The organism is Acinetobacter sp. AR2-3 (assembly GCF_001878775.1).
GTDB classification, from domain to species: Bacteria; Pseudomonadota; Gammaproteobacteria; order Pseudomonadales; family Moraxellaceae; genus Acinetobacter; species Acinetobacter lwoffii_D.
The window spans coordinates 57,672-115,342 of sequence record NZ_MJIQ01000037.1 but is presented as its reverse complement, the minus strand read 5'-3'; the positions used below and the strand labels follow the sequence as shown (position 1 = coordinate 115,342).

At 44.3% G+C, this 57,671-nt stretch carries 52 protein-coding genes, 8 tRNA genes and 3 pseudogenes (2 of these 63 cut by a window edge); 39 read left to right on the top strand and 24 right to left on the bottom strand.

Annotation, left to right across the window (positions count from 1 at the left end; all coding sequences use genetic code 11):
• Both BFN00_RS06210 and BFN00_RS06205 read left to right on the top strand, forming a co-directional pair.
• Positions 1-479 carry the final stretch of a hybrid sensor histidine kinase/response regulator gene (locus tag BFN00_RS06210; RefSeq protein ID WP_071850778.1) on the top strand. It extends 3,973 nt beyond the left edge of the window, so 479 of the gene's 4,452 nt are visible here — the last part of the coding sequence; the start codon falls outside the window, past its left edge; it ends in the stop codon at positions 477-479.
• A 3-nt stretch (positions 480-482) separates the two neighbouring features.
• A complete protein-coding gene (locus tag BFN00_RS06205; RefSeq protein ID WP_044111490.1) occupies positions 483-941 on the top strand; it encodes a hypothetical protein in 459 nt (152 codons plus the stop codon).
• 65 nt (positions 942-1,006) lie between these two features.
• On the opposite strand, the gene dapE is transcribed toward BFN00_RS06205, so the two are convergent.
• The 3 genes from dapE to BFN00_RS06190 all read right to left on the bottom strand — a co-directional run bounded on the left by dapE (position 1,007) and on the right by BFN00_RS06190 (position 3,405).
• Entirely contained in the window at positions 1,007-2,143 is a 1,137-nt protein-coding gene (gene dapE, locus BFN00_RS06200) for a succinyl-diaminopimelate desuccinylase (protein ID WP_071850777.1), read from the bottom strand.
• A gap of 121 nt (positions 2,144-2,264) precedes the next feature.
• The gene (locus BFN00_RS06195) at positions 2,265-2,417 is read right to left on the bottom strand and encodes an entericidin A/B family lipoprotein (RefSeq protein WP_004280704.1); all 153 of its coding nucleotides are present in this window, start codon (positions 2,415-2,417) and stop codon (positions 2,265-2,267) included.
• 112 nt (positions 2,418-2,529) lie between these two features.
• Positions 2,530-3,405, bottom strand: coding sequence for a DUF1853 family protein (locus BFN00_RS06190; protein WP_071850776.1), 876 nt, complete (start codon positions 3,403-3,405; stop codon positions 2,530-2,532).
• An 87-nt stretch (positions 3,406-3,492) separates the two neighbouring features.
• On the opposite strand from BFN00_RS06190, the pseudogene BFN00_RS06185 reads away from it, so the two are divergent.
• From BFN00_RS06185 to BFN00_RS06135, 11 genes and pseudogenes are all read left to right on the top strand, one after another.
• Positions 3,493-3,846 (top strand): annotated as a pseudogene (locus tag BFN00_RS06185) (YbaN family protein); the annotation flags it as partial.
• 125 nt (positions 3,847-3,971) lie between these two features.
• Positions 3,972-4,505, top strand: a complete 534-nt coding sequence (gene elsL, locus BFN00_RS06180) for a cell wall-recycling L,D-carboxypeptidase ElsL (RefSeq protein ID WP_071850775.1) — start codon at positions 3,972-3,974, stop codon at positions 4,503-4,505.
• 498 nt (positions 4,506-5,003) lie between these two features.
• A tRNA-Val gene (locus tag BFN00_RS06175) sits at positions 5,004-5,079 on the top strand.
• A 28-nt stretch (positions 5,080-5,107) separates the two neighbouring features.
• Positions 5,108-5,184, top strand: a tRNA-Asp gene (locus BFN00_RS06170).
• Between the two features lie 48 nt (positions 5,185-5,232).
• Positions 5,233-5,309, top strand: a tRNA-Asp gene (locus tag BFN00_RS06165).
• 21 nt (positions 5,310-5,330) lie between these two features.
• Positions 5,331-5,406, top strand: a tRNA-Val gene (locus BFN00_RS06160).
• Between the two features lie 14 nt (positions 5,407-5,420).
• Positions 5,421-5,497 (top strand) — tRNA-Asp (locus BFN00_RS06155).
• 69 nt (positions 5,498-5,566) lie between these two features.
• Positions 5,567-5,642: transfer RNA gene (locus BFN00_RS06150), tRNA-Val, on the top strand.
• Between the two features lie 12 nt (positions 5,643-5,654).
• Positions 5,655-5,731: transfer RNA gene (locus tag BFN00_RS06145), tRNA-Asp, on the top strand.
• Positions 5,732-5,836: 105 nt separating this feature from the next.
• Positions 5,837-5,912: transfer RNA gene (locus BFN00_RS06140), tRNA-Val, on the top strand.
• A gap of 72 nt (positions 5,913-5,984) precedes the next feature.
• Positions 5,985-6,446: a DUF2750 domain-containing protein gene (locus BFN00_RS06135; protein WP_005104048.1), complete on the top strand. Its 462-nt coding sequence runs from the start codon at positions 5,985-5,987 to the stop codon at positions 6,444-6,446.
• A gap of 25 nt (positions 6,447-6,471) precedes the next feature.
• On the opposite strand, the gene BFN00_RS06130 is transcribed toward BFN00_RS06135, so the two are convergent.
• The 4 genes from BFN00_RS06130 to yccS form a co-directional block, all read right to left on the bottom strand.
• Positions 6,472-7,266 (bottom strand): YdcF family protein, encoded by a 795-nt coding sequence (locus BFN00_RS06130; RefSeq protein ID WP_071850774.1) that lies wholly within the window; start codon positions 7,264-7,266, stop codon positions 6,472-6,474.
• Positions 7,267-7,358: 92 nt separating this feature from the next.
• Positions 7,359-9,989, bottom strand: a complete 2,631-nt coding sequence (locus tag BFN00_RS06125; RefSeq protein WP_213032101.1) for a PepSY domain-containing protein — start codon at positions 9,987-9,989, stop codon at positions 7,359-7,361.
• 169 nt (positions 9,990-10,158) lie between these two features.
• On the bottom strand, positions 10,159-10,719 hold the full coding sequence (locus tag BFN00_RS06120; RefSeq protein ID WP_071850772.1) for a YcxB family protein: 561 nt from the start codon (positions 10,717-10,719) through the stop codon (positions 10,159-10,161).
• Between the two features lie 85 nt (positions 10,720-10,804).
• Complete coding sequence (gene yccS, locus BFN00_RS06115) at positions 10,805-12,979, bottom strand: YccS family putative transporter (RefSeq protein ID WP_071850771.1); 2,175 nt, start codon at positions 12,977-12,979, stop codon at positions 10,805-10,807.
• Between the two features lie 138 nt (positions 12,980-13,117).
• Between yccS and BFN00_RS06110 the strand changes: the two genes are divergently transcribed.
• Complete coding sequence (locus tag BFN00_RS06110) at positions 13,118-14,335, top strand: multidrug effflux MFS transporter (RefSeq protein WP_071850770.1); 1,218 nt, start codon at positions 13,118-13,120, stop codon at positions 14,333-14,335.
• A gap of 78 nt (positions 14,336-14,413) precedes the next feature.
• On the opposite strand, the gene BFN00_RS06105 is transcribed toward BFN00_RS06110, so the two are convergent.
• Positions 14,414-15,121 (bottom strand): nitroreductase, encoded by a 708-nt coding sequence (locus BFN00_RS06105; RefSeq protein ID WP_071850769.1) that lies wholly within the window; start codon positions 15,119-15,121, stop codon positions 14,414-14,416.
• A 903-nt stretch (positions 15,122-16,024) separates the two neighbouring features.
• On the opposite strand from BFN00_RS06105, the gene gltS reads away from it, so the two are divergent.
• Together gltS and BFN00_RS06095 are read left to right on the top strand one after the other, a co-directional pair.
• The gene (gene gltS, locus BFN00_RS06100) at positions 16,025-17,263 is read left to right on the top strand and encodes a sodium/glutamate symporter (RefSeq protein WP_071850768.1); all 1,239 of its coding nucleotides are present in this window, start codon (positions 16,025-16,027) and stop codon (positions 17,261-17,263) included.
• Positions 17,264-17,306: 43 nt separating this feature from the next.
• Complete coding sequence (locus tag BFN00_RS06095; RefSeq protein WP_071850767.1) at positions 17,307-18,782, top strand: alanine/glycine:cation symporter family protein; 1,476 nt, start codon at positions 17,307-17,309, stop codon at positions 18,780-18,782.
• A gap of 55 nt (positions 18,783-18,837) precedes the next feature.
• Here the strand turns inward: BFN00_RS06095 and chrA are convergent, their stop codons facing one another.
• The gene (chrA, locus tag BFN00_RS06090; RefSeq protein WP_071850766.1) at positions 18,838-20,043 is read right to left on the bottom strand and encodes a chromate efflux transporter; all 1,206 of its coding nucleotides are present in this window, start codon (positions 20,041-20,043) and stop codon (positions 18,838-18,840) included.
• Between the two features lie 124 nt (positions 20,044-20,167).
• Here chrA and BFN00_RS06085 point away from each other — a divergent pair, with 124 nt between their 5' ends.
• The 7 genes and pseudogenes from BFN00_RS06085 (at position 20,168) to BFN00_RS06060 (ending at position 26,099) form a co-directional block, all read left to right on the top strand.
• Positions 20,168-21,172, top strand: a complete 1,005-nt coding sequence (locus BFN00_RS06085) for a patatin-like phospholipase family protein (protein WP_071850765.1) — start codon at positions 20,168-20,170, stop codon at positions 21,170-21,172.
• A 346-nt stretch (positions 21,173-21,518) separates the two neighbouring features.
• Positions 21,519-21,695, top strand: coding sequence for a hypothetical protein (locus BFN00_RS15930; protein ID WP_005265927.1), 177 nt, complete (start codon positions 21,519-21,521; stop codon positions 21,693-21,695).
• A 287-nt stretch (positions 21,696-21,982) separates the two neighbouring features.
• Positions 21,983-22,504 carry an acyl-CoA thioesterase gene (locus BFN00_RS06080; protein ID WP_004280680.1) on the top strand — a complete coding sequence of 174 codons (522 nt, stop codon included), beginning with the start codon at positions 21,983-21,985 and terminating at the stop codon, positions 22,502-22,504.
• A 151-nt stretch (positions 22,505-22,655) separates the two neighbouring features.
• Entirely contained in the window at positions 22,656-23,219 is a 564-nt protein-coding gene (locus BFN00_RS06075; RefSeq protein WP_071850764.1) for a TetR/AcrR family transcriptional regulator, read from the top strand.
• 40 nt (positions 23,220-23,259) lie between these two features.
• Positions 23,260-24,459: an MFS transporter gene (locus tag BFN00_RS06070; RefSeq protein ID WP_004645817.1), complete on the top strand. Its 1,200-nt coding sequence runs from the start codon at positions 23,260-23,262 to the stop codon at positions 24,457-24,459.
• A 1-nt stretch (position 24,460) separates the two neighbouring features.
• Positions 24,461-25,352, top strand: a pseudogene (locus BFN00_RS06065) (LysR substrate-binding domain-containing protein).
• 132 nt (positions 25,353-25,484) lie between these two features.
• Entirely contained in the window at positions 25,485-26,099 is a 615-nt protein-coding gene (locus BFN00_RS06060) for a glutathione S-transferase family protein (RefSeq protein ID WP_071850763.1), read from the top strand.
• 85 nt (positions 26,100-26,184) lie between these two features.
• Here BFN00_RS06060 and BFN00_RS06055 read toward each other — a convergent pair whose 3' ends face one another.
• Both BFN00_RS06055 and BFN00_RS06050 read right to left on the bottom strand, forming a co-directional pair.
• Positions 26,185-27,789: a bifunctional 3-(3-hydroxy-phenyl)propionate/3-hydroxycinnamic acid hydroxylase gene (locus tag BFN00_RS06055; RefSeq protein ID WP_071850762.1), complete on the bottom strand. Its 1,605-nt coding sequence runs from the start codon at positions 27,787-27,789 to the stop codon at positions 26,185-26,187.
• A 352-nt stretch (positions 27,790-28,141) separates the two neighbouring features.
• A complete protein-coding gene (locus tag BFN00_RS06050) occupies positions 28,142-28,375 on the bottom strand; it encodes a hypothetical protein (protein ID WP_071850761.1) in 234 nt (77 codons plus the stop codon).
• Positions 28,376-28,771: 396 nt separating this feature from the next.
• Between BFN00_RS06050 and BFN00_RS06045 the strand changes: the two genes are divergently transcribed.
• The 5 genes from BFN00_RS06045 (at position 28,772) to BFN00_RS06025 (ending at position 33,597) form a co-directional block, all read left to right on the top strand.
• Positions 28,772-29,779 carry a CobW family GTP-binding protein gene (locus BFN00_RS06045; RefSeq protein ID WP_071850760.1) on the top strand — a complete coding sequence of 336 codons (1,008 nt, stop codon included), beginning with the start codon at positions 28,772-28,774 and terminating at the stop codon, positions 29,777-29,779.
• A 101-nt stretch (positions 29,780-29,880) separates the two neighbouring features.
• Positions 29,881-30,411, top strand: a complete 531-nt coding sequence (locus BFN00_RS06040) for a YaeQ family protein (protein WP_071850822.1) — start codon at positions 29,881-29,883, stop codon at positions 30,409-30,411.
• An 85-nt stretch (positions 30,412-30,496) separates the two neighbouring features.
• Positions 30,497-31,120 (top strand): MgtC/SapB family protein, encoded by a 624-nt coding sequence (locus BFN00_RS06035; RefSeq protein WP_071850759.1) that lies wholly within the window; start codon positions 30,497-30,499, stop codon positions 31,118-31,120.
• 85 nt (positions 31,121-31,205) lie between these two features.
• Positions 31,206-31,544, top strand: a complete 339-nt coding sequence (locus tag BFN00_RS06030) for an FKBP-type peptidyl-prolyl cis-trans isomerase (protein ID WP_004280661.1) — start codon at positions 31,206-31,208, stop codon at positions 31,542-31,544.
• A 241-nt stretch (positions 31,545-31,785) separates the two neighbouring features.
• Entirely contained in the window at positions 31,786-33,597 is a 1,812-nt protein-coding gene (locus BFN00_RS06025; protein ID WP_071850820.1) for a sensor domain-containing diguanylate cyclase, read from the top strand.
• On the opposite strand, the pseudogene BFN00_RS06020 reads toward BFN00_RS06025, so the two are convergent.
• Positions 33,594-34,060: pseudogene (locus BFN00_RS06020) on the bottom strand (GNAT family N-acetyltransferase). The gene BFN00_RS06025 and the pseudogene BFN00_RS06020 overlap by 4 nt on opposite strands.
• Before the next feature lie 370 nt (positions 34,061-34,430).
• Here BFN00_RS06020 and BFN00_RS06015 point away from each other — a divergent pair.
• From BFN00_RS06015 to BFN00_RS06005, 3 genes are all read left to right on the top strand, one after another.
• A complete protein-coding gene (locus BFN00_RS06015; RefSeq protein WP_071850758.1) occupies positions 34,431-34,916 on the top strand; it encodes a hypothetical protein in 486 nt (161 codons plus the stop codon).
• A gap of 258 nt (positions 34,917-35,174) precedes the next feature.
• Positions 35,175-35,450, top strand: coding sequence for a hypothetical protein (locus BFN00_RS06010; protein ID WP_004280654.1), 276 nt, complete (start codon positions 35,175-35,177; stop codon positions 35,448-35,450).
• A 149-nt stretch (positions 35,451-35,599) separates the two neighbouring features.
• A complete protein-coding gene (locus BFN00_RS06005) occupies positions 35,600-36,097 on the top strand; it encodes a DUF2505 family protein (protein WP_071850757.1) in 498 nt (165 codons plus the stop codon).
• Between the two features lie 123 nt (positions 36,098-36,220).
• Here BFN00_RS06005 and BFN00_RS06000 read toward each other — a convergent pair whose 3' ends face one another.
• The 9 genes from BFN00_RS06000 to sdsA form a co-directional block, all read right to left on the bottom strand.
• Positions 36,221-36,895, bottom strand: a complete 675-nt coding sequence (locus tag BFN00_RS06000; protein WP_071850756.1) for a DUF1345 domain-containing protein — start codon at positions 36,893-36,895, stop codon at positions 36,221-36,223.
• 211 nt (positions 36,896-37,106) lie between these two features.
• Positions 37,107-37,556 (bottom strand): YbjQ family protein, encoded by a 450-nt coding sequence (locus BFN00_RS05995; RefSeq protein ID WP_004731922.1) that lies wholly within the window; start codon positions 37,554-37,556, stop codon positions 37,107-37,109.
• Positions 37,557-37,559: 3 nt separating this feature from the next.
• Positions 37,560-37,916 (bottom strand): YbjQ family protein, encoded by a 357-nt coding sequence (locus BFN00_RS05990; RefSeq protein WP_005104015.1) that lies wholly within the window; start codon positions 37,914-37,916, stop codon positions 37,560-37,562.
• Between the two features lie 108 nt (positions 37,917-38,024).
• Positions 38,025-39,491 carry a multidrug efflux RND transporter AdeIJK outer membrane channel subunit AdeK gene (adeK, locus tag BFN00_RS05985; protein ID WP_071850755.1) on the bottom strand — a complete coding sequence of 489 codons (1,467 nt, stop codon included), beginning with the start codon at positions 39,489-39,491 and terminating at the stop codon, positions 38,025-38,027.
• A complete protein-coding gene (locus BFN00_RS05980) occupies positions 39,491-42,667 on the bottom strand; it encodes an efflux RND transporter permease subunit (RefSeq protein ID WP_071850754.1) in 3,177 nt (1,058 codons plus the stop codon). Before BFN00_RS05980 ends, adeK begins: the two co-directional genes overlap by 1 nt.
• Positions 42,668-42,680: 13 nt before the next feature.
• Positions 42,681-43,943, bottom strand: coding sequence for an efflux RND transporter periplasmic adaptor subunit (locus BFN00_RS05975; protein WP_071850753.1), 1,263 nt, complete (start codon positions 43,941-43,943; stop codon positions 42,681-42,683).
• A gap of 36 nt (positions 43,944-43,979) precedes the next feature.
• The gene (locus BFN00_RS05970; protein WP_071850752.1) at positions 43,980-44,582 is read right to left on the bottom strand and encodes a phosphatase PAP2 family protein; all 603 of its coding nucleotides are present in this window, start codon (positions 44,580-44,582) and stop codon (positions 43,980-43,982) included.
• A gap of 152 nt (positions 44,583-44,734) precedes the next feature.
• Complete coding sequence (locus BFN00_RS05965) at positions 44,735-46,783, bottom strand: site-specific recombinase (protein ID WP_005106296.1); 2,049 nt, start codon at positions 46,781-46,783, stop codon at positions 44,735-44,737.
• Positions 46,784-46,798: 15 nt separating this feature from the next.
• Complete coding sequence (sdsA, locus tag BFN00_RS05960) at positions 46,799-47,776, bottom strand: All-trans-nonaprenyl-diphosphate synthase (RefSeq protein ID WP_004280641.1); 978 nt, start codon at positions 47,774-47,776, stop codon at positions 46,799-46,801.
• A gap of 445 nt (positions 47,777-48,221) precedes the next feature.
• Between sdsA and rplU the strand changes: the two genes are divergently transcribed.
• The 8 genes from rplU (at position 48,222) to BFN00_RS05920 (ending at position 54,743) form a co-directional block, all read left to right on the top strand.
• Positions 48,222-48,533, top strand: coding sequence for a 50S ribosomal protein L21 (gene rplU / locus BFN00_RS05955; RefSeq protein WP_004280640.1), 312 nt, complete (start codon positions 48,222-48,224; stop codon positions 48,531-48,533).
• A gap of 19 nt (positions 48,534-48,552) precedes the next feature.
• Positions 48,553-48,807 (top strand): 50S ribosomal protein L27, encoded by a 255-nt coding sequence (gene rpmA / locus BFN00_RS05950; protein ID WP_004280639.1) that lies wholly within the window; start codon positions 48,553-48,555, stop codon positions 48,805-48,807.
• Positions 48,808-49,053: 246 nt separating this feature from the next.
• Entirely contained in the window at positions 49,054-49,749 is a 696-nt protein-coding gene (lolA, locus tag BFN00_RS05945) for an outer membrane lipoprotein periplasmic chaperone LolA (protein WP_004280638.1), read from the top strand.
• A 169-nt stretch (positions 49,750-49,918) separates the two neighbouring features.
• Positions 49,919-50,668, top strand: coding sequence for an RsiV family protein (locus tag BFN00_RS05940; protein ID WP_071850751.1), 750 nt, complete (start codon positions 49,919-49,921; stop codon positions 50,666-50,668).
• A gap of 112 nt (positions 50,669-50,780) precedes the next feature.
• Positions 50,781-52,052: a serine--tRNA ligase gene (gene serS / locus BFN00_RS05935; protein WP_005252595.1), complete on the top strand. Its 1,272-nt coding sequence runs from the start codon at positions 50,781-50,783 to the stop codon at positions 52,050-52,052.
• Positions 52,053-52,125: 73 nt separating this feature from the next.
• Positions 52,126-53,508: a siroheme synthase CysG gene (gene cysG, locus BFN00_RS05930; RefSeq protein ID WP_071850749.1), complete on the top strand. Its 1,383-nt coding sequence runs from the start codon at positions 52,126-52,128 to the stop codon at positions 53,506-53,508.
• Between the two features lie 186 nt (positions 53,509-53,694).
• Positions 53,695-54,171 (top strand): tRNA (cytidine(34)-2'-O)-methyltransferase, encoded by a 477-nt coding sequence (locus tag BFN00_RS05925; protein ID WP_044108572.1) that lies wholly within the window; start codon positions 53,695-53,697, stop codon positions 54,169-54,171.
• A gap of 89 nt (positions 54,172-54,260) precedes the next feature.
• Positions 54,261-54,743 (top strand): hypothetical protein, encoded by a 483-nt coding sequence (locus tag BFN00_RS05920; RefSeq protein WP_071850748.1) that lies wholly within the window; start codon positions 54,261-54,263, stop codon positions 54,741-54,743.
• 68 nt (positions 54,744-54,811) lie between these two features.
• Here BFN00_RS05920 and BFN00_RS05915 read toward each other — a convergent pair whose 3' ends face one another.
• From BFN00_RS05915 to BFN00_RS05905, 3 genes are all read right to left on the bottom strand, one after another.
• Complete coding sequence (locus BFN00_RS05915) at positions 54,812-56,203, bottom strand: APC family permease (RefSeq protein WP_004280630.1); 1,392 nt, start codon at positions 56,201-56,203, stop codon at positions 54,812-54,814.
• A 266-nt stretch (positions 56,204-56,469) separates the two neighbouring features.
• A complete protein-coding gene (locus BFN00_RS05910) occupies positions 56,470-57,654 on the bottom strand; it encodes an iron-containing alcohol dehydrogenase (RefSeq protein WP_005252590.1) in 1,185 nt (394 codons plus the stop codon).
• Between the two features lies 1 nt (position 57,655).
• Positions 57,656-57,671: the final stretch of a hypothetical protein gene (locus BFN00_RS05905; protein ID WP_005097759.1), read on the bottom strand. The gene runs 518 nt beyond the window's last position; the window shows 16 of its 534 coding nt (coding positions 519-534); the start codon falls outside the window, past its right edge; the stop codon is at positions 57,656-57,658.

Below are 57,671 nucleotides of genomic sequence, written 5' to 3'. Positions count from 1 at the left end.
TCTGTCTGATTCTCGATGGACAGAATGTTGCCCGCCAGATTCAGGCGACACAGCGTGTCAAACAGCTGAATGATCAGCGTGATGGTTCGCGTAATTCAAATGCACGTCGTCTGGTGATGATTGTCGATGACTCGGTGACTGTACGTAAAGTGACGTCGCGTCTGCTTGAACGTCAAGGCTATGATATTGTCACTGCCAAAGATGGCGTAGATGCGATCGAGCAGCTTGAAAACGTCAGACCGGATCTGATGTTGCTGGATATCGAAATGCCGCGCATGGACGGTTTCGAAGTGACCAATCTGGTTCGTCACCATGATATTCACCGTGACTTGCCGATTATTATGATTACCTCACGTACCGGTGAGAAGCATCGTGAACGTGCATTCAGCTTGGGCGTAACGCACTATATGGGTAAACCGTTCCAGGAAGCGGAACTGTTGGCCAATATCCAGCAACTGATTGCTGAAAAACAGAGGTAATATATGAGTCAGACCAATTCAAGCAATAAAATGGCTGATCAGATTAGCCAGCAGGAACTTCAGCATCTGATTACGGTATCGACCGGATTTATTGATGCCTATATTATTGATTGTCATGGCAAAGATCCGATGTTATTGCCACAAAACATTGTCCTGTCAGCACTGGATAGCAATACTCAGGTCAAAACTGTAGAATGGCATGAGGCACAGTTACCGGTCTATGCAGTGAATGATCCGTCACGTCAAAATGGGGTGGCACTGGTGATTGAGGGGGATGAAATTACTCAGCGCTTTGCCTTGATGTGCAATGAAATGCCGAAAACCATCCGGATTCGTATTTCCGAAGTGGTCGATGTCGATCAGCCGGTGAATGATCCTGCCATCTTTCAATATGTGCGCATGAACGAACAGCTGTTCCATATTCCGAATATGACCAATATTCAGGCTACAATCGGGCTGTAATCCAGGCTATAAAATATAAAAAAGGAACTCCATGGAGTTCCTTTTTTATTGCGTTATGAATTTACTTAATTGGCAAGTAAATTCACGAGAATCTGCTCATAGATTTCAGCCAATGGCTCTAAGTCTGCAATATCGACATGTTCATTGATCTGATGAATCGTGGCATTCAATACGCCAAGTTCCAGTACCTGTGCGCCGGTAGGGGCAATGAAGCGACCATCTGAGGTGCCGCCCGAAGTCGAAAGTTCGGTTTCAGTTCCTGTTACATTCAGAATCGCAGTTTTAGCTGCATTCACCAGTTCACCGACTGGCGTCAGGAAAGGTAAGCCAGATAAAGTCCAAGAAATGTCATAGTCCACGCCATGACGATCCAGAATTTCCAGAGTACGTGTTTTGAGTTCTTCCGCGGTCACTTCAGTTGAATAGCGCCAGTTGCACAATAGGTTCATGGTGCCGGGAACAACATTGGTTGCGCCTGTACCCGAATTGATATTGGAAATCTGGAAGGTCGTCGCCGGGAAATATTCGTTGCCATGATCCCAGACTGTGTCGCACAGTTCAGCAATGGCTTTAGAAGCGGTATGAATCGGATTCACGGCCAGATGCGGATAAGCCACATGACCCTGTTTGCCTTTGACTGTAAGGTTGGCATTTAATGAACCACGACGGCCATTTTTGACAATATCGCCCAGTTTATTAGTACTTGACGGTTCACCGACCAGACACCAGGTAATTTTCTCATTACGCGCTTCCAGTGTTTCAATCACTTTCACCGTGCCGTTAATCGATGGACCTTCTTCATCTGAAGTAATCAGGTAGGCAATCGAACCTTTGTGATTCGGATATTTTTCAACAAAACGTTCTGTTGCAACTACCATGGCTGCCAAAGCCGTCTTCATGTCGGCACTGCCACGACCATAAAGTTTGCCTTCACGGATTTCTGGTAAAAAAGGATCTGAGTTCCAGGCATCCAGATTCCCCGTTGGCACGACATCGGTATGGCCAGCAAAACAGAAGACCGGACCTTCTGTGCCTTTGCGTGCCCAGATATTATCTACATCTTCAAAGCGCATGGATTCAATGTTGAAACCAATCTTCTTTAAACGTTCAGCCATGATGTTCTGGCAGTCATGATCAATCGGTGTGACAGAAGGCTGACGTAATAGTTGCAGGCTTAAATCGAGGGTAGCGGAAGAGCTCATACGGTATTCAACAGTCGATAATTTTTTCGGTTCTATAATAGGCGAATATAGGCTTGAATGTGAACGACTGATATAAAAAAACCCTATCTGGGATAGGGTTCTGTGAGCGTTTAGGAAAAAACTAGTTTTGACGGATTTCGTCAGAGGTTTTTTCAGCAGTATTGGTTACCGCATCGCCAGCCTTAGACACATCTTTGCCCATGCCTTTTACAGTGTTACAGCCAGTCAATACAAAAGCCATCATTAATGAAGCAGCAAGAATTTTTTTCATCATCATCTCCGTATAATCAATAATAAAATTATTATGATGTGGGACTTAGAGTAGAAAATATACGCGCTAAAAAATATGTGGTTTTCATAGTGCTTCGGTTAATAAATGTAATGCATTATAGGGGTTTATGCGATGGATGCTGGATCAGCACCGGATTGCGATACATATAAAAGTCATTGCTATCGTCCATCTTATAGAGGCCATCTGTCCACCAGATCGCAGCTGAACTGCTCGGCCGGGCTTGCGGATAAATCCATTCATGTCGTTGCAGGCGATAGAAAGCGTGCTGTGCAGCAGGAATATGTTGTCCCCATAAACCCAGACGACGCTCGGTATTGATCCATGAGGGAATTGGCTGATCGGCATGATGTGTAGGCAAATACAGCTGTCCCTTGAGGACGCAAAAACGTTTTTGAATGGGATGCTGCAAAGCCTCATCAAACTGGAATTGTTTTTGCGTGAAATGCTTCATTTTTCTGATTAAAGTATCGGTGCGGTTCAGGCCATACCAATGCGGCAGGCTAAAATCGGCTTCGGCCAGATAATATTTCAGTGCTACTTCCCAATGTTCAATCTGTCCTGTATCGGTATTTAATAACAGAAAATCCAGCTCACCCAAGGTCTTGGCACCCTCAATTTTTTGCAGACTATGACCAAGCAGCTGATACGGATGATAGGCATCATCGAGTAACCAGAACCAGATCAGCATTTCAAAGCGCAGCCCTAAACGCGTACTTTTCAGTTGCTGCACAAATTCGATTAATTCTTCTGGATGCTGATCAAGAAACTCTAAACGTGGATGGTAACGGTTGAGATAGTGCTGCCAGGCCTGGCTTTCATGCAGTTCAAAGTAATATATAAGCTCAAGTTCATCTGGAATATGGAACAGGATATTCGGACTGCCGACAGCGAACGCCAGTTGCCGCACCAGAGGATGTTGATAACGTTGCCATGCTTCTACAAGATTTTGGTTTAAATTGGAAAAGGGCATAGTACAACCTGTGAAAAGTGCAGAAATACAACGGACAGTATCGGAAAACGCTTTATACTACCTGAATTCTGCGGCTAGGGTTGATGTATGAAAGTGTTGTTTTGGCGAAGTCTGGTGGTGCTGTTTGTGATCCTGGGCTTTATCGGTGCAATCCTGCCGGGTATGCCAACAACGGTCTTTTTGATTCTGGCGGCCTGGGCGGCATCCAAAGGCTGGCCACAAATGGATGACTGGTTATTGAATCATCCCAAATATGGTCCGACCTTAAGAGATTGGCGTGCCCACGGTACTGTACCGCGTAAGGCCAAATGGCTGGCCAGTATCATGATGCTGATCAGCGGGATCATCATGCTGTTTACTACTGCACCCTTGGCCGTAAAAGCCTTTACCAATATTACGATGCTGATCGTCGCGATCTGGTTATGGCGACGCCCTGAACCGAATCAGATCCTTATTCAGCAAAATACAGTTGACCCAGAAAAGACAGATCTACCAACAGCGCCATCTGAAGATAATCAGTTAAACCCTATAAAGCCAAATAAAATAGAGTCTGAGAATAACAAGTCATGAATACCTTGCATCTGGATCAAGCCGATATCCTGATTGATCTTGCCCAACAAAAACTGTATCTGCCCCGTCTAAACAAGCAATATCTGATTTCCAGTGGCAAAAATGGCATTGGTGAAACTGAAAATAGTGGCAAGACTCCTCGTGGCTGGCACAAGATTGCTGAAAAGTTTGGTCAGAATGCTCCCTTAAATAGTGTATTTGTCGCACGTCAGGCGACGGGTGAAATTTATAATCCCCAATTGGCGGCAGAATTCCCGCAGCGGGACTGGATCCTGACGCGCATTTTATGGCTGAGTGGCCTTGAAGCTGGTTTTAATCAAGGCGAGGGCTGCGATACCTATCAGCGTTATATCTATATTCATGGCACACCAGAAACTGAAAAGATGGGAGAGCCGCTGTCGCACGGCTGTATCCGTATGCGTAATCCGGATGTCGCTGAATTATTTGACCTGATCAGTGAGAATGCACTGGTTTATATCTCTGAACAGGAATTGGATCTGGAAATGCTGAATGTTCAACGCACTGAATAACATAACGGATCGACTTAAAGTCATGTGAAAATGATTTTGTTTTTATAGGCTGAATCTGCTTGGTGGAGACAGCAGAAAAGATTGATTAATCTGATCCCGATCGTATTTTTATCGCATGGAATGGGTTAAATGATTATTTGAAGCTTAGATTTACTGGCATTTTCTGAATAAAAATAAATGCCAGTTGCAAGATTACATGAACACAACGTCGAGTATTTTAAAGCTTTGTATAATCCTTAATCAGAATTGCAATACATCGTATGGTTAAGACTGAAACTTCGCAGGGTAAAACACAAAATTTCGCTTCAATTTTGATTTTGAAAATTAAAAAATTTCGGTAGAGACTTAAAAAATAAACAAAAAGTGTTGTTTTTTTTAACAAACAACCTATTTTTTAATCACTCACACCTAAAAAGTGGAAAACATTCCGAAAAGCGTTTGACAGGCTGTGCAGATTCTCTATAATGCACCCATCAAACGATGATAGACGTTTAGAAAGGGCGCTTAGCTCAGTTGGTAGAGCGTCTGCCTTACAAGCAGAATGTCGGCGGTTCGATCCCGTCAGCGCCCACCAAGCTCTTTCATGTTGAGACCTTATAGTTGCAGCGGTAGTTCAGTTGGTTAGAATACCGGCCTGTCACGCCGGGGGTCGCGGGTTCGAGCCCCGTCCGCTGCGCCACTTTAAGATCTTGATTTTCGTTTGCCACAATAGCGACATTGTGTAAATGCAGCGGTAGTTCAGTTGGTTAGAATATCGGCCTGTCACGCCGAGGGTCGCGGGTTCGAGCCCCGTCCGCTGCGCCATTTATACGATAGACCTTTTGAGGGCGCTTAGCTCAGTTGGTAGAGCGTCTGCCTTACAAGCAGAATGTCGGCGGTTCGATCCCGTCAGCGCCCACCAGATTCTTTTGCGATGCAGCGGTAGTTCAGTTGGTTAGAATACCGGCCTGTCACGCCGGGGGTCGCGGGTTCGAGCCCCGTCCGCTGCGCCATTTCAAAAGAAATTAAATTGAGGTCCCTGAGCCTGAATTTAATAAACTAAAGATTGACACTCTTTATCAGGGCGCTTAGCTCAGTTGGTAGAGCGTCTGCCTTACAAGCAGAATGTCGGCGGTTCGATCCCGTCAGCGCCCACCAGATTCTTACGATGCAGCGGTAGTTCAGTTGGTTAGAATACCGGCCTGTCACGCCGGGGGTCGCGGGTTCGAGCCCCGTCCGCTGCGCCATCCTAAGATGAGAAGCTTGGATTCCTGAGATCTGAGTTTTCAAGATACCAAGACTATATTCCTTGTTGGTCTTGCGTCATTTAAAACAACACTGTTGTTTTCTCAGGGCGCTTAGCTCAGTTGGTAGAGCGTCTGCCTTACAAGCAGAATGTCGGCGGTTCGATCCCGTCAGCGCCCACCATATCTTCTTGCTTCAACGCTATTTATTCCTTAGAATCTGATTCTATTATAATAATATTAAGATTTCACGACCATGAGAAATCCCTATCAGCGCAAAGCCGCGACCAAATCCCAAAAAACTGCTTTCGATCCTCAACAGCTTTATAAGCAATATATTGAAGCCATTGTTGCCAATGCTGGCATTTTTGCACTCTACCAAGATGGCTGGGCCTTATGTGCCACGCCGACCGGACAACGCGCATTTGCCTGCTGGCAAAGTAAAGGTCTGGCTCGACTGCTGATTAAAGACAATTGGGCAAATTACGAGATTCAGGAAATTGGTCTCAAGGATTTTGTAGAGAAAGTCATTCCCTTTTTACGTCAGGAAAGTACCATTGTTTCGCTTGATCTGACCCCAGAAGGGCAGAATATTCTGGTAGCACCCGAAAAATTATTACTCGATATTAAAAATTATCTGTATCAGATTTATGTGCAAAAGCCGGAGTTGTTCAAAAATCCGGATATGCCTTTGCCTAGGCAGATCCGTTTAAATTAAATTTATTGTTTTTAAAACAGCTTGTTTATTGGAACAATGAATATTCATTCAGTAGCCACCCACTAATCAAGGCAAAATATTCGCGTAGCCATGAATTATAACGAATATTTTGAGGTGTGCTGGCACTCAGACTGATCACTTGCTGATAGCCCTGATGTCTGGCAATGGCACGGGCACGAGGGCTGTGAAAATCGCTGGTGACAATCGCAATTGGCTCATTTCGATGAATATGTTGCTGCTTTAAGATTGCCTGAGAATATTGCAGGTTTTGTTGGGTACTTCTGCTTTGATCTTCTAGGCTAATGGGGTTGTTGAGCTGCGGATAGTTCGTATGGATATAACTTTGCATGACTTCAGCTTCGCTCTGTCTCTCCCAGAAATTTCGTCCACCGGTCATAATGATTAAAGTGTTCGGATATCGTTCTGCATATTTTGCTGCGGTATCCAGACGATTTTTTAAGATGGGTGAGGGCTGACCCTGATTAATACCACTACCTAATACTAAAATCGCTGCAGCAGGTCGTGCCGGAATAGTCGGGTTGATTGACATCTGGATATAAGCGAAGAAAGCCGCGACACTGATGATCCAGAATAGAAATCCGCCCCAGAGACTGTTCCAGAACAAGGTTCTGAATCGGGAATTCTGTTTCCAGCGCTGAATAGATGAAAAAAACAAGGCATACAGGATGAATGCCATCCCAATGAGGACCGATAGGGCAATAGCAAAATGCCTCTGACCTTGGCTCAGTAACCAGACGCTATTGATACATAGAATCAAGCCACAGATCAGGCTGAAACTTCGTTTAAATTGATTGAGCATTCAGGGTTCCTTTTTTCTTATTCTTATTATTGCTTTTACATCTTCAATAAAAACCGGGCCATTGAGCCCGGTTTTTAGCATATCAGGTTATCTTAGTATACATCACGGCGATAACGTCCATCCAAGCGTAATTGATCTAGCATTGTTTCACCGAGAATCTCGGTCAGGGCTTCATCCACATCGCTAGCCATACCATTGATGCTACCGCAGACATAAATGACTGCACCTTGAGCAATCCAGGCTTTTAGCTCTTCAGCCTGTTTGCGCAGTTTATGGTGTACATAGACTTTTTCCTGCTGGTCGCGCGAGAATGCAAGATCGAGACGTTTCAGGGTTCCCATTTGCAGCCAGGCCTGAATGGTTTCTTCAAAGAAGAAGTCGTGTTCACGCTGACGTTCACCGAAAATCAGCCAGTTCTGGCTATAGTCCTGACGGTTACGCGCACTGAGCAGACTTAATAGTCCCGCAATACCGGTACCATTACCAATACAGATAATCGGGCGGTTGTCATCAATCAGGTGGAAAGAGTCATTGCTGCGAATACGTAGGGCAATTGGCGCATTCAGTGCCGCATGCTGGGTCAGCCAGCCTGAACCCAGACCGAGATTACCACTAGCATCGGTTTGCTGACGTACCACCAAGCGTAAAACTTGCTGGCTTGGAATACTGGCAATCGAGTATTCACGTGTTGCCAAAGCCGGTAATTGCGTGAGGAGCTGATCCAGAGAATCAAAAGGTTCAGCCTGAGTCAGATCACGATCCCAGAGTGCCTGTTCAATATTCTGTTGCATAGAAGGTACTTGTGTACCCGCTGTAATCTGGTGCTTTTGCATAAATGCATGAATACGTTCTGGGCTATTCCCTGGTTGAACCTCGGCAATATCACCTGCTTGCCAGACGGCTTCATGCTCAGGGGTCAGTTCGATATTGAAGGCAGGCGCACCCAGACTACCCGGATTGAGGACTTCACGTTTACTCAAACTCCAGCGATCAAAGGTCTTATCGATATTCATCGCTTGTAGCTCAAGTCGAGTGACTTGTGCCAGTGCACTATTCCATTGCTGGATATGCTCGTTATTGGCATTGTCCACTTCAATCGTATTGAATAGCTGCTGGGCACCATTCTGTTTTAACCACTGATCGATACGGTGGCCAAAACTGCAATAACTGTCTGGATATTCCTGAGAACCTAAGGCCAATACAGCATAACTTAAATGACTGAGATCAGCTTGAGCAGACAGGATTTTTTTCTCAAAAGAAGAAGCCAGATCCGGTGCTTCGCCCGTGCCATAGGTACTGGCAACAAATAATACCTGTTCAGTTTGCTGTAAATCGGCAAGCGTCAGCTGTTGTACCGGCTTGACGGTTACCGGTTGACGCGCTTCCTGCAGGGCAGTTGCTGTACGCCAAGCCAGCTGCTCAGAAACCCCTGTTTGTGACGCATACGCGATGAGCCACGGTTTGGCATTTTCATCCAAGTTTACTAGAGTTGCACCCTGACGTGCTGCCAGCGTTAAGCGTTTCTGTTTGCGACGTTTCAGATAGAGCATCCAGCCGGTTACGAAGAATAATGGCATCAACAAGGCTGCGACCATGACAAGGAACTGATAGATCGGGCCGAAGAAGCTGCCACGATGCACCGGTAACATGCTGCTCATGATCTTTTCATTGAGCTTTTTATCTTCATACAGCTCAACTTCGGTAAATTCAGCTGTCTGGTAATTATAAGTAGCGCTGTTTCGTGCACGTTCATGCTGAGCGACCGGATCAACAAAGCTCAGTTGCATTTCACCATCCGGTTTTTTCGGAAGGTTAAACGTTACGGTAGAATACTTATCTGAAAATTCAGTGTTAAAGCCAATCCAGCTCTGGTCTAGCGCACGGACAGTAGCTTCAGGGCTGAGACTTTCATGGCCTTCACCACGAGTACCGCGTTCGCCACCCTGGCGGCCTTCGCCTCGTGTCTCACCTTCGGCACGCGGACCATGTTCACCGCCTGGACGTCCTTCACCACGATTATTGCCGGCATTGGCCTGCATTTCCGGTTGTGGGCGTTCCACACCCAGCACTTTAAACATGCCGTTGCGCCACCAGTCATAAGACCAGTACAGACCGGTACAGGCCAGAATCAGGTAGAAAATCACCACCCAGGTTCCCACAACAGCGTGCAGATCCCAGATAAAATTACGGCCTTTCAGCTGAGGTTTTACAAAGAACCATTGCTTGATCGAATGACGTTTCGGCCAGCGCAGGTACAGACCTGACAAGACAAAAAAGATCAGCATCAGGGTACAGGCACCGGTAATCTGCTTACCCACCGGGCCAACCGTCAAATTACGATGCAGTTGCTGAACAAACTGGAAAAATTCCCGACCCTTAATCTCTGGCAAGACTTCCGCAGTATACGGGTTGATCATAATATTCTGACCACGCCGTGCACCTTCTTTGGCGACATTTACGGTACTCGAAGCACTTGGATCTTGCGCTACGGTAATGCTGTTGATCTTCATGTCAGGCGCAGTACGGTTAAAGTGCTGATACAGCTCGGCAGGCGTGAGTTTGTCACGTTGCTGAACCTGAACCGTATAACTGTCGCTATTCATCCATTTTAATATTTGTTGTTCATAGGAATAGATTGCGCCAGTGACCCCCATTATCGAGAGGATTAAACCTGCTGTAATCCCCAGAAACCAGTGGATTTGGAAAAATGTCTTTTTAAACATGGTCGTCAGATTAAGGGTGAGATCTATAAAAGTGGCAAAATTATAACTGAAGTTTAAGCCGGAATTATAGGTGTTGAGGATAATATTTATTCTCATTATCATTTATTATTTTAAGATTAAAAAAACCTCCATGCCGGGGCAGGAGGTTTTTCACTAAAGAAAGAACAGTTTAGATTTGTTTTGCTGCGCCGACTTCTGCTTCCAGATGCTTGCGAATCGTGGCGAAAGAGAAGTTTTTGCTGTCCAGACGTTTCGGCAGGATATACGCACCTTGCTGGCCTTTTACCTTGAAATTGACCAACATGAATTCTGGTGTGTTATACCATTCATAGATGTCTTTCCAGCTAATCGCGCCAACACCTTCTTGCATGCCCATTTTCTGGCGCATCACGATGCCATGTGGTTGCACGCCCAGGCGAACACCCTTGATTTCCTGTACCGGAAATTCATTCATCTTGCGTTTAACATACCATTCCAGACCAAAGGTACGGATCAGGTAATACAACACCACACAGACAATGGCTACCCAGCAGAATATAGTTGAATAGTTCTTCAGGAGCAGAATGCCCAGAATAGAAAGTGCAACAACAGCACCCATGATCAGCCATGCTTTCATGCCAATTTTATTGGTACTACGCCAGATCACCAGCTGAGCATGACGCTGCTCGGCTTCTGAGATTTCATAGTTCACAGGCTGTAGGGTATAAGCGTATAAATTTTTCGCGGTCATAATGAAATTAGCAGATTTTAAACTGTAAAAAGTTTAGCACTAATTGTACCAATTCAGTGAGTATATTGTTCCAAAATCAGTCAAATTATAATGAACCTAATTCAGTTGCCTGTTCATCACGCTCATGACTCAAACTTTGTTTCAGTTGGCTCAACTGCTTTAAAATGCTGAACATTAAAGACAGTTGCTGCAAAATGATCAGGGATTTCTGATCTTGCTCCTGATCTTGAGCCAGGCGCTGGCGAATATGGGGAATCATATTTTGCGCACTTAAATCGGGCATTTCATCTCGTAGCAATGCACCACGAATGTTCTCAAGAGCTTTGTCTAGTAAATTCAGAATGTCCTGATCTTCAATTTTTTCCCGGTGTGCGCCCAGTGCGGCAATATAACTGATAAAAGTATGGTTCAGGCACAGGAACTCAAAGGCCAGCGATTTTTGTACCGGATCAATATCCGGTTCAGTGGCCAGTGTCGAAATCAGTGAAGCCACCTCGGCATCGGTATTGTGGGCAGCACGGCGCACAATCCGATATTTCAGGCCATTATTACGTCCTGACTTATACTGCTCGATCACTTCACTCAAATAATCCGCTTCTGCCTGCAAGCTGCGTTTGATACTGCGTGGCAAACGCCGGAACTTCCAGTCCGGAAAAATAAAGCTGACGCCGAACCAGGCAATCGCACAGCCAATCAAGGTGTCGATCATACGCGGAATGGCCGCGGCATAGCCCATACCGTCCAGATTGAAGTTGATCAGCGCTAAAATCGTGATAAAGGCGGTAGCCTGTGCATACTGTTTACTGCGCAATTCAAAGAACAGAATCCCACTAAATACCAGAAGTAATAATTGTCCTTCGATGGATGGCACAAAATACAGAATGGCATAACCGAGAATAATCCCGACCAACGTACCGACAATACGCAGACGTAAACGGCGTTTGGTGGCGTTAAAGTTTGGCTGGCTGACAAAAAGTGCGGTCAATAAAATCCAGTAACCATATTCAATATTACTGACCTGTACGAAGATATAGCTGATCAGCAGCACAATCGACAGGCGGATGGCATGCCGGAACAGCACCGATTCTGGGGTCAGATGCTGTTTAATCCGAATCTTGATGTCATCCCAGCCTTTCAGGTCATCATCTCTAAGCTGGTTTTCGATATGTTTGAAACGCTCGGACTTGATACTTTGCTCGGTTTCCAGGTTGCGTAACTGAGCATCAATCGATTTCAGGTTTTGAAACAGCGCAAATAAGGAATTGATCCAGACCTGATCATACTGCTGCTCCTGACGTAATTTATCTAGCGACTGTCTCAGGTTATCAAAGGCATGCTTGAAGCGCTGGTTATGCACATAAGGTTTGCGCATTAGCAAACTTTCACTCAGGTCCTTACAGGCTTTGCCCTGAATTGACATGATGCGCTGGAAGCGGAACAGGATATCGCTATGCTGGAAAATCTTGGCCAGTTTCTGATAATCAATATGCGCTGAATCAGCACGTTCATGAATATCCTGCGCCACAAAATAATATTGCAGGCTGCGACGGGTATCTTTTTGCCCACGGTCGCCTTTCAGGCGAGTCAAAAGGGCAGTTTTCATCTCATTAAAAATCGCAATCAGTTTGCCATTTTCAAGCGAAAGTTCAATCATGCTCTGCTGATAGCTTTTTGGTGTCATGTCCACATCAAACAGATTGGATTTGGCATATAAAAAGTTACCGAGAGCAGAATAGGAAATGGCAAGCTTGTCTTGCGCCAGCCGGGCAGGGAAGGTCAGGAAACTGAGGGTCGACAGTAGACCGTACCACATCGCGCCGATGACCAATAAACCAGCCTGTTTATACCATTCATCAAACAGCTCAACCCCAAGCATGGCATAGACTGAAACCACCAGACAGCCATAGGAAATCGTGGCATAGCGCCTGCCAAGTGAACCCAGCAAAATTAGGGCAATACAGGACACAATTAAGGCCAAGGCAAACAGCAGGGGATAAGGAAAGAGCAGATATACGCCTACTGCCGTAATAAAGAAGCCAATGTAGGTGTAGAGCAGATTTAAAATCCGCACCGAAAAGCGGTCATCAATATCGCTTAAACCGGCTGCGACCACGCCTAAAGTCAGTGGAATTGTCATCAATTGTTGTCCCATAAAATAGGGAACAAAGGCGGTACCTGCAAATGCCGTCATCATGCGCAGGTTATACATCAAGGTCGTATTATAGGTGGTTTGCTTGAGACGAGTGAGCCAAGATTTCAAAGGTCGTCCTTTATACTGCAGTCTTAGAGCTGAATCTGAATAGGCTAATGAAAATAGTATATTTATATATCTTCATTTCAGGCTAAATCATACTATGCACTGTGTTAATTTGTCTGCATATTAACGCTTTAAATCTTCATGCTTATGACATCGAATAAAATAGTACAACAACCTTATGCCATGTCCTGGATTGTGTTGCTGGCGACACTGAGTGCACTCGGGCCTTTATCCATTGATATGTATCTTTCGGCCTTACCGGCCATGGCAGCAGATTTTGGTGTCAGTACCCAGATGGTTTCGAATAGCCTGCCGGCTTATTTCTTCGGTCTGGCGATCGGGCAACTGATTTATGGTCCGATTAGTGACCGGATTGGGCGTAAACCGCCAATGTATTTTGGGCTGTGTTTATACATTGTGGCAAGTTTACTGTGTGTCTTTGCGCAGGATGAATGGAGTCTGATCGCTGCACGGATTCTGCAAGCCCTCGGTGGCTGTGTCGGGGTGGTTATGGCACGCGCTGCAATTCGTGATCGTCTGGATATGCATTCAGCAGCTCAGGCCTTTGCCAGCATGATGATTGTGACCGCCATTGCGCCAATCATCGCCCCAAGTCTGGGGGCCTGGGTGTTGATGTTTTATGAATGGAACATGATCTTTGTGGTACTGATGGGCTGTGGTCTGTTGAGTCTGGCCTGTGTACATTTTCTATTTAAAGAAACCTTGGAACCAGAACGCCGTCTCAAACTGAACTTTCAACAGGTATTAAGTTTGTACCGTACTATTTTTCAGGATCCAAGCTTTCGACGCCCGCTCTATGCCGGTTGTTTCTCCGGTGCGGTGATGTTCTGTTATATCAGTGCTTCTTCGGCCATTCTGATGGATCGTTATCAACTGACCGAGCAGCAGTTTGCTTATGCCTTTGGTGCCAATGCCTTCGGGATCATGCTGTTTTCGACCTTGAATAAACGTCTGGCTGGGCGATTCTCGATATTGCAGCGTCTGAAAATTGGCACCTGTCTGCAGTTTGCTGGTGTATTAGGGTTAATCTTACTCGGCTGTCTGGACGTCGATTCTGTGTTCTGGGTGTTGTTAGGCATGTTTATTGTGGTGGCATCCATCGGGTTTACTGGTCCGAATGCCATGGCTCTGGCAATGGCTGAACAGGGCGAGAGAGCAGGAACTGCCAGTGCGATTATGGGCAGTATGCAATTTGTTTGTGGCTTATTGGGCGGTGTATTACTGAATTTTCTGATCTGGCATGCCTTATTAAATATGGCATTGATCATGCTGGTTTTTGTAGGTATTTCCGCTTGGGCGATTTTTAAAATCAAGATGCCAATCTTGAAAAATGCATAGATGCTGGGCGTTTTCTACAAATATTGAAAATGCTGGATTGTACAGAGGGCTAAGTGAGTTGACTTAGCCCTCCTTGCATTACTCATCGATAAACACGGCAAATTCCTCTACGGGAACGCGCGGGGTAATAAAGCTGTTAACAATCTGCTCTGGGTCAGCATAACCCAGTGCCATACCGCAGACCAGTTCTTCATCATCAGGAGCACCCACCAGATCAAGCACGATCGGATGAAAATGATTCCAGGCTGCCTGCGGGCAAGTGTCCAGACCGCGGGCTTTTGCTGCCAGCATGACATTCTGGATCATCATGGAAACATCCATTTTGGAACCAATGGCCAAAGAACGATGTACAGTAAAAAATAGGCCAACAGGTGCATCAAATAGTTCAAAATTACGCAGCTGCTGACGCGCCATTTTTTCTTTTTCGCCTTTTTGAATATTCAGCAAGCCATATAAGCCCCAGCCATTTTCACGACGACGTTCAATAAATGGCGAGATCCATTGTTCAGGATAATAGGCAAAAGTTTCCTGATACTGCTGCGACAATTCCGGATTTGCATAGATTTGCATTTGTGCCTGACAAACCTGTTGCACGAGTTCATCACGCTTTTTACCTGTTACCACATACACTTTCCAGGGTTGGGTATTGGTTCCTGAAGGTGCGCGACTGGCCACCGCCAGAATCTCTTTTAAGGTATTTGTACTAACGGGGGTATTTAAAAAAGCACGCACTGAATGGCGAGAAGTGATGGTGTGATCTACAGCATGAACAAGATTTTGATCCATTATGGGGTCCAGTCGAATATCCTTATTGAGTTTGCAATGACTATAAACTAAACAAACAGAACGGGGGATAGGAAAATTTAATTCTTCGCCAGCTGAAAAAAACAATTTGTCAGCAAAATGACTTGAGTAATGAAATTTCGCATGCTTTTAGCTGAGCATAAATCGCCTCAGTGATAGCAATGAATTTAGTCATAATGTTGGTCTTTGATTTAAAAAATGGCTTAAAACCCAAGTGCTTGAACCATTCCACAATAACAATTTCACACAGAGAACTGGTTTATTTTGACTGAAAATCAAGATAATTTAATTTCAAGATCCCTGTTTCATTCCATGTCGAGTAAAAGATTAATATTTTTTTTGAATTAAAATATAGATTAATCTTCATATAAAAATGAGAAGTTATAATTATTTTTTATAGGTAAATTAACTATTGCTAATAAAAAGAAATAAAACTTGATACAAAGAAACAGCATAATGTACGACTTTTCATCTTAATTCATGCATTTTGTGATTAAGATCTGTTTTAAATAACGCGATTCCAGATGGCTTGAATGAAGTCTTTAGGTTGAAAGCACTCATCAAGCACTGAATGTTTTTTGTGAGCTTAAAACACAGTTTTTTTATCAGCATGCGCGTCTGTTTGAAAATTGTCTGCAATTTTACAACAGACTGAGTATCGGAATAGAAAAGGTGTTGCTTTTATAAATCTCTCATTTGTTGAATATGATCGTGATGATGATATTCATAAGTTTGAAAGAGATGATAAATCGGTTTGTTTTTCTAAAGGTGATAGATCAAATCAGGATATTTCCAGATGAACATCTAATGAGCGAGCTAAAGATTTAGCGCACTCCATGACTTTTAGAAAAATAAAAAATTCAAAATCATCTTGGGCAAAAAATTATGGATTTTACTTTTAACGCATTTTATACCTTGATTGCCGCAGTCATTGTTTTGTTACTCGGCCGATTCCTGGTTAATAAAATCGATTTTTTAAGACGTTACAATATTCCTGAGCCGGTTGCGGGCGGTTTGGTTGCGGCGATCATCTCATTGCTGGTGCATTCATTGTGGGGATATAGCATCACCACCAGTGCAGAATTACAAACCAGCTTTATGCTGATTTTCTTTGCTTCGATTGGTCTGAGTGCCAACTTTTCCAAGTTGCGTGAAGGCGGGATCGGTCTGGTTATTTTCCTGTTTGCTGTTTCGGCTTTCATTATTTTGCAAAATGCGGTCGGCATAAGTCTGGCAACATTACTGGGTATTGACCCGTTGATTGGCCTGATTGCCGGTTCGATTACCTTAACCGGTGGTCATGGTACTGCAGGCGCATGGGGTGAAATTCTAGAAGTCGAACATGGTATTCAAGGTGCGCTGGCACTGGGGATGGCAAGTGCGACCTTTGGTTTGATTATCGGCGGTATTATTGGCGGACCATTGGCCAAATTACTGATCAATCGTCATAACCTGGCGACTGCACGTACCGATCAGCAAATTGAAACGCGTGACAATACGCCAATGGACAGCACCACCAGCGAATATGTACCGTTTGAATATCCGCATCAGGTGCGTTTAATTACCGCTGATAATGCAATCACGACCTTGGGTCTATTTGCAGGCTGTTTGGCTTTTGCAGAGTTTATGACGGGTTTCAGTAAAGGTACTGCATTTGAACTGCCAACATTCGTGTGGGCATTGGCGGGTGGTGTCATCCTGCGTAATGTACTGGAAGGTATTTTCAAAGTTCAGATTTTCGATCGTGCGATTGATGTGTTCGGTAATGCTTCATTGTCGCTGTACTTGGCGATGGCGTTGTTATCTTTGAAATTATGGCAATTGGCTGACCTTGCAGGACCATTGATGGTAATTCTGGGTGCACAGACCATCACCATGGCTTTGTATGCCGGTTTTGTAACTTTCCGCCTGATGGGCAAGAACTATGATGCTGCGGTACTTGCAGCGGGTCACTGTGGTTTTGGTATGGGTGCAACACCGACAGCGGTTGCCAATATGCAGGCGATTACCAATATGTATGGTGCGTCGCATAAAGCCTTCCTGATCGTTCCATTATGTGGTGCGTTCTTCGTTGACTTAATCAATGCCACTGTTATTCAAATGATCTTGAAGTTCTTTGTATAATTTAGACCTGATACGATGAGTCATAAGCTCATAAGGATGTGACATGAATGATCAGTTAAATGAAACATTGCTTGGCTGGATTAATGCCGTGAATGGTCCTTTGTGGGACTTTCTGGTGGTGTTTCTGGTCGCAGTTGGTATTTTCTATACAATCATGACGGGTGCCGTACAAATTCGTTTGTTCTGGCACAGCATGAAAGTCATGAAAGGCAGCCGTGGCAAGGTTCAGGATGCGCACGGCATTACCCCGTTTCAGGCATTTGTGACTGGTCTTGCAAGCCGGGTCGGGGTGGGTAATGTCGCCGGTGTGGCGATTGCCATTGCGATTGGCGGACCGGGCGCGGTGTTCTGGATGTGGGTTACTGCATTTCTGGGTATGAGCTCTGCTTTAGTGGAATCCTCATTGGCGCAATTGTTTAAGGTGCGCGATCATAAAAACCAGCAATTCCGTGGCGGCCCTGCCTATTACATTACTCAGGGTCTAAAACAGAAATGGCTGGGGATTGTCTTTGCAATTGCATTGATCACGACCTATGGCTTTGTGTTTAATGCGGTTCAGGCCAATGCCATTACCGGTGCAACCTCTCATGCATGGGGCTGGGATCAGGCCAATATCATTTTGCCTTTAGGCGGATTGGATTTTGAAGTTTCCTGGATTGGACTAGTCTTAGTATTGATTACAGCCACAATCATTTTTGGCGGTATTAAACGTATCGCCAAAGTGGCAGAAAAGGTAGTGCCCTTTATGGCACTACTGTATCTGGCGGTGGCTTTATATATTGCGGTTATCAATTACGATCTGCTCCCATCCATCTTCCAGCTTATTTTCAGTAAAGCCTTTGAGTTTGAAGCCGCTGCTGGTGGTTTCTTTGGTGCCATGGTGTCTATGGCCATGATGATGGGCATCAAGCGTGGTCTGTTCTCTAACGAGGCAGGGATGGGTTCGGCACCGAATGCTGCTGCAGCCTCGGATGTCAAACATCCAGTCAACCAGGGTCTGGTACAGATGCTCGGAGTATTTGTAGATACCTTTGTGGTGTGTTCATGTACCGCGATTATTATTCTGGTTTCAGGTCTGTATGAAAATGCAGGCTTTGAAGGCGTGACCTTGACCCAAATGGCACTCGAAAGCCAAATTGGTGCTTGGGGTGATGACTTCCTGGCTTTGATTCTGTTCCTGTTTGCCTATTCTTCGATTATTGGTAACTATGCCTATGCCGAAGGAAACGTCCAGTTCATCAATAACAATAGCCGGGTGATGTTGATTTTCCGCTTATTTGTATTGGTCATGGTGTATTTCGGTTCTATCGCCAGTGTGCCGTTGATCTGGAATATGGCAGATCTGTTCATGGGTGTCATGGCAAGTATCAACTTGATTGCGATCCTGTTGCTGATGCCATTCCTGCTGATGCTACTCAAAGACTATACCGGTCAGCTGAAGCGTGGTGTGAAAGAACCTGAATTTAAACTGGATAACCATCCTAAATTTAAAGACAAGGTTAAATCAGATATCTGGTAAGACTTGAAGCAAAAAGCCCCGATCATTCAGGGCTTTTTTTGTGCCAAAGTTTTCTTTAGAAGAAATTTAAATAACTTTGATAAAGCACGAAGCCCAAAATCAGGCTGAACCAGACTGGTAATTTTGAGCGTAGCAGGGCAATCATCACCGCAACAAAGACCAGGTCGGACCCATAACTAAAATAGCGTTGTGAAAGATCCAGCAATAAATACAGTAACAGTCCCACTACTGCAGCATTGATGCCCATCACCGCCTGATGAATATGGCGCTGCTGCATCAACCACGACCAGTAAGGCAAGGTGGCAAAGATCAAGAAAAATGAAGGTAAAAAGATTGCACAGGTCGCTAACAATGTATTCAGCCAGGCATAAGGCGTCCAAGGCAGCAAAGCACCAATATAACTGGCAAAACTGAATAAAGGTCCCGGCATTAGCTGGGCAAATGCATAGCCAAGATCAAAAGATTGGGCACTGACTAAACCGGTTGTGACAAAGTCCTGATATAGCAAAGGCAGAATCACATGACCACCACCAAATACCAATGAACCGGTTTGATAGAAATTGGAAAAAAATTGCAGCTCCGATTCACCCCATAATTTTCCAGCTAAGGGGAGCAGAACAAACGGCAAGATAAATGCCAGTAACCAATAGGGTGCAGCGGCAGATCGAATATACGGCGAGCTGATTGCCGTTTTGTTAATTTCTTTGGGTTTCGAATCTGATTGGGAAAAACGTCCAGCCAAGAGTCCACAGATTGCGCCCAGCATAATCACCAGAATCTGGTTAAAACTCACTGAAACGACTATCAGTAATGTGACAGAGAGAATTAAGACCGCATATTGCCAAGCCGATTTACAGAAGCTTCTCAGCATTTGCCAGAATGCCCAGGCGATGACAGAAAATACAATTAACTGGATGGTATGAAAGCTGTTTGAGTTTAAAATATGAAAATAGCTTTGACCCAATAGCGCCACCAACGCCATCAGAATCATTGAGGGCAGGGTAAAACCCAGCCATGCGATCATGGCACCAATATAGCCCCGTTGCAGATAACCGATCGACAGCCCCACCTGACTGCTACTCGGCCCGGGTAAAAGTTGCGCCAAAGCGACCAGTTGACTGTATTGGGTGTCATTCAGCCATTGCAGCTGGGTCACAAATTTTCGGTGAAAAAACACCAGATGTGCCGCCGGACCGCCAAATGAAATGCAGCCCAGTTGCAGGAAAATCAGGAAAATCCGGTACAGTGAGATTGAAGGCATACAATTATGGGGAAAAATGAAGATAAAGTAGCTGAACTGTATGACAGTTTTACGAAATTCTACAGACTATTTATGCATGTGTTTATACACTATGCTGCTTTAGATTAATGAGGACATTCTCTGCATGCAGAAATATGTGTTGAGTATGGTGATACTGGGTACATTTGGCCTGAGTGCTTGCCAAACGACCCCCATGACAGCCCAAGCGGCGACCAGTCATCTGCAACCTGCTGCACAACGCGGAGAAGCTCAGGCACGTCCAAATCGAATTGATTTTCAAAAGATCAAGCAGACTCAACAACGTCCAGTAGTTGCTTTAGTTCTGGGCAGTGGCGGTGCGCGTGGCTATGCGCATATTGGTGCGCTGGAAGTACTGGAACAGGCGGGTATTCAACCAGATTTTATTGTCGGAACCAGTGCCGGTAGTATCGTTGGATCTATTTATGCGAGTGGCAAACCGGCGATTGAACTGCGCAATATTGCCCTCAGTATGCGACCGAATGATGTCCGTGATATCAAACTGGCCAGAAAAGGTTTTTTTGATGGCAAAAAAGTTGAAGACTATGTCAATTTGCAGGTCGATCAAACTCCGCTTGAAGCCATGAAAATCCCGATGTTTGTGGTAGCAACCGCGCTGAAAGAAGGCAAGAAAGTCGTTTTTAATTATGGTAATACCGGACAGGCGGTACGTGCTTCAGTCTCGATTCCGAGTATGTTTATTCCGACTATTATTCAAGGTAAAGAATATGTAGATGGTGGTCTGGTCAGTCCGGTGCCAGTTGATGTGGCACGTGAGCTAGGGGCCGACATTGTAATTGCGGTGGATATTCTGGCACAGCCTATTCATACCGAAACCAGCAATGTCTGGGGGCTATTTAACCAAAACATCAATATTATGCAGCAACATCTGGCACATGAAGAATTAAAGCATGCAGATGTGGTGATTCAGCCGGACTTACGCGAAAAAGGTCATATCTTTGATGTCCGTGGCAGGGAACTCACCATGCAGGCTGGTGCCGAGGCGACCCAGTTAAAGTTGATGGAAATTTCACAAGCCTACCAAAAACATGATTATGCTCAAGGACATCGCATTCCACAGTTTGTGGTACATGAACATCAAGCTCAATAAATCTTTTTTTGAATTTTATGTTTATTCCTATATCGCAGGACCGCGGTATAGGGATATCCAATCAAGAGAATGAAAGATCATCGGCTGTAACGCTTAACTGATTGTTATAAAAGATAAGATGATTGTCTATGTGTATCAGTCAGTCGGAATTATCGCAAAAGATAAAATTAATTTTAAGTATAACAAATTGAATTACAAGTATATTGTTTTAAATAATAAGCCTTATTCGTTCTAAATTAAAATTTTAATATTATTATTCGTATACTTAAGTTGATCAAATATTCAAAAGTATCTGTGTTCGTGACAGAATGCAGTTTGAAAAGATCACTGCACAGATGTAGACATCATGACGCATATTAAAATTGGACAGCAGGTCAAACTGGCACAATTCGAACACTATATTTTTACAGTGACTGCGACCCATCAGGATGGTTCTTTTACCGTTGAAACGACCTTGGATGGTCAACAAATTTTAAGTTATCAGAACGTGGCACAGGAAATGCTCAGGCCAGTGATGCTTTAAATCACGGAGCGTCTTTCTATTTTCCTGAATTATTTTTATTCAGAGCTTAAAACAGTGAAAAATTCTCAGTTGTTGTGTGATCAGCCCTAGATAAATAAGTGTTGATTTATTGGCACTTAACTTTCTAACTGAGATTTTAAGCAATTAAATATATTTTTTTCTGTATGAATACATTTTCTATATCAATAATTGTGATGCTTCATTTGCCGAATTGAACATTTTATTCATGTTAAAAACGCTATAATAATAAACGATAACCTTGTCATTCAAAGAGTTCAAAGAAAACGATGGCCCCTTTAGATCAAATTGCAGCAGTGTCGGATGACCAGTCAGAGTTAACGATGTCAGTTCTCATGACGCCAGATATGGCAAATTTTTCAGGAAATGTTCATGGTGGAACCATTCTGAAATTATTGGATCAGGTGGCGTATGCGTGTGCAAGTCGCTATTCGGGCAGTTATGTCGTGACCTTATCTGTAGACAAGGTGAATTTTAAAGAGCCGATTCACGTCGGTGAACTGGTGACATTCCTGGCCAGTGTGAATCATGTTGGCCGTACCTCGATGGAAATCGGGATTCGTGTAGAAGCCCAGAATATTCAAAAGAGAACGGTACGTCATACCAATAGCTGCTATTTCACCATGGTCGCGGTGGATGAAAATGGTAAACCAAAACAGATTCCAGCGTTGAACCTGGACAATGACTGGAAACGTTGCCGTTTTGAAGCAGCAGAACAGCGTAAAGTCGCGCGTTTGCAAGAAAATCATCATCCTTCATGCAGCATTTATAAAAAGACCGCACAGAGTTAAGTCAAATCGTGATTGAGAAAAGACCTTCATTTGAAGGTCTTTTTTTTTGATTCAATTTCAGTTTTTTGCTGGAGCTTTGCCATTTTTTACTCTAATATAAAACGATACGTATCGTTTCGATTTTTAAATATTAAAAGTTAAGTAGAAAAATATGAGCAGTTACGAAAAAAGTTCCCGGCGACAGCAGTGCATTTTACAGGCAGTCGCAGATGCGCTGGCAGAATGTGAATATCATCAGCTGACGATTGAAGATGTGGCGGCACGTGCCGGCGTAGGCAAGTCCACGATTTATCGATGGTGGAAACATAAATCGGAACTGGTGCTGGACACTTTCAAACAGCATACAGCTTCGGTATTTGAGCTGGATGCCTCTAAAAGCCTGAAAAGTAATCTTATTCAACAACTTGGTTCTTTATCTCAGGCACTGAATCATCCGGTGGGGCGGGCTTTGCTGGTGGTGATTGCCAATCACCGTGAACTGGCAGGTGAGTTCTTTCAGCAATATCTCTTGCCACGTCGGCAACAGACTCATCAACTGATTCAGCAAGCGATTGAACGGGGAGAAATCCGCGCGGATTATCCTTTTGATTTGATGCTGGATACCTTATACGGCCCGATTCATTACCAGATCATTTTTTTCAACCGGATTCCAGATGAACACTATATCCAGAATCTGGTCGAGTTGGCCTTGTATCCTGTCGCTATTCAAGCCTGAGTTTGTGCTATTTCCCTACAAATTTTAAAAGTTGGTGATTATGTCAGTTAGCGCTGAGCGGTTATGGAATCGCTCATTTATCTTGTGTTTATTCAATAATTTTTTCCTGTTCGTTTATTACTTTGCCTTACTGACCATCTTGCCGATTTACATCATGAAAGATCTGGGCGGTTCGGTAAAAGAAGCTGGGTTGGCGCTGACGCTATTTTTGGCCTCTTCGATTGCGATTCGGCCATTTTCCGGCATGATCATCGAAAAGCTCGGCAAGAAAATCTCGATGCGCGGCGCAGGTGTGATTTTTGCCTTATTTGCCTTTAGTTATTTGCTGGTGGATAGCATGTGGTCGCTGTTGCTGGTGCGTTTTTTACATGGCATCTGGTTCAGTATTTTGACCACGGTGGCAGTACCTGTCGCCAATGAATTTATTCCTGAACAGCGCAAAGGCGAGGGCATGGGTTATTTTGTCATGTCGACCAATCTGGGTGTGGTTTTTGGGCCCTTGCTGGCATTGACCGTAATTCAGTTCACCAGCTTCAAAGTCTTATTTGGCATTCTTGCCGTTATCATTTCTTTGGGGCTCATTTTCTGTTGGATGCTCAAAATCACAGAGTTACCAAAACCTGAAGCTATAAGCACAGAAAAAACCAGCTTGAGCTTGCAGGATATTCTGGAAGTCAAAGTTCTGGCGGTAAGTTTTGTGGCTTTACTAACCGCTTTTGCCTACTCGGGCATCATGAGTTTTATTACTGCATTTAGTGAAACCAAGCAGCTTTTGGGCTATACCAGCGTATTCTTTATTGTATTTGCAGCATCCATGTTGCTGGTCAGACCTTGGGTTGGAAAGATTTATGACCGTAAGGGACCCAGTGCGGTGATTTATCCTTCATTTATTTTCTTTGCCATTGGTCTGGTGATTGTCAGTCTGATTTCCAATCAATGGATATTATGGTTGTCGGCAGTGTTTATTGGCATCGGTTATGGTTCACTATTCCCATGTTTGCAGACCTTGGCCATTCAGTCGGTCGACAAACAGCGTATGGGACATGCGATTTCAACCTTCTTTACCCTGTTTGATCTGGGTTTAGCGATCGGTTCCGTGGCAATGGGAGTATTGATTGCCTATTGGGGCTTTGAAACTACTTATGTTTTGAGTGCCGCACTCGTCATTGTGACGATATTGGTTTATCGTCAGTATGTTGCCAAAAAGCAAAATAAGCGCCCGGCAAGTTTGGAGTTATAAAATGGAATTAAGGCATTTACGTTATTTCGTTACGGTGGCGCAGGAACTGAACTTTACCCGTGCCGCGGAAAAATTAAATACGGTACAGCCTTCATTGAGCCAGCAAATCAAGGATCTGGAACGTGAGGTTGGCGTACAGTTGCTAGAGCGGAATAACCGTAAGGTCGGGCTAACTGAAGCTGGACAGGCGTTTTTAAAAGAAGCTTTACTGAGTCTTGAGCATGCAGAGCGCCATTCAGACTGCCAGACAGATCGCCAATGCGCAGCAGGACCAGCTGAATATCGGTTTTGTCCCGGTCGCGGAAATGAAAGTCTTTCCTTATATCATGCCGAATATCCGCGCGCATTTTCCTGAACTGAAAGCACAGTTTCACAGTCTGACCGATGCAGAACAGTTTAGTGCTTTAAGAAATGGACAGATTGACATTGCCTTTACCCGATATCCAGGGGAGTTGAGTGAGTTTGATTCGATCCGCATTTTTGATGAGCCTCTAACCCTGATCGTGCCGAGAGATTCCCCGGCTGCGGCCTTGTCCTATGTCAGTATCAAGAGTTTTGAAAATCAGGACTTTGTGATTAGTGATGAGCAGTCCTCACCGCAACTGCATAAGCTGATTCAGGATTTTTTTAAACAGTCCAAATTAAAAGTGAATGTGGTGCAGTATTCCACCAATATTCTGCTCAATGTCAATCTGGTGGGAATGGGCGTGGGCTGGAGTCTGGTGCCAGCCTATGTGATTCCATTGCTCGGCGATAATATTGTGGTGAAAAAGACCCTAGAACCGTTACCGATGATTGGACTGTATGCCAATTATCGCAAGGATCAAAAACATGTGGTGATTGATCTGATTTTGAAAGTATTAAAAGAAAAGTTTTGTGTGGATCTTTTCTAATATCTGCATCGTTGATCAGCCAATCTAAAAAGCCGGGTGACAGAAATGATCTGTAGCACATCCTTTTAAATGGGGAGACTAAATCGCTTTATACTGAACATCTAACAATAAAAAATCGGTTGAAGCAGGATGATGAAGCTCTATAACAATCCGCAATCACGTGGCCTGACCTTGTTGCCTTTGCTGAAAGAATTGCAGATTGAAGATCAGATTGAGCAGGTGGAAGTTGCCTATGAGCATATGCATCAGCAGGCGTATACACAGATCAATCCGATGGGAAAAGTTCCCTGTCTGGTGGATCAAGGTGTCATTATTTCAGAAATGGCCGCCATTTTTATCTATCTGGCAGATAAATATCGTGACAAAGGATTGGCACCTGCTTTGGATGATCCGAAGCGTGGGGCGTATTTAAAATGGATGTTTTTCTGTCATGGGCCCCTCACCGAATATATCGATATAAAAAATTTGCAGGTACCGCCAGAAAATATTGAAAAGAACCGAAGAAGTTTAAGTTTTGGGAATGAAGCAGCCGTATTTGATTTTCTGAAACAGGGCATCGGGCAGGCCAGTTCCTATCTGTTGGGTGAAAAAGTCTCGGCGGCGGATCTCTATGTGGCTTACTGTTTAATTTTCGCGATCTCTGCGAAAATTTTACCGCCATTTGAAGAGTTCAAACCTTTTTTACAGCAGATGGCTTCTCGTAATTCTCTGAAAGATATTCCGTGGTTTCAAGAATACCGAGTTTAATTTATTGATCCATATATATTGAATGAAATATCTAAAAACAATAAAAAAAAACCACGCCGAAGCGTGGTGAAAAGTGACTCTAATATTATTTCAGGTAAAGCTTTTTAAACAGTTGCTGGCTGGTGCTTTCCATCGATTGAGGAATGGCCAGCGCAGCCACGAAACGGTCAGGACGCAAGATCACAACTGAATCAGACGTGTTGCCAAACCATGAACGGATATCTGTGCCGATATCACCAATGGTGATGACATCTTCATACTCTTTGCGCTGGCTATTTTGCAATTGCACTGCCGGGATCACCTGAATGAATTTCACGCCGAGCATTTTCCACTGTTGCAACGTATCTGGGCTCAGACCCCATTTCGGATCGACACCCCAGGCAATAATCGCAAAATCATTGCCGATCACTTCATCCAGTAATACGGTTTCACCCGAAGCCAGTTGAACCTGAGGCTGGATAAACATCTTGCCGACTGGAGAGTTCTTGGCACCGTTACTCAAAAGTGCGCCGTCATGATATTTCGGCATCGGTTTAAAGCGCATTTCCAGCAGGTATTGTTTAATCGGCTTGATATAATTCAGGGCATAGGCAATACCGTCACGCACAAAGCCCTGCCATTTTTTCGGTGGCGCTAACACATGACCTGCCATCACGGAAAGATCAATCATTGCCTTGGCGTGGTCTTTACGTTCAATCTGATACGAATCCAGAAGTTCTGGGCCAGCTTTGCTTTGAACAACCAGTGCCATTTTCCAGGCCAGGTTAAAGGCATCACGCATACCGCTGTTATAACCCTGACCTTGCCACACTGGCATGATATGCGCGGCATCACCGGCAAGCAAAATTCGGTCGGCACGGAATTTGTCGGCAATACGGGCATTATGGGTATAGACACGCTGACGGATCACTTCAATACCATCCGTACTTGGTAAAACCTTGGACAGAAGTTTGGCAATATTTTCCGGTTTGCTCAGTTCTTCCTGTGTTTCACCCGGCATGACCATAAATTCAAAACGACGAATACCATGTGGCAATGCGGCTGATACATAAGGACGAACCGGATCACAACATAAGTAAATATGCGGTGTAGCAAGCGGGTCATTCTCAAGATCAATCACGATCCATTGATTTGGTGCAGTTTCACCTTCAAAGGCAATGCCCAGGTTACGGCGCACATAGGAATTACCGCCATCACAAGCAATCAGGTATTGAGCGCGGATAGTTTCTGCATCGCCTTCTTTATTTTGCAGGTTGAGTGTTACGCCGTCAGCATCCTGACTAAACTGGGTCAATTGACGAGAAAACAGCACTTGGGTGTTTTTATATTGCTTTAAGCCTTGCAGCAGGACGTTATCGACTTGTGGCTGAATAAAAGCATTACGGCGCGAGAAACCAAATTCACGTGTTAAAGGTTGAATATCAGCAAAGCAGCGACCTTTAGGCGTCAAGAAGCGCATCGCATGATTCGGAGTGGTATGCGGCAAGACTTGATCGACTAAACCTAAAGATTGAATGGTACGCAAGGATTCATCATCGATCCCAATCGCACGTGGATAATCAATTAAACTATCCAGTTGCTCGACAATCGTGACAGCTACGCCTTGCTTGCTCAGATAGTTGGCAATGGTTAAGCCTACAGGACCGGCGCCAAGGATTGCCACTTCAGTAGTGTAATTAGTATTGCTCATAGCGAATGTCCATTCAATCGACTTGCATTTGATGCTATTAAGGGACAGTTAGAAGCCAGAAACAAGTTAGGCGATAGTAGCTTAAGTATATGGATAATATTAGATTGAAATAGGTTGTTTTTAAATAAATAATTGATTTTACTAATAAAAATAATAAAAATTTGATAGCCTGTATTAATTCTATGATCAGTTTTGACTATGGTAATAAATAGATTTTGTGCAATAAAAATGCTGAACCAGCATCAAGCATGATTCAGCATCGAATAATATCGAGGCAGTATAGGACAAAGCCTACTGGAGAATTACTGTCCCTGATATCTTCATTGAAGGATTAAACGATTCGTTCAATCACTTAACGTGCAGCAGGTTTTGCAGGGGGCGTGCTTTCTGCAGCAGCTTCAGAGGCAGCAGGTTGCTCTGCAGATGCACCTGCAACTGGAGCATTTGATTCAGGTAATTCTTGGGTAGTCACAATCACTTTTTCTTCTGCAGTGGTGGTTTTCGCATCTGTGGTTTTGCTGTCAGCAAAACTGGTAGCTGCAGCAGCAGTAAGCGTAGTGGCAAGTAAGATTTGTGCATATTTCATTTTTGGCATCCTTTTATTCATGTCATGTAATGTAATCTGCCGAACTGACCATCACATCAATTCGACAGATGCCCATCCTAAGCACAGGAATTTTACTGAGCAAATCAATTAACAAAAGCGACACGCAGGGAATAACCCTGTAGATACAAAACTAAGAAAGTTGTTTTATTTCTGTTAATTATGCGGAGTTTTATTTAATGAAAGTGTGTATGAATATTTCAAAAATAAAATTTGAAATAAAAGTTAACATAGAAAATTGGTAATTTTGGATCATTCCATTAATTTTTATCTCTGTGATTTTCACGCCGTATTTGCGAAGAACACGCATTTTAAAGTCACACTGTGCTTTATAATGCAGGGCATTGCTATTTCCATTCAATCTCTTGAGAGCCGATTTTGAAAATTCTGTCAGCGTCGCAGGCTATTCCTGTCCATATCATTTCCGGATTTTTGGGTGCAGGTAAAACCACACTACTCAAACATTTACTGCAGCAAAAACCGGAACAGGAAATCTGGGCGGTGCTGATGAATGAATTTGGCCAGATTGGGGTAGACCAGCAATTATTGCCACAAGATCAGGGTTATGCAGTCAAAGAGCTGTTGGGTGGTTGTCTATGTTGCAGTAGCCAGTTGCCGATGCAGATTGCCTTGTCACGTCTGCTATCAGAAGTGAAACCAGATCGTCTGTTTATCGAACCTACCGGACTGGGACATCCTGGCCAATTATTGGAACAGTTGACCGAACCGCACTGGCAGAGTCATTTAAACATGCAGGCTTTAGTCACTGTGGTAGATGGTTCGCGTTTACATGATCAGGACTGGACTCAACAAAATCTGTATGCAGACCAGCTCAAGGCAGCGCATATTGTGGTGATTTCACATACTGACTTGATGACAGCCGCAGATCACGCAGCGCTCACGCAACTTCAGGAAGAATATCAACCTTATGCGCAACAGTGGCTGTTCACCGAGCACGGACAACTCGATATCGAACTGATCAAGCAGAAGTATCAGGGTTCTGCCCGTCAGATCCAGCCTTTGTTAAAACAGCAACAGATCACCCGTTCAGACGATACGCCCGTAGTGATTCAGCAGATGCCTTATCATTATGTAGAAAGTGCGCAAGGTTATCAGGTCGCGGGCTGGAAATTGCCAAAACGCTGGCAATTTAATTTTTATGATCTGCTGGATCTGCTCTGTGAACAAAAAGACTGGCTCAGAATCAAGGGAATTTTTCATACCGACCAGGGCTGGAAAAGCTTTAATTTTAATCCTGAGCAGTTTAATTATCAGTCGGCAGATGAAGGCATTGATAACCGGGTGGAAGTGATTTATCAACAGTCACGCGATTGGCTGGCATTTGAAACTGCCCTGATGCAATGTCGTATCGATCCAGAAAAATAACGGTACTGTTTCTAGTGCGCTGAATGAATTATTGGCCTAAATCTGTTCAGCAAAATAGCGCTAAATCTTATATGCTAGGCGCCAAATTTGAGGATTATGTGATGGCGTTAAAAGCGACGATTTATAAGGTTGATTTGAATATTGCGGACATGGATACGCATCGTTATGCTGACTATCAGCTGACGATAGCGCTGCATCCTTCAGAAACCATTGAACGCTTGATGGTACGTATTCTGGCCTATGCACGCTATGCCGATAAAGCACTGGAATTTACCAAGGATCTGTTTGAAACAGATGAACCAGCACTCTGGGAAAAGGATCTGACCGGGCAACTGGTCAAATGGATTGAAGTCGGTAGCCCGGATGAAGATAAAGTCAAAAAGGCCAGTGCGCGTTGCAAGCAGGTCGCAGTCGTCACCTATGGTTCTGCGGTGGATGAATGGTATAAGCGCAGCAGCAAATTAAAAATCTTAAAAAATGTGGAAGTGTGGAAGTTATCTACCGCAACCACCGACGCATTGCCACAGTTATGCGAACGCACCATGCAGTTACAGCTCAATGTGATGGATGGTGAATGGACCTTGATTGGCGATCAGGGCCAGGTGCTGGTGGAGTGGGAACAGTTACAATAAGGCCAAATAAGGATGCAAGTCTGGACTTGTATCCTGTAGCTCAAATTGCGTATATCTGAGGAATAAGAATACGCAGGGCTGCACCATGTACCATGAACTTTATGATTTACTGCTGGCTGTCGCGATCGGCGCAATTATTGGTGCAGAGCGTGAGTATCACAGTAAATCTGCCGGACTGCGTACCATGATTATGGTCAGTCTGAGTTCCTGTTTATTTACCATTATCTCCCTGAAAATAGGCGTGGCCAATCCTGACCGGCTGGCCGCCAATGTCTTGACTGGACTGGGTTTTCTAGGTGCTGGTGTTATCCTGAAAGATGATAACCGTATTTCCGGGATTACCACCGCGACCACCATCTGGATGACAGCTGCACTCGGCATGGCGGTCGGTGCAGGCTATGAACTCTTAAGTATTTGGGCTACTTTTATTGTCATGGTGGTGCTGGTTCTATTGATGTATGTCCAGCGCGGCATTGAATCTCTGAATCAGGAACGCAGCTATGAAATCGTCTGCCCATTCGATCAGAATGATTCTGATCACTACGAAATGTTATTTAAACGTTATCAGTTAAAAGTGGTGCATTCCTCACAAAAAAAAATTGATCAACAGATTGTCGGACGCTGGATCCTGATGGGATCGGCCAAGAATCATCAAGAATTAACCCAGTATTTACTCAATGATAAGAATATTCAGGAACTCAGCTTTTAACCCATCAATGGCCCAGACTTAAAAATATAGAGCATTCCAGTTTATACTGAGCTTTGAATTTTATGCTCCTCTCAGGTAAATAACCATGATCAACGAACTTGAAATTATTGATTTAAAAGTAGGCGAAGGTAAAGAAGCGGTAAAAGGTGCCTTAATTACCACGCACTATACTGGCTGGCTGGAAGATGGAACCAAGTTCGATTCTTCAATTGACCGCGGTAATTATTTTGAAACTGTTATTGGTACCGGTCGTGTGATCAAAGGTTGGGATCAGGGTATTCTGGGAATGAAAGTTGGCGGTAAGCGTAAACTGATGGTGCCTGCACATTTGGCCTATGGCGAACGTAAAATGGGTAAAGTCATTCCAGCCAATTCCAACCTGATTTTTGAAATTGAACTGTTTGATGTAAAAACACGTGATTAAAATCATTTAACTTGCTGAATATAAGTTATATTTTTTATTCAAAGATATACGCTGGTTCCGGTGCAGTCGCTTCAAAATAAGCTGTGCCGGAGAAGCTACAAAAAACATCTAAAAAGATTTGAAATCAAAAATATTCCTTGTAGATTATAAGAATAATAAAGAATTATTTTGAGATATAACGTATTTGCATAACTTGATAAGGAATGTCTGTTTTTTCGTATTTGTCTGTGCCTTGAGCTGGATGACTTGCATCATAAGTTCAGCAATCGCTCAGGATGAACTCCCTTCGCCGTCATTTCAGCAGCAATCTCACGACCATATTACTGAAGTTCATTTTACCGAACATAGCACTAGTGCCTTGCAGGGAAAATGGCTGTTTTATCCGAGTCAGTTTATTGTTCAGCCCAGCCCCGTACTCCAGTCAAAAACAGTTGAATTGCCAGCCTCTTTTAAAACTCTAGCGGGTTCAAACTCTGGCTACGGTACCTTTATTGGTTATTTTAAAATTCCGAAAGAATTTCTCGGGCGACGCATCGCGATTCGGATTCCAACCCAATACGGCGCCTATCGGGTATATGTCAATGGACAGTTTATTGTCCGTCTCGGGGAAATCAGTACCACACCTGACAAACAGGTGACTGAGAAAGCACCGAGTATTGGCTATTTTGTTCCAGACACTGAATATATTACCTTAAGCATTCAGGCTTCCAATTATACCCACTTGCATGGTGGTCTCGAACGACCGATGCAGATCGGCGTTGCAGGTACCATCAATCGCCAATTTCAGCAGCTCATGATGAGTATTGCCATGGTGTGCGGCGCGGTACTTGGGGTGGGGGTGTTTACTATTCTATTTTCGGTATTCAGGGGATCACGAGAACGTAACAGTAAAAGTATCTTTGTTTTTGGCTGGTTTATTGTCTTTTTAGCCCTGCATAACCTGTTTTCTGCACCTTATGCCTATTCGGTATTTACCAATATCAACTGGCTGTGGGGAACCCGCTTAGAGTATCTGTTTACTTTTATTGCTGCCTTCTTTTTTCTCAGCTATATGCATCTGTTTAACCGGCGCTATCTAAATCCGGTGATTTATTATATCGCAGTGGCATTACTGGTTTTTAACATTACTTTCACCCTATTTTCACCTCCTGAGATATTTGAACGTCTGGCCCTATTTAGTGCGATTTTTGCCTTGGTCATCATCGGTAATTTTATTTACGGTTTTTATCAGACCTTACGTTATAAAGAGCATTATTCGCGTTTAAATCTGATTGCAATTATTTTCCTCTGTCTAACTTTTTTGAATGATTATCTATTGCTGATCAATGTAATTAAAACCACGCATCTGTTCTTTATCTCAACCAGTATCTATGCCTTATTAATCATGTTTCAGCAGTCCAGACATTATGCACATCAAACTTATGAGACTGAACAGCTGAACCTGAACCTGATCGCCCTCAATAATTCGCTCGATCAAAAAGTTAAAGAACGGACCCAGCAACTGCGTGAAGTGAATGCCAAACTGGAACAGCAAATGAATATTGATGCGCTGACTGGAGCTTTTAACCGGCGTGCCTTAAATCATGAAATCCAGCAGCAGTTTTTGCAGACCCAACAGCAGCCGCAACATACCTTGATTTTTGCCATGCTCGATGTCGATTTTTTTAAAAACTATAATGACTATTATGGCCACTTAAAAGGGGATGAAATCCTGAAAAATCTGGTTAGGATTATTCAAGCTGCTTTACCACCGTCTGGCTATCTGGCACGTTATGGTGGTGAAGAGTTTGCGATTCTGCTCACTGGAATGCCAGTTCAAACTGCCCTAAAAAATCTGGAAAATGTATTAAACCAGATTCGGGAACAGCGTATGGAACATCTGAATCGGCCAGATGCAAAAGATTATGTTACGGTTAGTATGGGCGCGGCCTGGGTTGAACAAAACCATGGCTATGCAGATATTCATGAATTGATGAAAGCGGCAGATGTGCAGCTCTACGCCGCTAAACAGGCAGGACGTGATCAGTTAAAAATTGAAAAAGAGGTCGATTAAAAAACATATTTATACAGATAGCGCGATTCATCTTCTGACTCGGCAGAATGTGGATGAAAGCCGCAGTGCTGATAATAACTTAAGGCAGTTTGGGTAGATTGTATTTCAATCTGATGAATTTTTTCTTTAATAAAGTGCGATGCATTTGTTGAAATAACTCGGTGCCGAACCCCAGTCTTTGGCAGTGTTGGGCCACATAATGCATCCGGATTTCTCCAGCATCACTGACCAATAAGAATCCGACGACCTTGTCATATATGAGATAAACCCAGCAATCGTTATACAGCATATCGACAATCAGGCTGGCATGATCAAACTTTTCTAGCCAGGTTTGAATTTTGCTTTCTTCACGCTGATGATCCAGTACACAGGACTGAATGCTGTCATGAATGACCTGAATAATTTGAGGTATATCTTCGACCCTCCCTTCACGAATCATAATATTATTCATTTTCTCGAACATTTATAGGGAAGGTTTATTTGATAAAAAAGAAGAGGGTAAAAAACAGAACAATATTGTAGTTTTTTGAGAATATTTTCCGTGATTTATCCATGTGAAGATCTGTTCTGTTGCTGATTTGTCCTGTTTGTTTATCTCAAGTTCTTGAATCTCATTAGGGAGTTAAAAATAAAAAATCAAAGTAAATCAATTTTTAAATAAATCGAAGTTCGAATCTGGGTAAAATGAGCAAGCAGAGAAGATAAATAGCAAAAATAAGCCTCAAGTTTGCACTGTATAAAAAATAGACGTATGCTGAGTCAAAAGGGACTATTCAAATGAATCTTGATCCTATAACCATAAAAATAAAATTAGTCACATGAGATCATCAACCATGCTGAAATTACTGCTGTTGTTATGTGTTTTATTCATGTTGAATGCTGCCTGGATCGTCGGCAGAAAGATCTATAAAGCTCAGCGCCATCTGGTGTGTCAGCATCCGGAAAAACCGGCACAGATTTCTAGCATGACAGAGCAAGAGGTCATCGAGCAAGAGCAGCAAGTACATCTGGTGGATGCTTATGAACTGGAATTGTTTGACGATGTGGCACAGCTATTCTTTCAACGGCAGGTGCATATTGAGAGTCGGGCACAGGCCGAACAGTTACAGCAAGAACTATTACAAAAAATGCCGATGCACAGTGGTACCCAGATTCGTCAGATGGATTTAGGCGAATGGTCTATTTTCTGGAATTTTTATGATCAGTCACTGGAATATTATGTCGGTCGCTATGGCGTATTCTATGCACATGTCGACCGTTTTGGAGAAGAGCACCGGCATGAAATTCGCAGGGAACTTTTGCATTCTGACTGTGCTTAGAACACAACTTTCAGTCATTTTCTACGACTGAAGATCTCAGGCTACGTACTTAAGCCATTATAATTCAGAAAAGGTATCTCATGCCTTAGCTCAGATTTTTCTGCCGCTTGGCGGAAATAGCCCATATAATTTATCTCCTTTAAGCCATAATCTTGCGCTAGAAAAACCTCAAGACTCGCGAGTCCTATTCTTGAAATAGTCGTTTAGAATGTACGGAGTCTGGCGAGCAATGATCCGGACTAAAAAGGCAGAAATACTATGATCATTGATTTTCATCAAGCACAATTACAGAAGTTTATTGCACTGGCGATGAAGATCGAAGCTGAGCCTGAACTGTATTTGCAGTTTGATTCTGTGTCTGATTTTTATAAGGCTGACTGGCTGCAGGCTTTCCCAGCTGGAACTGAATACTATGTTTCCGGTCTAGATGATGGTGCCGATGAGTTTCATGCCGTGATTTATTATGGCGAAGCGCAGCTACAGATCAGCTGTGGACAGGCACAGCTTTCAGTAAAACTATGTTGCAAACATTGACCGGGCTGCCGGAATTTCCAGATAAAAGAATAATGACATCCGCTATAAAGTTGATATAAATTGCAGGGTCATCTCTGTATCTGATTTTTATTCGCATCAGCCGAGAGTGGCATAGGCGAATATCGTAATAAAAATAAGGAAAAAATAGCATGGCACATCAGTTCACCGTGAAAGCAATTATCAATGGCGTGTCTATTGATGAATTTAAGCGTTTGGCCAATGATATTCGTTTGCATGAGGCAGTTTGCCATCGAATTCCTGCGCAAAACTTGGAAATCCTGGTTTCGGAAAAGCAGGGGCATATGTATACCCTGAAACGCGCTTATAATCTGGATGTTAATATTCCTGATATCGCAAAAAAATTACTCAAAGATGCATTCCGTTTGCAGCGTACCGATGTCAGCAATCTGAATGAAATGACTTCGACGGTACAACTCGGTGCGAACTTGCCGATCGAGGCCATCTGTCAGCGTGCAGTCACTGGAGATGAAGACCAGATCCAGTTTCAGTTAAACTGGACAGTCAAAGTCAAAGTGCCTTTGCTCGGTGGCATGCTAGAAAAGCATGCGGAAGGTGAGATTCGTAAATTTAGTGAAATTGAACTCAGCATCGTCGAAGATGAATTGCGTAAAGGTCTCACCGCTTGAAGCAATCAAAAAGTGTGATTGACCTAATTATTTAAAAACTGCTCAGGTTAGACGCAGGATAGTGGTAGCTGATTGGGCAGTAGATCGCTATTTTCAGGGTACTGCCACTATCCAAAAAACTTTTTAAGTACTGATAAAGTTTGCTGTCACGTTAATACTGATGGCCAAAATGGTGGTATTGAATCCGTAAGCCAAAAGCAAATGTAGGGTATTTAAAACCCGCATGGATTGGCAAGTAATGGATACATCTGCAGTTTGCGCAGAAGTCCCGATGATATAACTGAAATATAGAAAGTCCGGGTAAGTCGGTCTAGTGGTATTGGGAAAATCCAGTCCACCTTGTTGCTGTTTGTCGAGCGCCAAATAAAAGTCATGTGCATAATGAATTGCAAAAATCGTATGCATCAAGAACCAGGCTGAAATAATGGTCAGAACTGACAAGACTAAATGACCGGTTCGGATGGTAGTATCTTTGGGTAAGTGATTAATTTCAATAATAATCGCAATAAAACACATGATCAGGGTGATGATCACCAGAAACAGAATAATCCATTTGCTGGCATCCTGTTGCATGGCGCGTTGCAGAATATGTGCATGATCAATGCGCCAGAGTTTTTTTATGGTCAATAATAAATAAGCATAAATCGCGATATTCCAGCTGATCAACAGGCAGCTTGACCAGCTCAAAGGGGTGACTGTTTGTAAAACCAGATAAAATCCAATGATGGCTGGGAAAATAATAAAGAAATACAGACGGGATTGAAGCGCCGTTTTTATAGACTGAAGAAACTGCATCATGCCATTTATATTTGTTTTGCTGACTTCTCAAGATCCTAGCACAGAACCGTTTGCAATAAAGCAGATTGCACCGGCCTGAGTATCAGCCTCAGTCATTTCCTCTACGACATTTCATCCTAAAGGTGTCGAACTGATTCAAGTTGAGTAATTTGACTGCGCGGATCACGCAGCAGGCGTGATCATCTCAATAAATTTTTTTCTGGACTGGCTTTTAGACGGATTGAGCAGGTTGTTGGATTGCAGTGCCATAAGCAAAGACTTCCACCATGCCACCTTGCATACCGAGTTCAGTCGTGCTGAGCCGAATGCCCATAATCTGAGTCGCCCCGATTTTTTCGGCTTCCAGTTTTAAACGTACAATCGCTTCACGTCGTGCGCGTTCTACTACACTTTCATAGCTGGTCAGACGGCCACCCAGCATATTCTGTACATTGGCAATCGCATATTTAAAATAATCATGGGAAATGACCACATTGCTGCTGATCATCTGTCCGGAATATTCAGACACAACGAAGCGGCTATTGTTCACCCGGATATAGGCCAGACGTTGTTCCTGTTCATCCAGATAACGAAAATGTTTACCTTCGTTATAACGTCCAAAACCGAAACCAACACTAAACAGAATGGCAAAAATGATGATCTGGAGAATTAAACCATCCATGCTTTAATCTGCCTGCGGAAAAGGGTCGGGCAATTTCGGCATGATCGGATCAACGACTACGGCTGTCCCATAAACAAAGAGTTCAGAAGCACCTTGGGCGATATTAGAGGTCGAGAAACGAATGCCGACAATCGCATTGGCACCCATACTACGGGCTTTTTCAATCATGCGGTTCATGGCTTCCTGACGGGATTCTTCCAGCAGTTCGGTATAGGCGGTAAGCTCACCACCGACAATATTTTTCAGGCCGGCCAATAAGTCACGTCCGACATGTTTGCTGCGTACGGTACTGCCGTACACCACATCAATTTGCTGGCGAATGGTATGTCCCGGTACAGATTCCAGATTGCTAAGTAACATGTGCATGTTTTCTAAATAAATCGCTAGTCTATGACAATAGGAAAACTGCCTCGAAAATGCAATAAAAAAAAGCCCACCGAAGTGAGCTTTTCCTGATCTGTCTGGAATTTATTGCGCTGGTTGTTCTGCCGCACGGCGCTGTTCAGATACAGACGGTGTATTCGGCAAGGTATCCGTCGTATTGACTTTCAAGCCGCCCCCCAGGGTTTTGTAGACTTCAACCTGATTGTTCAGATTGGCCTGTTCAAGCAATAACAAACCTTGTTCTGCTGCATAAGACGCACGCTGTGCATCCAGTACCGTCAGATAGCTGTCAATTCCGGCGCGGAAACGTGCCTGAGACAAGCGATAGGTGGTGTTGGTTGCTTCGACCAGGCGGCGCTGAGCTGCAAGACGATCACCAATATTCTGACGTACCGCCAAAGCATCATTCACTTCACGGAAAGCAGTCTGAATCGACTTTTCGTAATCTGACAAGGCAATTTGCTGATCGGTTTCAGAAATACGGATATTGGCCTGACGGGTACCCCAATCAAAAATTGGAATATCCAGACTCGGACCAAATGACCAGGCAAAACTGCCCGACTTAAACAGGTCGCCTAAATCCGTAGAGGCATAACCTGCTGAACCGGTCAAACTAATCGTCGGGAACAGGCGTGCACGTGCTGCCGCAATATTGGCACCTGCCGCAGACAGACGGTATTCTGCTGCACGAACATCTGGACGGTTAATCAGCAGATCACTTGGCAAGCCTGAACCCAATGCAGTATTTGAAGTGATGCGGGTCACGCGTTGTGCTGGTAATAAATTCGCAGGCACTTGCTGACCGACCAGCAGGTTTAACAGGTTTTGTGCCTGTGCCACCTGAGTTCGGTAATTCGCAACATCATTACGTGCTGTTTCAACCGAGATTTGCGCCTGACGCACTGGAAGCTCGCTATCAATCCCGACATCAAAACGTTTCTTGTTCAGATTGAACGATTCAAGCTGGGCTTTCAGCGTTTGTTCAGCCAAAGCCAGATTAGCATTGGCAAACGAGTAGCTGAGCCAAGCCTGAGATACCTGACCAATCAAGGCAATTTGCGTCGCATCTCGCGCACTTTGGGTTGCCAGGAAGTTATCTAGCGCATTGTCACGCAAGCTGCGGACACGTCCCCAAAAATCCAGTTCATACGCAGTTACACCCAGTCCGACATTATAAGTTGTCACTGCACCACGATTCTGCGAATTCATGGTGTCCTGGCGCAATACGCTACCACTGGCACCAATCGTCGGTAACTGGTTGTTTTCAGTAATTTGATACTGTTGCTGAGCTCGTTGAATATTGAGGGCAGCAATACGCAAATCACGGTTATTGTTTAATGCCAGATCCAGCACCTGTAACAGGCGCTGATCGGCAAAAAAGTTTTTATAACCTTGTTCTGCTACAGAAGTACCAGACGCATTGGTATAGCTGCTCGGGATATCTGCCTGCGCAACCGGCTCTGGACTGCGCATGCTTTGACAAGCCGTCAAAGCAAGCGCAAGGGCAGATAACGCAATGCTACGACCTGTAATAGACCATACATTTTGCATTACGACTTATACTCCTGATTTTGTTGTTTTGGTTTGTATTTAAAGACACTTCGAATCCACACGTAGAATACCGGGATAAAGAAGATACCTAACAAGGTCGAGCTGATCACGCCGCCGAGTACACCATAACCGACTGAGTGTTGGCTACCTGCACCCGCACCTGAAGCCAGGGCAAGCGGTAATACACCAAAACCAAAGGCCAATGTGGTCATGATAATTGGACGTAAACGCATTTTTGCCGCATGCAAGGTCGCTTCAAATAACTCTTCACCTTGTTCTTGCAATTCTTTCGCAAACTCGACAATCAAGATCGCGTTTTTCGCAGAAAGACCAATCACGGCAATAATCGCCACCTGGAAGTAAATGTTATTCGACAGGTTCGGGTTTTGCAGCAAGACCATTCCACCAAAGGTGAGTAATAATGCACCAACAATACCCAATGGGACTACCATTAGAACCGAGAACGGAATCGACCAGCTTTCATACAGGGCTGCCAGACACAGGAAGACAATCAGCAGTGACAAGGCATACAGGAACGGCGCCTGTGCACCAGATTCACGCTCTTCTAAAGACAGACCTGTCCATTCGAAATCGAAACCTTGCAAGCCCATTTCTGGTAACTTCGCCACAATTTCTTCCATGGCCACCATTGCGTCGCCCGAGCTGATACCCGGAGCAGGTGTACCCTGGATGTTCATAGAAGATACGCCATTATAACGCTCAAGACGTGGTGAACCGTAGGTCCATTCGCCTGTGGCAAACGCCGAGAATGGCACCATTTCACCGCGGTTATTACGCACATACCATTGGTCCAGATCTTCCGGCATCATACGCGAGCCAGCTTCACCCTGAACATAGACTTTCTTGACACGACCGCGATCAATGAAGTCATTGATATACGAACCGCCCCAAGCAATACCCATGGTGCTGTTAATTTCAGCAACACTCACGCCCAGTGCACCAGCTTGTGCATGATCGACAATGACACGGTACTGTGGATTATCTTCCTGACCATTCGGACGCACACCAGCCAGACGCGAGTCTTGTGCTGCTAGACCGAGAATCGTATTACGTGCTGCCAGGAGCTGGTCATGACTTTGACCACTTGCAGCTTTGAGCTGTAAGTTAAAGCCAGCCGACACACCCAGTTCAGGCATTGCAGGTAATTGCAGAGGCATGATGTAAGACGCATCTTTGACAATCATGTTCAGCGCCATACCACGTTGAATAATGGCACCGACTTGAGATTCCGGACTGTGACGCTCTGACCAGTCTTTCAGTTTAATAAATGCCAGACCTGCGTTTTGTCCCACACCCGTGAAGGAGAAACCTGCCACACTAAAGACGGATTCGACATGCTCTTTCTCGTTTTCCAAGAAATAGTTGGTCATGGTGCTGACCACTTTGTCGGTACGTTCCAAGGTAGCATTTGGCGGTAACTGAACCAGCGTCATGACCACGCCCTGATCTTCATCAGGTAGGAACGAAGAAGGCAGTTTCTGGAACAACAGCACAATAATACCCAGTACCACGGCATACACCACGCCTGAGAAAATCTTGCTGTGAGTCATACGGTTGACGCCGCCCTGATATTTCACAGAGACCTTATCAAAACTGCTATTAAACCAGCGGAAGAAACGCGCAAAAATACCATTACTTTCCGGCTTGTTCGGATCATGCTGTTTCAGCAGGGTCGCACATAGGGCAGGGGTAAAGGTTAAGGCAACCACCAGTGACAAGACCATCGCTGTTACCAGCGTAATCGAGAACTGGCGATAAATGACCCCGGTGGTTCCACCGAAGAAAGCCATTGGAACGAATACTGCCGACAGCACCGAGGTAATACCAATCAATGCGCCAGAAATCTGTTTCATTGATTTTTCAGTTGCAGCCACCGGATCGAGATGTTCTTCCACCATGACCCGTTCGACGTTCTCGACCACAACAATCGCGTCATCCACCAGAAGACCAATCGCCAACACCATGGCAAACATGGTCAGGGTATTAATCGAGAAGCCAAAGATGTTAATGACGGCAAATGTACCTAATACAACGACTGGAACCGCCATGGTTGGAATGATGGTGGCACGCCAGTTCTGCAAGAACAGGAACATGACCAGGAACACCAGAATAATCGCTTCGATCAGGGTTTTAACCACACTCTTAATCGATAGTTCAATAAATGGTGTTGTATCAAACGCCAGTTGGTCGACCATGCCTTGCGGATAGTTCGGACGTAGCTGTTTTAAACGCTCTTCAACCGCTTGTGCGGTATCTAGGGCATTGGCGCCAGTCGCAAGTTTAATTGCTACACCACCAGCCGGTTTGCCATTAAATTTAGAATCGAACTGATAGTTATCTGCACCGAGTTCAACTCGTGCAACATCACCTAAGCGAACCTGCGCACCAGAAGTGGCATTTTTCAGGAAGATATTGCTGAACTGCTCCGGCGTTTGTAACAGACTTTGAGCCGTTACCGTCGCATTTAACACTTGTCCTTGAACTGCAGGCGCACCACCCAACTGACCTACGGCAACCTGTGCATTCTGGGTACGGATTGCAGTAGCAATATCACTTGGCGTTACTTGCAGGCTGGCCATCTTGGCTGGATCCAGCCAGATACGCATCGCATAAGAACCACCAAAGACCTGAACTTCACCGACCCCGGCCACACGGCTTAAAGGTTCAGCAATATTCGAGTTAACATAGTCTTTGATGTCATCTGCGGTCAGGCTGCTATCAGGTGAATAGAATGCCAAAACTTGCAAGAAGCTTGCACCCGATTTAGTCACCCGCACACCCTGACGCTGTACATCTTCAGGCAGCAGGGCAGTCGCAGACTGTAATTTGTTTTGAACCTGAACCTGTGCGATATCAGGATCGACACCTTGGTCAAAGTTTAAGGAAATAGACGAAGAACCATTACCCGCACTGTTAGACGAGATATAGCGCAAGCCATCCATACCGTTCATCTGCTGCTCGATGATCTGGGTCACTGTATTTTCAACAGTTTCAGCAGATGCACCCGGATAAGTCGCAGAAATAGTCACGGTGGGTGGCGCGATGGTTGGATATTGTGCAATCGGCATTTTGCTGATGGTTAAAATACCCGCCAGCATAATCACCAATGCAATCACCCAAGCGAAAATCGGGCGATGAATAAAGAATTGAGCCATGAACCATTACTCCTTATGCATTTGCAGCAGGTTTTTGTTCAGGTTTCTCTTTAGTATCATCTGCCTTTTTCTCGCTCGTTGCAGGCTGTTGCGGTGCAGCACCTTGTGGCGCAGCAGCTTGAGGTTGATAAGGTTTTGGTACAACTTGCTGTTCAGGTTTTACTTTCGCAATACCATCTACAATTACTTTATCGCCTGGATTCAGACCTTCGGTCACAATCCAGTTGCTGCCTTGGGAACCAACGGTGGTCACTGGACGTGGCGTCACTTTATTGTCAGCACCGACCAGCATCGCCATCGCCTGACCTGTTGGGGTACGGGTCAAAGCTGCTTGCGGAATCAGGAAAGCATTCGGTACTTCACCCTGTACGATTTGCGCAGTGGCAAACATACCTGGCAAAAGCAGGTGATTTTTGTTCGGGAATACTGCACGTAAAGTCACAGTACCTGTTTCCGGGTTCACGCTGGCATCGGAGAATGCAAGACGGCCTTCAACCGGGTAGATACTGCCATCTTCAAGCTTTAACTTGACTTTGGTGTTGTTCGAACTGTTCAAGCTGCCTTGATTAAGCTGTTGACGTAAACGTAAAAGCTCGGCACTTGACTGGTTGATATCTACATAGATTGGATCTAGACGCTGAATTGTCACCAATGGCTCTGGCTGATTCGCTGTTACCAAAGCACCCGCCGTCACCGATGAACGGTTGGTCTGGCCTGAAATCGGAGCGCGTACAGTCGAATAGCCCAGGTTGATTTCGGCATTACGCAAAGTTGCGCGATTGGCATTCAAATCAGCTTCAGCCAGTTTGACCTGTGCCGCGATGTCATCATATTCCTGTTTGGAAATGGCATTGGTACCGACCAGTTGACGGTAACGGCCTTCCTTCACACGCAATACGCCCAGATTGGCTTCAGCACGGGCAATCGCTGCACGAGCATTGTCCACTGTAGTGCGGTTGGTGCTTGAATCGATTTCATACAAGGCCTGACCTTCACGCACATAGCTGCCTTCCGTGAACAAGCGTTTAAGCACCACGCCACTGGCTTGTGGACGTACATCTGAAATTTCAAATGCTGTTGTACGACCTGAGAGCTCTACAGACTGCTCTACACTTTGCGGTTGTGCAACAAGAACACCGACTTCAGTCGGTGGCATTTGTTGTTGAGCACCAGCTTGCTGGCCCTCTTTAGGATCTTTGCTACAACCAACAAGTGCAAGACTTGTTGCCAATGCGCAAGCAGTCAGGGCAGGTGCCCAAAGCTTTGCAGACATCATTATTCCACCTCTAATTAGATTTATATCTAAATTTTCTTATTTGTGAGCCGTGCAATATCTGATCCAGACCATATACCACAACGAAATCCAAATAAAACTGATACTCCAGCCGGATATGACATCTGAAGGAAAATGTACACCCAGATAAACTCTTGAGATCCCCATCATCACCATCCATACCACTGCACCTATTACGATGAGGGTATAATGGGAATGTTGCCGATGGATGTAAATTGCCAGACAAGCCAGACAGGCCGCATATAGACTATGGGCACTTGGAAAGGAACTTCCAAAGCTTTCAACCAGATGCAAGGATTCTGGTGGTCGGGGTCGGGCAATCGTAAATTTCAACAGCCAAGCTAGGAGAATTCCTCCGATAATTCCGATACATATAAAAATTGCGTTTGTATACTTTTTATACCACAGCAATGCAATACACCATAGTGTGGATAAAAATAATACAAATGGCATGCCACCTATTAGGGATAAGGACTGAGTAATTTGATTCCAAAACTCGGTGCGATACAGACTCATCCATTCCACAGCCTGCAAGTCGAGCTTGCTTAAAGCGGGAATATTCAGGATGAACACACTGAAAATTAAAAATAAAATACCGACAAAAAGTAACAAGTAATGCATGCCTAAAATCCTTGTCCTTTTAACCGTTCGCAGATCGGTCCATTGTCTGAAGCAAAGTGTACTTGTCAGTACACTTTTTTTCAAGTGTGCGTATTTTATGCGAATTCCATTTTTTTCGTAAGGAATTTGTTGCTAAATATACTGTAATTATCTCAGTTTTGAGTTTTTGTCGATGTATGATTTTCGTCAATTTCAATGCTTTGCTTGGGTGGCCAGAAGAAATCACTAGGTCGGGTCAGGAAGTGAGTCATGACCAGTTTTGCCAAAGGTTTCCACTGTTCAAAACGCACCCGGCGCGCGCGTAAGGCTACAATAATCGTCAAAGTGAAACTGACAAACAAGTTGGTCAGGCCAATGAGTAACACACCCAGAAAAGACACTACGATCAAGCCGATATCAGGGCCATTGATGGTAATCAGGCCCTGAATAAAGTTGGCAGAGGCAAAGGCGATATGACGAATATCCAGCGGCAGACCGAGAATAAAACCAATGGTGCCCATACTGCCAAGCATGATCCCGAAAATAAAATTACCCGCCAGTGCACCCAGATTACGTTCGATATAGTCAGCAAAACGGTAAAGACGTTCTTGTCCCATCAGCTGCGATAACCGCACATGGGCTTTCAGGCGCGGACCGACTTTGCGGTAAACGGCCATATTGTCAAAATAACCGGCTAATAATCCGGACAGGAACAGGCATACCCCGGCAATCGCTGCATGCGGAATTGCCAACGAAGTAAACGGATTCAGGTCATGCAGGGTTTTGGCAGCCTTGGCATGATTCATTAAAGGTTCATGCAGCGCAAAATCCCACAGCAGGGTAATTAATGCTGCTACTGGAATCGCAATCGAAATATTGCCCAGAATTGCGACAAACTGGGTGCGGATGATATTCACAATCAACGCGGCCAGCTCGGCAATCTGAGCCATTTTCGAGCCTTTACGCTGCTGTACAGTAGCCGCCAGTGCGGCAGCAGTCATCGCCGGCTGTTTGGTTGCCACGGTAAAATGCAGCACATGAATCAGCATAAAGCCCAGCGAATAGTTCATGCTATAGCTAAAGGCCTGCATCAAAGGGGCCATGGTGAGGCGTGTCATCAGAACTTTTAAGGTGGCCATCGTCGCGATGATGGCACCAGCACCTGCAGCCGATTTATACATGGCCAGAAAGCCTTGCTTGTCGGTACTCACATAATGTTCACCGGTCTTGCTGGCATTTTCAGTTACCTGTAAAGCCAAAAGTTCACTATTGGTGGCCAACAGGGCCCGCACACTGCGTTCGCTATAAATTGCTTCAGTAATGTCCGCCATAAACAGGCCAATGGATTGATAACGCAGATCATCGTCATCCATGACCATATTGAGCAGGATTTCAACGCGTTCCAGACACTGTTCTAGCAGTGCCAGCATATAGGTCAGACTGACACTGACGCCAGTCCGCTTGGTAGAACGGCGAATCTTGGCCACGACATCATGGCACTGTTCCAGCATCACCAGCGCTTGTGACGCATCGGGTGGTGTGATCGAATCGACCAGGGTGACCGTGTTATAGCGCTTTTTATATTCCTGAATAAACTCGTTAATCTCACGATTCTGTACCAGAAAGGGAGATTCATATTCCATCAGTTCAGGCTGGGCATTAATAAATTCAGGGTGCAGACCAATACCACTGATCCGGTACGACAAAATGGTCAGTGCCTTAATCAGTTGGTCTTTGATTCGGGTTTTTTCAGGTTGATTGGAATGTCCCTGATTGAGAACTGCAAATAAACGTTGCCAGTCATCTTCATCAAAATAGTCTAGCCAGTATTTATCAGTACGTTGATAAAAAACCTTGCGAAATAATTCCTGAAGTTGTTGATGGTCAGGAATCAGCGGCAAGACATGTGCACCAAGGCGCTGGTTTAGCTGGTTCCAGAATCCATCTAGAGACAAAATGCCGGTATCGGAAAACAGACCGGTCTGTTTATAGCGGTTAATGATCCGCAGGGTAAAGGTTTGAAGCGTGGCAACCGCATTCGGGGTGAGTAATAAAGCCCGGATAAATGCATTGAATTTCGCTTCGATCTCTTCGGTATTTCTGCTGTCTTCAGGTCTGATTCTTTCAACCAGTTCAATCAGAAGATTTTCATCCAGCACCGCCCGAGGTTGTTCAAGCTGGTGTTGCATGTTTTGAAAAAGATCTAGAAAATTAATATGCATAGGCGAGTTTAAAAGTTACTGAATTCGGTGTAGGGCCAGTTTGGCCAGATTAATCAGGGCCTGACGATATTCAGAGTCAGGTAATGCCTGTAAGGCATCAATTGCAATTTCAGTTTCTTCTGTGGCACGTTGACGGCAATAATCCAGCGCACCAGATTCATTGACAATTTGAATGACCTGTTCCAGATGTTCCGTACCGCCAGTCGCAATACTGCGACGGATGATTTCATGTTGCTCACCGGTGGTGTTTTTCAGTGCCGCAATCAATGGCAGGGTCGGTTTACCTTCCATGAGATCATCACCAATATTTTTGCCGAGCGTGTCCGCATCGGAGGTGTAATCTAAAATGTCATCAATAATCTGGAAAGCATTGCCGAAATGTCCGGCAAAGGTTTTTAAAGGCTGACGGAATTCATCTTTATCCGACAAAATGGCAGCACCTTCGGTCGCCAGTTCAAACAGGCGCGAAGTTTTGCCATGAATAATATTCAAATAAGTCGCTTCAGTGGTTTCCGGTTGATGCTGGGATTGTAGTTGCAGCACTTCACCTTCAGCAATTTCACAGGTACCGGTCGAAAAATCTTTGAGCAACACCATGTTGTTCAGATCGACCAGCAAATCAAAAGCACGTGAAATCAGAAAGTCACCGACTAAAACCGCAGTCTGGTTATTCCAGGTCGCATTGGCCGTCGGGCGGCCGCGACGCAGACCGGATTCATCTACCACATCATCATGCACCAGTGTTGCGGTATGCAGCATTTCAATAATTGCAGCCAGTTTACGGTGCGGTTCTAAATTTTCAGCACCACACGCCTTGGCGGCCAAAAGACACATAATCGGGCGCATACGTTTGCCACCCGCTTCCACTACGTGTTTGCTGACGGCCATCACTAATGCAACTTTTGAGGTAATTCCTTCATTAATGAATGTGTCCATCGCAGCAAAGTCGTTAGCAACAGGAGCGAGAATGTCTTGCTTAAAGTCGATGGTCATGTGAAAGAAAACCTCTAGTCTGGTAAATCGCTGGGCGTAGTTTAACAATTTATAACATGAGTGAAACCTAAGAAATGCATAAACTCCACTAAAAATCAGCTTTTTATAGATCTTATGTAGATTCGATCCATATTTCGAGCCATAAAAAATCAGGAAAGGTCAGGGCATCGCCCTATTCGTCAGGCTGAGTATATTAATCAAACTGGCCGGATTTCTGCTGTATTATTATGTTGCTGAATATATCTTGAGTATTTGATTTGATAGAAATTATTTAATAGTTAAATAATTAGCGCATCCTGCTCATTATTATTTCAGTAAAATGGCTTGTTGTTTTTTTGAATATCCCTTAAAATCCTCGCCCTTAGATATCCCCCCAGTGGCGTACGTCTTAAGTTCGATATATTCCTTTATCGGCACGACGACACGGGCTTGTTTGGAGTACATTATGTACGCAGTAATCCAAAGCGGTGGTAAACAGCACCGTGTAGTTGAGGGTGAAACCCTTAAAGTAGAATTATTGAAAGCTGAAACTGGCGCGACTATTACGTTTGATGACGTATTGATGCTTGTTAACGGTGAAAGCATTCAAATCGGTGCTCCAGTTGTTGCTGGTGCTACTGTAACTGCTGAAGTAGTTAGCCATGGTCGTCACGACAAAATCCGCATCATCAAAATGCGTCGTCGTAAACACTACCGTAAACAACAAGGTCACCGTCAATGGTTCACTGAGTTGAAAATTACAGCTATTTCAGGCTAATTACGAGGAGTAAATAGACATGGCAACTAAAAAAGCCGGTGGTTCGACTAAGAACGGTCGTGATTCGAATCCTAAGATGTTAGGTGTTAAAGTTTACGGTGGTCAAACTGTAACTGCAGGTAACATCATCGTTCGTCAACGTGGTACTGAATTCCACGCTGGTCAAAACGTTGGTATGGGTCGTGACCATACATTATTTGCTACTGCTGATGGCGTAGTAAAATTCGAAGTGAAAGGTCAATTTGGCCGTCGCTACGTATCTGTTGACGCGTAATCCGCTGAGATAGAAAAAAGCCCACAATTTTTGTGGGTTTTTTTATGCCTGAAAATTAATGTTCAGATTAAGCGACATTCCATAATGTAAAAATTATCCTGAAATCTTCATAATGATGAACAAAAAAACCGATTTCGAATTAATAACAATACAAAAGTTCTTATTTTCTATCATTTTAGCTTTTAATTTTCGTTTAAGATGAGCTATCAAATAAATTGCGATCACGCAAAATATAAAGGTGAAATTATGAATATGCTTCGTAAAACCGTCTGTGCTATGGCTCTGGGTGCAGTGACTTTAGCACCGGTGATGAGTACAACCGTGTTTGCTGCACCTGTGGCAGCTTCGGAGCAACAGGCAACAGCCAGTCTGGTCAAGCAGCTCAATCATGTGCGTAGCATGACTGCAAATTTCGAACAAAGCACTAAGGTAACCAACCCGAGAGCGACCCAGAAAAAAGGTCTGACTGCACAACATATGAATCAAACCTTTAAAGGGGTGATGAAAGTCGCGCGTCCGGGTAAATTCTATTGGGAAACAACCGCACCGTCGAAGCAAGTCATTGCAACCACGGGTAAAACCGTATGGATTTATGATCCGGACTTGCAGCAAGCCGTTCGTCAAAGCTTAGATGAGCAGGTTGCCAATACACCGGCGTTATTGCTGTCAGGAAACACCAGTCAGATTATGCAGTCTTACCGGGTGACTCAGCCAAATAAAGGCAAAACCTATTACACGCTGTATCCTAAAAATACCGATGGTGTGTTTGAAAGCCTGACCATTAGCTTTGGCGCGAACAAAGCACCAAGCTTGATGATCTTGCAGGATTCATTGGGACAAACCACCAATATCAAATTTAGCAATGTAAAAGTAAATAGCAGTATTCCAGCCTCTACCTTTAACTTTACTCCACCAAAAGGTACGGACATCATTGATCAATAAGCATCAATATGAACCAAATAAAAAAGCAACCTTTCGAGGTTGCTTTTTTATTGCCGATCATCAGGATTATTTTGGATAGGCTACAAGGTTCAGCTATATCTAAACACAAGAGCATCTTAGAATAAATAAAAGTCGAGTCAATGAAATTGCAAAATTTTTGGAGCTCAGTATGAAGATTAATCTATTGAAAACTGCTGAAATTTACGCTGTTTTATTACTCACTGTAAGTATGTTGGGTTGTCAGCCTCAATCCAGTTCAGTGGCAACGATTGCGCAAACAGATCGGGTTGTGCAGATTGAAGCCAAGACCGTTCCTGTGAAAGGGGCAGCTAAAGTAGTGTGTGAAATAGAGGGTTGTGTACGCTTTGATCTACAAACGGTGGACAGCAATATTGACTGGATTAATCAATATTTTATTGAGCGCATTCAGCATACCGAACCTGTTGCATTCACCAAATTCACCCAGAAAAATCCTAAAAAAGCCGATGAGCCGCATTATCTGGATCAGCGCTTTATCAAGGTAGAATTTGTCGATCAGCGTGCTTATCTGGCGACTTTTGCCTTAAAAAGTTCCAATCTGGCAAGGAATAAAAATGCTTCTCTGAAACATGTGGAATATATCAATTTTGATCTAAAGCAGAGAAAACGTTTGGCCCTCTCTCAACTATTATTAAATGACGGTGAGCAGAAACTGCTGAATGCAATGTATCAGGCCAATACTCAATGGCTGAGTACGCAAAGGATTCAACAACAGCCGTTAAAATTGAGTGATAACTATTATTTTGACAGGTCTGGTCTGGTAATGGTGTATCCGGCAGGCGAGTTAGCTCCGGCGGCAACAGGAATGCCTGAATTAAAAGTGTCCTATGCGGATTTAAATGAAGTGATTCAGCCTGAATATTTAGCCATTTTGCAGTAAGAAGCTTCCTAAATATTGTGCTAATAGGACGCAGCTAGGGTCAGGGTCACTGTATTTTTTGACGTTAAGAGCTTACACTATAGCCAGTTTTTTTCTTCTGCAAAGATTGATTATGATCGACCCGAAATTACTCAGAAATAATATTGAGGCTGTAAATGTAGCCTTGGCAAAACGTGGTGTTCAACTCAATGTTGAAGAGTGGGCGTCCCTAGAAGCACGCCGTAAAGAGATTCAGTCCAAGACAGAAACCCTGCAAGCTGAACGTAATGCCGGTGCCAAACAAGTCGGTCAAATTAAAAAAGCAGGTGGTGACGCATCTGAAATCATGACACGCATGTCTGCGATTGGTGATGAAATCAAAGCGGCTGAAGCAGCACTGGCTGAACTGCAAACTGAGCTTGAAGAAAAATTATTATCTATTCCAAACTTGCCCGATGAAGCTGTGCCTGAAGGTAAAGACGAAAGTGATAACGTGGAAATCCTGAAATGGGGTACACCGCGTGAATTTGATTTCGAAATCAAAGACCATACGGATCTGGGCGAAATGATGGGCGGTCTGGAATTTGAAACCGCGACTAAATTAACCGGTTCACGTTTCAGTGTATTGAAAGGTCCATTGGCGCGTTTACAACGTGCCATTACCCAGTTCATGTTAAATACGCATACTGATCAAAATGGTTATACCGAAGCCTATGTGCCTTATCTGGTCAATGCAGACTCATTGCGCGGTACAGGTCAGCTGCCTAAATTTGAAGAAGATCTGTTTAAGCTGCAGGGCGAAAAAGAGTTTTATCTGATTCCGACGGCTGAAGTGCCAGTGACGAATTTCGTACGTGATGAAATTATTGATGCAGACCGTCTGCCACTGAAATATGCAGCGCATACCCCATGTTTCCGTAGTGAAGCAGGTTCTTATGGCCGTGATACCCGCGGTTTGATCCGTCAACACCAATTCGACAAAGTCGAAATGGTTCAAATTGTAAAGCCTGAAACTTCGATGCAAGTGCTTGAAGAATTGACTGGCCATGCTGAAGGCATCTTGCAAGCACTTGGACTTCCATATCGTAAAATTTTACTCTGCGGTGGTGACATGGGCTTTGGTGCGACCAAGACTTATGACTTGGAAGTTTGGGTACCAAGCCAAAATACTTACCGTGAAATTTCATCTTGCTCAAACATGGGTGATTTCCAGGCGCGTCGTATGAAAGCGCGTTACCGTGCTGATCAGAAGAAAACTGAATTTGTACATACCTTGAATGGTTCAGGTCTGGCCGTGGGTCGTACTTTACTTGCAGTGATGGAAAACTATCAACGCGCTGATGGCTCGATTGAGATTCCTGAAGTATTACGTCCATATATGGGTGGGGCGACTTATATCGACTAATGGTCGATCTTTCCATCCCTAAATGTGCATGAAAATTGCATAGACAGTCAGATTTATAATTTTGAGGTAGTTCGTGGATATTTTTCCAATCTCGTTAAAGTTGCAACAGCAACCTTGTCTGATTGTCGGTGGTGGACATATTGCATACCGTAAAGCACTTTTACTTCAAAAAGCAGGTGCGATCATTCATGTGATTGCGCCTGAAATTGAAGAGAGTCTGTTGAGAATTGTGCAAAATAGCCAAGGACAATATGTGCAGGCGGCTTTTCATCCTGAAGTTGCGTTACGTCCATATCGACTGGTTATTGCAGCGACTGACGATGCAGAGACCAATCGTCAGGTCTTTGAACTGTGTGAAGCGGAAAATGTCCTGGTCAATAGCGTTGATGATCCGCCGCATTGCCGGTTTATGGTGCCTGCGATTATTGACCGTTCGCCCTTGGTCATTTCGGTGGCATCGAATGGCACGTCGCCCGTATTGTCGCGGCAGATCCGTACTCAGTTAGAAGCCGCTATTCCACATGGTATGGGCAAGTTGGCCGAGTTTTCAGGAAAATGGCGCAGTGCGGTTAAGGCTAAAATTGTCAATCCAGATGAACGCCGTATTTTCTGGGAAGATTTATATGCCAGTCCGCTAAAAGAACAGGTGTTCAACGACAATATCGCGGAAGCAGATAGCCTGATCGAGCAGGCCTTACAGGAATGGCAACAGCCGAAAGGTGAAGTCTACTTGGTCGGTGCGGGTCCGGGTGATCCAGAACTGTTGACCTTAAAAGCCTTGCGTTTAATGCAGCAAGCCGATGTGGTGATTTACGACCGACTGGTTTCAGCACCAATTATGGAGCTGTGCCGTCGCGACGCGGAAAAGATCTATGTGGGTAAGGCACGTTCCAATCATGCGGTTCCGCAAGATGGGATTAATGCCTTGTTGGTGAAATATGCCAGTGAAGGAAAGCGGGTTTGTCGTCTGAAAGGCGGTGATCCATTTATATTCGGGCGTGGCGGTGAAGAGATTGAAGAACTTTTTGCGGCAGGTGTCACTTTTCAAGTGGTTCCAGGGATTACCGCAGCTTCAGGATGTTCAGCCTATGCCGGTATTCCATTAACCCATCGTGATTATGCGCAAAGTGTGCGTTTTCTGACCGGTCACTTAAAAGAAGGTTCGCCAGAATTGCCTTGGAGTGAGTTGGTCTATGAAAACCAGACCTTAGTGCTTTATATGGGGTTGGTGGGACTGGAGAAAATCTGTGCAGAATTAATCGCTCATGGTCAGCGAGCCGACATGCCAGTGGCCTTGGTTTCTAAAGGTACGACGCCTGAACAGAAAGTCTTAGTAGGAACGCTTGCAGATATTGCATCCAAAGTGTCCGAACATCAGATTCAGGCACCGACTTTGACCATTATTGGTGAAGTCGTACGCTTACGTGAACAATTGCAATGGCATGAGCGAGGATAAGCAAAGCATTGCTTTGCCCGAGCGCAAGGCGAAGGCTAGGCCTGAAGTAAGAGGATAAGCAAAGCACTGCTTTGCCCGAGCGCAATACGAAGGCTGTGCCTGAAGTAAGAGGATAAGCGAAGCACTGCTTTGCCCGAGCGCAAGACGAATGTCGTGTCTGAATTAAATATCTTGAGTGAGTAAGCTGTGATCCACGTTGTTTTATATGAGCCTGAAATTCCTGCAAATACAGGCAATATTATTCGTCTGTGTGCCAATACAGGAGCGCAGTTGCATCTGGTCAAACCGTTGGGTTTTGAGCTGGATGACAAAAAGCTGAAACGTGCCGGTCTGGATTATCACGAATATGCCAATATGCAGATTTGGGAAAATATCGAAGACTGTCTGGCCGATCTGGCAAGCAAAGGCATTGGTCTGGATGCAATCTATCCATTGACCACCAAAGGTTTTGAAACACCGCACACTTCGGATTTAAACCGTCCGGTAGCTTTATTAATGGGTCCGGAAACTCGTGGTCTGCCTGAACATGTTCGTCTGATGTTTCCGCAAAAGCACTGGATTCGTTTACCGATGGCAGAAAACTCCCGAAGTTTGAACCTGTCGAATGCCACTGCAGTAATTGTCTACGAAGCTTGGCGTCAGCAAGGTTTTAAAACGCTTTAAGCTGAAATTTGTGATGATTGTAAAAGCTGCCTTTGGGTGGCTTTTTTATTTTGTGTAACAGATAGATAAACTGCTTTTCACTTCATTGTATGCTTGAGTCTATAACTTCATCAAATATAACAAAAGGTACAGCCTTGAAGCCTCTATTAAAACTTGTCATCGCATGTTGCCTTGGAACTATTGCGGCTTCCATCAGTGCGGAAGAGAGCAGTGCTGCCACATCGGCAACAAAGGAAATTCAACCCATTACTCAAGCGGAAATACAGCAGGGCTTGCTCAACATGCAAAAACGCTTAGATACACGTATCGAAAAATGGGGGCAGAGCCTGAATTCAGATGATTTTCAATGGACCTGGCGGGGGCGTAAATTAAAGCCCGCCAAGCGTGAGGAAGTCTGTGATATTTTTCAGGATGTCGTCGATGAAATGTATCAACTGGCTATCAAAAATAGAGCCCGTTTAGGTCCGGAAGAGCAAAAGTTATTGTCTAATCGCAGTCTGTTTATTAAGAAACTGGGTTATGAAAATAATCGAGTTAATACCCAGATGGGTTTTGATTGCTATCTGCGTTAGTAAAATCAAAACATGACAGACATAAAAAAGGCGCATGAAGCGCCTTTTTTATTTGAATTGAAAAGATATTATTTATCGTCAAATTCATTGTGCTGAGGAGCTGGGTGCTTGAAGCCTTTGGTTTTATAACCCAAGTACAAGATACCGCCAAATGCCCAGATCAGACCATATTTAAGCGAAGCTTCATCGACTTCTAGCCACAATGCAAAGACTGAAATGAAACCAAGTAAAGGAACAACGACAAAGTTCATGATCTCTTTAGCACTCTTGGTACGACCATCACGTAATGCATAACGTGAAATCACCGACAAGTTGACGAAACTGAATGCCGTTAAGGCACCAAAGCTGATCAACGACACCACAAAATCAAGATCCATAAAGCCAGCAGTTAAAGCCACTGCACCAGCGATTAGGATGTTGTAGGAAGGTGTGTAGTTTTTAGGGCTAATATGACCGAAGATCTTCTTGTTGATTACGCCATCACGACCCATTACGTACATCAGACGAGATACCCCCGCATGTGCTGAAATACCAGAAGCCATGACTGTCACAATTGCGAAGTAAAGTACGACTGTCTTAAACGCCACGCCACCGACAGCTTGTAAAATATCCGGCTGTGTTGCAGCGATATCTTCAAAGTAAGTTTTTGGATCATTCGGGAAGAAGATCTGCATGAAGTAAGTACTGATGATAAAGATGATACCTGCCAATAATGCAGTCAAGAAAATCGCTTTAGGTAAGGTTTTCTCGGTATCTTTGGTTTCTTCAGCAAGAGAACTTAAAGAGTCAAAACCTGTGAAGGAGAAACACAGTAAGGTTGCACCGGTAATCAGGGCAGCAACAGAAGTAAACTCATTCCAGAATGGCTCTAGACTCCAGAGTTGATACTTTGCATCGACCAGTGTGCCGTCTGCATTTACGCCACCTTCCAGAAGTTGGTAAACCATCCAGGTAAAGTATGCAATGACGCCCAATTGTACGAATACAATCATACTGTTGAAGTTGGCAACAAATCTCGCACCACGAAGGTTAATCGCAGTCATAAAGGCGGTTAAACCAATGACCCAAACCCAATGGTTCATGTCTGGGAAAAGTGCTTCTAGATAAATCACCGCCAGAATGATATTGACCATTGGCGATAACAGGTAATCCAGCAAGGATGACCAACCCACCATAAAACCTACGTTCGGGTGGATGGATTTTTGCGCATAGGTATAGGCCGAACCCGAAGAAGGGTAGCGACGAATCATATGACCATAGCTCAAGGAGGTTAACAAAATTGCAATCAGTGCAAAAATGTAAGAGGTAGGAACGTGGAAGTTACTTTCTTCAGATACCAGACCAAATGTATCAAACAAGGTCATGGGTTGAATATAAGCTAAACCAATAATAATGATGTGCCAGAGTCCCAGCGTTTTTTGCAGTTTAGCTGCCGATTGAGTCCCAGAGATATTAGTCAACGGCGTTATCCTCTTAATCGTTGATCAAGGATCAGTCATATTTATAAGGATCGTTTGAGACGAACGATCCCCCCTACAGTTTTCTATAAAAGTCCGCCAATCTACTTGAAAAGAACGGCTTTTGCTAGCTATTTTTTTGAATTTTGTCCTGCATAAAATGTGCCATTCAAAAAAGAAATCGAATTTTTTCTTATGCAAGATAAAAGCCTGATGTTTAAAAAAACATCAGGCTAGAATTTCGGCTATATTGGCTTATTTTTCAGTAATTACCAAGCCTTTTTTAAGATAGATTTTAAATCTTCCAGGGTGGCTTCTTTCGGATTATAAATGATGGAACCATCATTCAGGGCTTTCTCTGCCACTTCATCGAGCTGGGCTTCAGAAATCTTACCGGTTTCACGTAATGTGCGTGGTAATTTAGTCAGACTGTAAATGCGGTCACGCATGGTCAGAATCGTCGCAATGGTTTTGTCAGCGCGTAGATGTGCTGGCGTTTGTGCATAAATATCGGCACCGGCCAAAGGCAGGAGCAGATCCGCGATTTTATCGCCATTGACTTCTTTGTTGTATTCCAGCACATAAGGTAGGAATAAGTTCATGCATAAACCATGCGGCAAGTGAGCCACTGCACCTAATGAGTGCCCCAGTGAATGCACAATGCCGACCATCGAGTTGGAAAATGCAATTCCCGCCATAGTTGATGCCTGTGCCAGTTCCAGACGGCCTTGTGCATCGGAAGGATTGTCCAGCACATTAAATAGGTGGTTACTGATCTTTTTGACTGCGGCAGTCGCATAAGCATCTGAGATTGGATTGGCTGCCATGCAAGTATAAGCTTCGACCGCATGGGTCAGTGCATCCATTGCGGTCATGGCGGTTAAATGCGGCGGCAAAGTCTGGGTCATGCGCGGATCTAAAATCGCAGCATGCGGCATCAAATAATACGATGCGAAAGGCATTTTAACATTCTTCTCAGTATCTGAGACGACGGCCACCATGGTGACTTCTGAGCCTGTCCCCGAAGTTGTTGGAATCACAAAAAATGGCTTCAGCGGCTTAGGCAGGTTATGGGCACCAGAATATTTAAGCAGGTCATCACCGCCTTCAGAGACCAGAATATTAGTTGCTTTGGAGGTATCAATGACTGAACCGCCGCCCACAGCAATGATCGCATCACAGTGATTTTCACGATACAGTTTCGCCGCACTACGTACTGTACCCAAGCTAGAATCGGGTGGTACGTCATCAAAAATGGCTACAATTGCAGCATCCGCCATTTCAAATGCAGCTTCAATCGGTGCCAGCAGATTATTGGCGCGTACACCTTTGTCGGTAATAATGAGTGGACGTTTGGCCCCTAAAGTCGCAAGTTCAAACGGAATATGTTCTAACGCGGCATGTCCGGCAATGACTTTAACCGGACAGAAAAATTCATAATAAGGTTTAGCCATGTTATACACTCCGTTTT

What these genes read in the sequence shown, in the direction of transcription:
- chrA (WP_071850766.1), bottom strand. Translation starts at nt 20,043, where the DNA reads ATGCCTTCAATCTCACTGTACCGGATTTTCCTGATTTTCCTGCAACTG.
- serS (WP_005252595.1), top strand. Translation starts at nt 50,781, where the DNA reads ATGATCGACCCGAAATTACTCAGAAATAATATTGAGGCTGTAAATGTA.
- BFN00_RS06050 (WP_071850761.1), bottom strand. Translation starts at nt 28,375, where the DNA reads ATGAAATATGCACAAATCTTACTTGCCACTACGCTTACTGCTGCTGCA.
- BFN00_RS06190 (WP_071850776.1), bottom strand. Translation starts at nt 3,405, where the DNA reads ATGCCCTTTTCCAATTTAAACCAAAATCTTGTAGAAGCATGGCAACGT.
- BFN00_RS06030 (WP_004280661.1), top strand. Translation starts at nt 31,206, where the DNA reads ATGATCAACGAACTTGAAATTATTGATTTAAAAGTAGGCGAAGGTAAA.
- BFN00_RS06075 (WP_071850764.1), top strand. Translation starts at nt 22,656, where the DNA reads ATGAGCAGTTACGAAAAAAGTTCCCGGCGACAGCAGTGCATTTTACAG.
- BFN00_RS05920 (WP_071850748.1), top strand. Translation starts at nt 54,261, where the DNA reads ATGCTTGAGTCTATAACTTCATCAAATATAACAAAAGGTACAGCCTTG.
- BFN00_RS15930 (WP_005265927.1), top strand. Translation starts at nt 21,519, where the DNA reads ATGACGCATATTAAAATTGGACAGCAGGTCAAACTGGCACAATTCGAA.
- BFN00_RS06035 (WP_071850759.1), top strand. Translation starts at nt 30,497, where the DNA reads ATGTACCATGAACTTTATGATTTACTGCTGGCTGTCGCGATCGGCGCA.
- BFN00_RS05910 (WP_005252590.1), bottom strand. Translation starts at nt 57,654, where the DNA reads ATGGCTAAACCTTATTATGAATTTTTCTGTCCGGTTAAAGTCATTGCC.
- adeK (WP_071850755.1), bottom strand. Translation starts at nt 39,491, where the DNA reads ATGCAAAATGTATGGTCTATTACAGGTCGTAGCATTGCGTTATCTGCC.
- BFN00_RS06015 (WP_071850758.1), top strand. Translation starts at nt 34,431, where the DNA reads ATGCTGAAATTACTGCTGTTGTTATGTGTTTTATTCATGTTGAATGCT.
- BFN00_RS06205 (WP_044111490.1), top strand. Translation starts at nt 483, where the DNA reads ATGAGTCAGACCAATTCAAGCAATAAAATGGCTGATCAGATTAGCCAG.
- BFN00_RS06080 (WP_004280680.1), top strand. Translation starts at nt 21,983, where the DNA reads ATGGCCCCTTTAGATCAAATTGCAGCAGTGTCGGATGACCAGTCAGAG.
- BFN00_RS06000 (WP_071850756.1), bottom strand. Translation starts at nt 36,895, where the DNA reads ATGATGCAGTTTCTTCAGTCTATAAAAACGGCGCTTCAATCCCGTCTG.
- BFN00_RS05975 (WP_071850753.1), bottom strand. Translation starts at nt 43,943, where the DNA reads ATGATGTCTGCAAAGCTTTGGGCACCTGCCCTGACTGCTTGCGCATTG.
- BFN00_RS06085 (WP_071850765.1), top strand. Translation starts at nt 20,168, where the DNA reads ATGCAGAAATATGTGTTGAGTATGGTGATACTGGGTACATTTGGCCTG.
- BFN00_RS06130 (WP_071850774.1), bottom strand. Translation starts at nt 7,266, where the DNA reads ATGCTCAATCAATTTAAACGAAGTTTCAGCCTGATCTGTGGCTTGATT.
- lolA (WP_004280638.1), top strand. Translation starts at nt 49,054, where the DNA reads ATGAATATGCTTCGTAAAACCGTCTGTGCTATGGCTCTGGGTGCAGTG.
- dapE (WP_071850777.1), bottom strand. Translation starts at nt 2,143, where the DNA reads ATGAGCTCTTCCGCTACCCTCGATTTAAGCCTGCAACTATTACGTCAG.
- BFN00_RS06055 (WP_071850762.1), bottom strand. Translation starts at nt 27,789, where the DNA reads ATGAGCAATACTAATTACACTACTGAAGTGGCAATCCTTGGCGCCGGT.
- rpmA (WP_004280639.1), top strand. Translation starts at nt 48,553, where the DNA reads ATGGCAACTAAAAAAGCCGGTGGTTCGACTAAGAACGGTCGTGATTCG.
- BFN00_RS05965 (WP_005106296.1), bottom strand. Translation starts at nt 46,783, where the DNA reads ATGCATATTAATTTTCTAGATCTTTTTCAAAACATGCAACACCAGCTT.
- BFN00_RS06105 (WP_071850769.1), bottom strand. Translation starts at nt 15,121, where the DNA reads ATGGATCAAAATCTTGTTCATGCTGTAGATCACACCATCACTTCTCGC.
- BFN00_RS06120 (WP_071850772.1), bottom strand. Translation starts at nt 10,719, where the DNA reads ATGACCGCGAAAAATTTATACGCTTATACCCTACAGCCTGTGAACTAT.
- elsL (WP_071850775.1), top strand. Translation starts at nt 3,972, where the DNA reads ATGAATACCTTGCATCTGGATCAAGCCGATATCCTGATTGATCTTGCC.
- BFN00_RS05970 (WP_071850752.1), bottom strand. Translation starts at nt 44,582, where the DNA reads ATGCATTACTTGTTACTTTTTGTCGGTATTTTATTTTTAATTTTCAGT.
- gltS (WP_071850768.1), top strand. Translation starts at nt 16,025, where the DNA reads ATGGATTTTACTTTTAACGCATTTTATACCTTGATTGCCGCAGTCATT.
- BFN00_RS06010 (WP_004280654.1), top strand. Translation starts at nt 35,175, where the DNA reads ATGATCATTGATTTTCATCAAGCACAATTACAGAAGTTTATTGCACTG.
- BFN00_RS06110 (WP_071850770.1), top strand. Translation starts at nt 13,118, where the DNA reads ATGCTTATGACATCGAATAAAATAGTACAACAACCTTATGCCATGTCC.
- BFN00_RS06125 (WP_213032101.1), bottom strand. Translation starts at nt 9,989, where the DNA reads ATGTTTAAAAAGACATTTTTCCAAATCCACTGGTTTCTGGGGATTACA.
- BFN00_RS06025 (WP_071850820.1), top strand. Translation starts at nt 31,786, where the DNA reads ATGACTTGCATCATAAGTTCAGCAATCGCTCAGGATGAACTCCCTTCG.
- sdsA (WP_004280641.1), bottom strand. Translation starts at nt 47,776, where the DNA reads ATGACCATCGACTTTAAGCAAGACATTCTCGCTCCTGTTGCTAACGAC.
- BFN00_RS05940 (WP_071850751.1), top strand. Translation starts at nt 49,919, where the DNA reads ATGAAGATTAATCTATTGAAAACTGCTGAAATTTACGCTGTTTTATTA.
- BFN00_RS05980 (WP_071850754.1), bottom strand. Translation starts at nt 42,667, where the DNA reads ATGGCTCAATTCTTTATTCATCGCCCGATTTTCGCTTGGGTGATTGCA.
- BFN00_RS05995 (WP_004731922.1), bottom strand. Translation starts at nt 37,556, where the DNA reads ATGGATGGTTTAATTCTCCAGATCATCATTTTTGCCATTCTGTTTAGT.
- BFN00_RS06060 (WP_071850763.1), top strand. Translation starts at nt 25,485, where the DNA reads ATGAAGCTCTATAACAATCCGCAATCACGTGGCCTGACCTTGTTGCCT.
- BFN00_RS06070 (WP_004645817.1), top strand. Translation starts at nt 23,260, where the DNA reads ATGTCAGTTAGCGCTGAGCGGTTATGGAATCGCTCATTTATCTTGTGT.
- BFN00_RS06135 (WP_005104048.1), top strand. Translation starts at nt 5,985, where the DNA reads ATGAGAAATCCCTATCAGCGCAAAGCCGCGACCAAATCCCAAAAAACT.
- rplU (WP_004280640.1), top strand. Translation starts at nt 48,222, where the DNA reads ATGTACGCAGTAATCCAAAGCGGTGGTAAACAGCACCGTGTAGTTGAG.
- BFN00_RS06095 (WP_071850767.1), top strand. Translation starts at nt 17,307, where the DNA reads ATGAATGATCAGTTAAATGAAACATTGCTTGGCTGGATTAATGCCGTG.
- BFN00_RS06195 (WP_004280704.1), bottom strand. Translation starts at nt 2,417, where the DNA reads ATGATGAAAAAAATTCTTGCTGCTTCATTAATGATGGCTTTTGTATTG.
- BFN00_RS06040 (WP_071850822.1), top strand. Translation starts at nt 29,881, where the DNA reads ATGGCGTTAAAAGCGACGATTTATAAGGTTGATTTGAATATTGCGGAC.
- BFN00_RS05990 (WP_005104015.1), bottom strand. Translation starts at nt 37,916, where the DNA reads ATGTTACTTAGCAATCTGGAATCTGTACCGGGACATACCATTCGCCAG.
- BFN00_RS06005 (WP_071850757.1), top strand. Translation starts at nt 35,600, where the DNA reads ATGGCACATCAGTTCACCGTGAAAGCAATTATCAATGGCGTGTCTATT.